The following is a 44,411-nucleotide window of genomic DNA, read 5'->3' on the forward strand; positions in this document are numbered from 1 at the left end:
GAGCTCGGCGACGTACCCGCGCAGTGCGTCCGGATCGACGAAGCTGAGGCCGGAGTTGGCCGTCGCGCAGCCGCAGCCGTCCAAGTACGGGGTCGTCATCGCGGCGGTGAAGTTCTCCGCGATCCCGTCCTGCATGATCTTGACCGAGCCCGCCCGGAACCGTCCGGAGGTCAACTCGGCCCGCCTCGCGACGAGTTCGGGGATCTGCTCGCCGCCCCGCTCCCGGTCCCACCACAGCGCCCCGGTCACCCGGGCGGTCAGCGAGCCGTCCTTCGCCGCCGTGAGGTACGCGTCGGAGGGGTCGGGCATCCCGTTGAACGAGCCGAGCAGCGCGTCCTGCCAGCCCGTGACGCCCAGCGAGTGCAGCAGCCGCTGCGCCCGCAGCAGTCCCGCGAGCCGGTCCTCCGCCGTGCTCGGCGGCACGAGGCGGGAGACCAGTCCCGTCGCACCCTCCTGGAGCATGCCGCTCGGGGTGCCGTCCGCCTCGCGCTCGATGCGCCCGTCGGCCGGGTCCGGGGTGCCGGCGGTGATCCCGGCGAGCTGAAGGGCCCGGGTGTTGGCCCAGGCGCCGTGGTGGTCCCGGTTGGCGAGCAGCACCGGCCGGTCCGGCACGACCGAGTCGAGCAGCTGACGGGTCGGCAGTCCGCCGGCGAAGGTCTCCAGCGACCAGCCGCCGCCGGTGATCCACTCCCGCTCCGGGTGCGCTTCGGCGTAGGCGCGGATCCGCTCCAGACACGACGCGGCGTCGACGACCCCGGTCAGATCGCACTGCGCGAGCTCGCTCCCGCCGCCCACGGCGTGGATGTGCGCGTCCTGGAAGCCGGGCAGCAGCAGCTTCCCGGTCAGGTCCACCACCTCGGTGCGCGGCCCGACGAGTTCGCGCACCTCGTCGTGGCCGACGGCCGTGATCCGTTCCCCGGTGACGGCGAGCGAACTCGCCCGCGTCCGGGCCGGATCCATGGTGAGGACGGGCCCCCGGGTGAAGACCAGATCGGCGTGGGGCATACGGCGGCTCCCTTGCATACGGCGGCTCCCTCGCGTGCGACGCAGCGGACGTGGGTGCCGGACGACTGACGGGCGTCATGGAAGCCCGCCGCCCGTTTACACGTCAATGGTGTTGACGTAAGGTCCCGGCCATGTCCGATCGTGTGGTCCCCGAAGGCAGCCGGCGCCGCCGCCGGCCGACCAAGCAGGGCGCCGTCCTGTCCGAACGCCTCATCGTCGACACCGCGTTGCGGCTGGTCGCGGCACACGGCGCGGAGGCCCTGTCGGTACGGCGACTGGGTGCCGCGCTGGGCGCCGACCCCAGCGCCCTGTACCGCTATTTCCGCAACACCGACGCCCTGCTCCTGGCCCTGGCCGACGAGATGATCGGCCGCGCGCAGGAGGGTTGGCGGGCGACCGGGAACTGGCGGGAGGACCTGCGCGCGATGGGCCTGCGCATCCACGCCGCGTACCTCGCCCAGCCCCAGGCGGCCCTCCTCGCCGCGCACCGCACCACGGGCCGCGCGCACGAGACCCTTGCCGTCGAGAGGATCCTCGGCATCCTCCGCGACGGCGGTTTCCCGGACCCCCTGGCGGTACGGATCTACCACGCCTTCGTCGACCAGGCCCTGGCCTTCGCCGCCCAGGACGCCGCGGCGGCGGCCCTGCCGGAGGCCGCGGCGGAGGCGGACGCGGAGGTCTGGCACGCCGCGTACGGCCGCCTCCCCGCGGAGACCCACCCGCACATCGCGGCCACGTACCCGCTGCTCACCGCCGAGATGCGGCACAGCGGCTACCCCTTCGCCCTGGAACTGACCCTCACCGCGGCATCGGCGCTCCACCCGGACGCGCAGCCCTAGGCCCTTACGTCAACACCATTGACCTTGCCGATCGCGGCCGGGTCTCATGAGCGGCACCTCGGAGGAAGCCCCGCGCCCGGGCTTCCCCACCACCCGAAGGAAGCCGCATGAACCCCCTGCTCTCGCTCCGGGACACCGCTCCGACGCCGTTCTGGCTGGACGACCCGCGGCGCCCCGAGGCCACGCCCGCCCTCGTCGGCGGCACCACCTGCGATCTGCTGGTCGTCGGCGGCGGCTACACCGGGCTGTGGACCGCGCTCGTCGCCAAGGAGCGCGACCCGTCCGCCGACGTCGTCCTCGTCGAGGCCGACGAGGCGGGCGGCGCCGCGTCCGGCCGCAACGGCGGCTTCTGCGAGTCCAGCCTCACCCACGGACTGGCCAACGGCCTGGCCCGCTGGCCCGGGCAGATCGGCGCCCTCGAACGCCTGGGCCGCGAGAACCTGCGGGCCATGGAGGACACCCTCGTACGCCACGGCATCGACTGCGACTGGGAGCGCACCGGCTCCCTCGTCGTCGCGACCGAACCCCACCAGGTCGACTGGCTCGCCGAGGAGGCCGCGACGGCCGCCCGGTACGGCGCCGACACCGCCCTGCTCGACGCCGACGCGGTACGCGCCGAGATCGACTCCCCGACGTTCCTCGGCGCCGTCTGGAACAAGAGCGACACCGCCATGGTCAACCCGGCGCGGCTCGCCTGGGGCCTCAAGCGCGCCTGTCTCGACCTCGGCGTCCGCGTCCACGAGCACACCCCGGCGCTCTCCCTGGACGAGCACGGAGCTGTCGTCACCGTCCGCACCCCTTACGGCCGGATCACCGCCCGCAATGTCGCCCTCGCCACCAACGCGTACCCCTCCCTGGTCCGCCGGCACCGCCCGTACACCGTCCCCGTGTACGACTACGCGCTGATGACCGAACCGCTGAGCGCGCGGCAACTCGCCTCCGTCGGCTGGCGCAACCGGCAGGGCTGGGCCGACCCCGCCAACCACTTCCACTACGTCCGCATCTCCGCCGACGACCGGATCCTGTGGGGCGGTTACGACGTCGTCTACCGCGGCGGCCGCGTCCGCCCCGAGCACGCCCGCCGGCCCGAGACGTACGCCACGCTCGCCCGCCAGTTCTTCGACACGTTCCCGCAGTTGGAGGGCGCGCGCTTCAGCCACGCGTGGGGCGGCGCCATCGACACCAGCACCCGGTTCTGCGTCTTCTTCGACACCAGCCACGGCGGCAAGGTCGCCTACGCGGCCGGCTTCACCGGGCTCGGCGTGGGCGCCACCCGCTTCGGCGCCGAGGTGATGCTCGACCTGCTGGCCGGCGCCCGCACCGAACGCACCGCACTCGAGCTCGTACGACGCAAGCCGCTCCCCTTCCCGCCCGAGCCCGTCCGCTCCCTCGGCATCGGCCTCACCCAGCGCGCCCTCGCCCACGCCGACCGCAACGAGGGCCGCCGCAACCTGTGGCTCCGCACCCTCGACCACCTGGGCCTCGGCTTCGGCAGCTGACGCTGCCGGGTCACTGCCGCGCTGCGGCGGCTGCGGCCGTGGGCCGGTCGGTGTCGCCGTGCCAGGTGGGCCAGCCGAGGAGGCGGGGGCGTTCGGTGACCCAGGCGTGGGTGTCCGTGCCGATCTCGGCGCTGATGAGCGCCTCGAGCAGGGTGTTGTAGCGGGCGACGAGGTCGCGGTGGGCCGGGTCGGCGGCAAGGTTGCGCGTCTCGTTCGGGTCCTCGGCGCGGTCGTAGAGGACGACGTCGTTCTGCGCGTACAGCGCCTCGGGGCTGGTGGGGCGGTTGGGGTTGAGCGGGGAGAAGTAGCGGCCGAAGGTGTAGCGGCTGTCGGTGTAGCCCCGCAGGAACCCCCGCTTGGTCCAGTCCGGGCGCAGGTCGCCGGACTGGATCCGCCGGGGGGCCTCGGGGTCGGAGAACTCGAACCAGAAGGAGGCGTCGAGGGCCAGGACCGACTCGACGGCGGTCAGGACGCCTTCGCGGACGGTGCCGCCGTTCAGGGCGGGGCTCAGGGAGCGGCCCTTGAGCGCGGGATGGCGGGTGGCGGTCCGGGCCGCGTCGACGCCGGCGAACTCGAGCAGGGTCGGGACGAGGTCGACCGAGGAGGCGAGGGCCTCGGTGCTCGCACCGCGGGGGAAGTCGGGGTGGGAGAGGATGAACGGGACGTGGAAGTTCTCGTCGTAGACGAGGGCGCCCTTCTGGCGCAGGCCGTGGGAGCCGGCCATCTCCCCGTGGTCGGAGGTGAAGACCACGACGGTGTGGTCGGCCTGGCCTGAGGCCTCCAGGGCGTCGAGGACGAGGTCGATGCTGCGGTCCACGTCGCGGATCGCGTTGAGGTAGAAGTTCAGGCCGTCGTACCAGTGCCCGTCGTCGGCGACCGTGCCGAAGACGGTGTCGAGCATCCGGGCGAACTCGGCCACCGCCGGCGCCGCGCCGCTCAGGTCGTCGTGGAGGCTTGCGGGCAGGTCGAGGTCCCAGCGGCGCTGGTAGACCGGGATGTCGGCGGCCGTCTTCATGACGAACGCGTGGGCAAGGGCCGGGGGGAGCTGGATCTGCGTGCGCCCGCCGTAGTCGAAGCTCATGATGTCGTGCGGGTTGACGAAGTTGACCGCCATGAACCACGGCCGGTCCGCCTCCACGACCGGGGCCCGGTTCCGCAGCCATTTCACGGCCTGGCCGGCGATGACGGGGTCGAGCTTGAGCCCGGCCCAGGCGCCGCCGTCGATGTCGCCCCAGTCGTTGAACTCGCTGAACCCGTACGGCTCCAGCGCGTTCGTGGTCGGGCCGGGGTTCTCGGCGGTGACGTAGGCGTTGGAGAGGTGCCACTTGCCCTGGTAGGTGCAGTAGTAGCCGGCCTCGCGGAGCATCGTGCCGAGCGTGCCGAGCCGGGGGTCGAGCGGGCGGATGTACGGCATGTTGTCGTTGTCGTAGATCTCGGTCAGCGGCATGTGCTGCCCGGTGTAGATGACGGACCGGGCGGAGCTGCACATCGCCGAGGCGGTGTAGTACCGCTCGAAGGTGGTGCCCTTCTCGGCCATCCGCTCCCGGGCGGGCAGCGAGAAGCCCTGCGGCCGGGGAATCACCGCCCGTTCCTCGTCGGTGACGATCATCAGGATGTTCGGACGACGTGTCATGCCCATCAGCCCTTCGGGGTGATCCAGGCGCTCGTCCGCGTGTCACTGGGGAGGGCACGGGCGCGCGGAATGGTGCGTTTGCGCCGAATCTAGGGCTGCGGCCTTACGAAGCACGCGAGGACGCGGCAGACCGGGGGCCGTCCGGGTGAGCCGGGTGGATCGCGGGTTCAGCCCGTCGCGGCGGGCGGGAGCCCGGCGTCGTTCCCGTCGGGCAGGCCCTCGCGCAGGTGCGGTCGCGCGGCGGCGGCCTTCCTGTGCCAGGCGCCGTATCGGTTCGCGAGGAAGACGGCGGAGGCGCCGTGCAGGAGGATGCTCAGCGCGACGGTGACCGCGACGACCCGGCCGAGCAGCTGCACCCCGGGGACGTGCTCCTCCACCACGAGCAGTCCGAAGACGACGGAGGCGAGGCCGCGCGGCCCGAACCATCCGATGTAGCCGACGGTGGGAAGGCCCAGGCCCGTTCCGGCGAGGGAGAGGGCGACGGGCAGCATCCGGACCACGGTGAGGCTCAGCACGGCGTAGGCGATGATCCGCCAGTCGAAGTGCTCCAGCGCCGGACCGAGCAGGACGGCGCCGAAGACCAGGAAGCTCAGCGACGCGAGCAGCTCGGCGAGACGCGCGGCGAGATCGGCGGTGTCATCGCCCGCGGCCGGGGTGTCCGCTGGGCCCACTGTCGGGCCCGCCGGAGTGCTCTGACGCAGCGAGACGCCGAAGGCGAAGCCGGCCACCCAGGCCGAGATGAACCCGCTCCCTTCGACCACGGCCCCCAGCGCGTACGCGCCTGCCGCCACGGCCAGCACGAACACCTGCCGCCACGCGTCACCGACCCAGCTCCTCTCACGCGACCGGCGCAGCACCCATCCGCCGCCCCACCCCACGGCCAGCCCCAGGACGGTGCTGAGCACGAGCGCCCGCCAGAAAACCCCGGCGACGCCCTCCTCCGAAGCCGTCGTTCCGGGCAGCGCGGCAAGGAAGAGCACGAAGAACGGCAGCGCCATACCGTCGTTGAGGCCGCTCTCGACGTTGAGGCCGCTGCGCACGAGGGGAGGGACACGCGGGCTGGAGACCGCGGTCTTGCCCAGCGCCGCGTCGGTCGGGGCCAGGATCACCCCGACCAGCGCCAGCTCCCACGCGGTCAGCCCCGGCAACAGGGGCCAGGCCAGGAGCCACCCGGCCCCGATGGTCAACGGCAGCCCGATCCCGAGCAGACGGCCGGGGAGGAAGCCGCCGACGCGGAGGTCCCGTCGGCGTACGGACATGGCGTCGGTCAGGAGGACCAGCACCAGGGCCGCTTCGACCAAGGTGAGCACCGGCCCGGAGTCGTGCTCCAGACTGATGAGGTCGAGGCCGATCGGGCCGATGGCCACCCCTAAGCTGGTGAACACCATCGGCCCGGAGACGACGGTTGTGGACAGCCGCCGGGAGAAGAGCGCGTACCCGGCCGTGACGGCGGCCACGGCCGCCCCCGTCCACGCGCTGCCGCTCACCGGACCGCCCCCTTCCGATATTGAGCACCGATCAGGACGAAGACATCAATCCGCCCATGATCGGACTCCGCGACGTCCGCACCCGACATCGACACGGTGGGGTCGCGATCGGCCGATGGTGGTGCACGCCCGCTCCGGATGGCTCAACTCAGGATGCCGCAGCCGCGGCGATCGGGAGGAATGGATACCTACGGCAGTCACGACAGGCCGCGGCACAAGCTGGAGGACGGATGACCGGCCCGACGGAACCAGCGCATGACCCCGCCCAGGACGATGCGTCATCGGGAGGCAGGTCGCACATGGCCGGCCCGGGCAGGATCGCGCGGAAGGTGGTCTCGGCGGTCCTGATCGTCCTCGCCTGCATCCTGGTCCCCGTCTCGGTACTGACCGTCTGGGTGCACAACATCGCCCTCGACACGGACCGCTACGTCGAGACGGTGGGGCCGCTCGCCTCCGACCCCGCGATCGAGGCGGCCGCGACCAACCGGATCGTCCAGGCCGTCGACGTCCGCTTCGACGGCAAGCAGATCACGGCCGACGTCGCGGCCTGGCTGCAGTCGCAGGGTCTGCCGCCGCGCGCCGCCCAGGCGGTGAAGGGACTGGCCCCCCAGCTGGACTCGGCCGTGAGCAGCGCCACGCGGAAGGTGGCGACGCGCTTCGTCGAGAGCGACAGGTTCGAGAACGTGTGGACCACCGCCAACCGGGCCGCCCATGCGGCCGTGGTGCACGCCCTGACCGGAGAGGGACGCGGGGCGATCGGCGTCAAGGAAGGCACCGTCACCCTCGATGTCGGCGCCGCCGTCGACCGGGTCAAGGAGGACCTCGTCGACGCCGGTGTGGCACCGGCCGAGAAGATCCCGGAAATCAACAAGCAGATGGTGCTCTTCCAGTCCGACAAGCTGGAACGCATGCAGAGCGCCGCGCACGCCCTCGACGTGGTCGGCAACTGGCTGCCGGTGCTGACCGTGGTGATCGCGGCAGCGGGCGTCCTCCTCGCATATCGCCGCAGACGCGCTCTGGCGAAGACCGCCCTGGGCGCCGCGTTCGCCTGCCTGATCGTCGCCATCGGCCTGGTCGTCGCACGCCGCTACTACCTGGACCACCTGCCCCCGCAGGTGCAGTCGGAGGCGGCCGCCGCAGCGATCTTCGACCAACTCCTGCGCTTCCTGCGGGTCTCGCTGCGCACGGTGATCGTGCTCGGTGTGGTCGTCGCTCTCGGCGCGTACCTCGTCGGGCCGGGCAGATGGCCGCGCGCCGTACGGTCCACGTCCGACCGCACCGCGGACTCCGTGGCCCGATGGGCGGACACCCACGGCGTCCACACCGGCCGTGTGGGTACGTGGACGGCGGACTACCGGCGCTGGCTCACGATCGGCGTCCTCCTGGTACTGGCCCTGCTGTTCGCCCTGTGGAACTACCCCACGGTCCTGACGATCCTGCTGCTGGTCCTCATCTTCCTCGCGGTCCTGGCCGTGATCGCCCTGCTGGCGGCGACGGGCCGCAGAACCCAGGCAACGGCGCCTCAAGAACCTGCGGCCCCAGGATCCGACCAGTGATGCCGGGCTCTCGGAATTCACGTGCTGCGCCGACTGCCACCTCGGTAGCGTCGTGCCGGTGGTGAGCGAAGACGTTGTGCAGGATCACCCCCATCGACGGATCGTGCGGATCGGCGACACCGTCCGAAGGCCGGTCCAGCCGTGGACGGCAACGGTCCATGCGCTCCTTCGGCATCTGGAATCGGTGGGCTTCCCTTACGCGCCCCGGGTGTTGGGCATCGACGAGGACGGCCGCGAGGTCCTGAGCTTCATCGAAGGCGAGTCCGGACCGGCGGGCTGGGCCAAGGTGGTGGACGACCGGGGTCTGACCGCCTTCGCCCGGCTGCTGCGGGACTACCACGACGCGACCGCCGGCTTCTCGACGCCGGACGGGGCGGCCTGGGCCGCCGCCGGAGGTGGCGCACCCGTCGACGGCGAGGTGATCTGCCACGGAGACTTCGGCCCTTGGAACGTGGTGTGGCAGGGTCACCGGCCCGTGGGGATCATCGACTGGGACTTCGCCCGCCCGGCCGCGCGGCTGCACGATGTGTCCTATGCACTCGAGTACGTCGCGCCGTTCCGCGACGATCCCGAGTGCCTCCGCTGGCTGCGCTTCCCGGCACCGCCCGACCGTCGCCGGCGGCTGGAGCTGTTCTGCGCCGCGTACGGGCTCTCGTCGGCGTCCGGCATGGTCGATGCCGTCATCACCCGGCAGCAGGAGAACATCGAACTCGTCCGCCACCTGGCCGGCGAAGGCCACGAACCCCAGGCCACCTGGGTCGCCGAGGGCCTGCTCCAGGAACTCGACGCCAGGGTCACCTGGAGCCGTGCGAACCGCTCGCTGTTCACCTGACATCAGCCGGTCGCCGAGCCGCCCGGAAATGACCGAGGGGCCGTTTCAGATTGCTCTGAAACGGCCCCTCGACCTGCGACTCTTTCGAGTCGGGACGACAGGATTTGAACCTGCGACCCCTTGACCCCCAGTCAAGTGCGCTACCAAGCTGCGCCACGTCCCGATACCCGTCTGACCTGGGGTTTCCCCCGGCCGTACGCGCAGAAGAACAATACCGCACTTCCCCGGGTGCTCACGAACCGCTTTCCGCGGGTTGACCTCGAGCTTGCTTGAGGTTGCACGGTGGGCTGCATGACGACGCACACGACGCATACGACGACGACGGACGACCTCGAACGGCTGATGGCGCTCATGACCGGCGACGAGAAGCACTCGACCGCCGCCACCTCCACGCTCGACGCGCTCTGGGTGCTCTACGACCGGGTGCTGCGGGTGGGGCCCGAGACGGTGGACGAGCCGGGGCGGGACCGGTTCCTGCTGTCCAAGGGGCACGGGCCCATGGCGTACTACGCCGTGCTCGCCGCGCGCGGCTTCGTGCCCGAGGCGTGGCTGCCGGGCTTCGGCTCGTACGACTCCCCGCTCGGCCACCACCCCGACCGCACGCTGATCCCCGGGGTCGAGATCGGCAGCGGCTCGCTCGGGCACGGGCTTCCGCTGGCCGTGGGGACCGTGCTGGGGCTGCGGGCGCAGGGGCTCACGGATCCGCGGGTGTGGGTGCTGATCGGAGACGCCGAGCTCGACGAGGGCAGCAACCACGAGGCCCTCGCCTACGCCGGGCCCGCCGGTCTGGAGCAGCTGCACACGCTGGTGATCGACAACAGCTCGGCGACCCACGGCTGGCCCGGCGGGATCGCCTCGCGGTTCGAGGCGGCCGGCTGGTCCGCCGAGACCGTCGACGGCCGCGATCACGAGGCCCTGTACGCCGCCTTCACCGCCCCGCACCCGGGGCGTCCGCGGGCGGTCGTCGCCCGTGTCGAGCCGAAGAACTGACCCCCGCCCCCCACAGGCCCAAGGACCAAGGACTGCCATGGACACGATGCGCGACCGTTTCATCTCCACCACCTCCCGGCTCCTCGACCAGGACCCGCGCCTGGCCGTGGTGCTCGCCGAGATCAGCGCGGCCGGCTTCCAGCCTGCGGCCCGCCGGCACCCCGACCGGGTGCTCAACGTCGGCATCCGCGAGCAGCTGCTGATCGGCGCGGGGGCCGGGATGGCGCTCACCGGGCTGAGGCCCGTGATGCACACCTTCGCCAGTTTCCTCGTCGAGCGGCCGTTCGAGCAGATCAAGCTGGACTTCGACCACCAGGGCGTGCACGGCGTGCTGGTCAGCGCCGCCGCCTCGTACGACTGGCCGGCCGGCGGCTACACCCACATGGCGCCCGGCGACGTCGCCCTGCTCGACACGCTCGACGGCTGGACCGTGCACGTTCCGGGGCACCCGGACGAGGCCGAGGCCCTGCTGCGGCGGGCCGTGGCGGCAGACGACTCCGTGTACGTACGGCTCTCCGAGCAGTCCAACGCGGAACCGCGGCCGGTCACCGGCGAGGGGTTCCTGCGGCTGCGCGAGGGGCGCGGCGGCGTCGTGGTCGCCGTGGGCCCGCTGCTCGACAACGTGCTGGCCGCGACCGAGGGCCTCGACGTGACCGTGCTGTACGCGACGACCGTCCGCCCCTTCGACGGCGCGGCTCTGCGCCGGGCCGTCGCGGACGGGGCGCGGGCGGACGTGGTGCTGGTGGAGCCGTACCTGGCGGGGACCTCGACGGGCGCCGCGAACGACGCCCTCGCCGAGGTGCCGCACCGGGTGCTGGGGCTCGGCGTGTCCCGCGGCGAGCTGCGCAGGTACGGGCAGATCCCGGAGCACGTGGCCGCGCACGGACTCGACCCGGCGGGCCTGCGGGGCCGGATCGCCGAGTTCCTGGCGTGACGCGGACCGCCGTCACTCCCCCGGCGGCGTGCCCAGGTCCGGGTGTTCGCCGGCCAGGCGGCGAGGGGCCGCCTGCCGCCAGGAGTCGGCGAGGATGGCGTGGAGTTCCTCGTCGTCGTCCAGGGCGGCGAGGCGGACCCGCATCCAGGCGTAGCCGTCGTCGTGGCCTTCGCGGAGGAAGAACTTCTCCGGTTCGGAGGCGATGAGTTCGGCGCGGTCCTCCTGGGGGCACTTGACGCCCATCACCCGGTCGTCGTCGTCCAGCGAGGCGAAGATCTTGCCGGCGGCGCCGACCCGGAAGGTGGGCATCCCCCAGGCGAGCTTCTCCACCGCCTCGGGCAGCGAGAGCGCGATTCTGCGGACATCGTCGGCTGTGGCCATGGTCCGACCGTACTCCCGGACACCCCCGGCGCCCCTCGACTGGCCGGAACCGAACCCTCCGGTCCGGTCGTCGAGGGGCGCCGGTCGAGGCATGCATTCCACTTGTTCCCGCTGTTTGCGGGGGCATCGCCCACACCGGGCGCAAAACCCCGCCCGCGAAGGCCAACACGCCTAGAACGCCCGGAACATGGACACATGCAAACGCGGTCGCCCCGGGTTTCGGACAACTTGCTCGCGGCTGTTGATCGGGCTCACAAAGATCAACACCATGGAGTGTCGGCCGCGCTACCGCCCGGACGGATTCCGCAGGAGGGGCTCGATCTCGAGATGGACGGCTACTTCACCAGTCATGCACATGACCGGCTCCGGGAGACAGTCCGCTCCTTCGCCGAACGGGAAGTACGGCCGCGCATCCCGGAGATGGAGGCCGGCCGCACCGTCCACCGGCAGCTCTCCCGGCTGATCGCCGAACAGGGCTGGCTGGGCGCGACCGTGAGCCGCGAGTACGGCGGCATGGGCGCCGGACACCTCGCCAAGACCGTGATCATCGAGGAGCTGTCCCGGGTCAGCGGGGCGATGGGCGCCATGGTGCAGGCCTCGCAGCTCGGCACGGCGAAGATCGTCCACTTCGGCAGCGACGAGCAGCGCAAGGCCTGGCTCCCGGCCGTCGCGGCCGGCGACTGCCTGCCGACCATCGCCGTCACCGAGCCCGAGTCCGGCGGCCATGTCCTCGGCATGACGGCCAGCGCGGTCCGCGACGGCGACGACTACGTCCTCAACGGCCGCAAGGTGTACGTCGGCAACAGCCACGTCGGCGATCTGCACGGCGTCGTGGTCCGCACCGGCCCCGGCTCCAAGGGGCTCACCGCGTTACTCGTGGAGTCCGACCGCCCCGGCTTCCGCACCGGCCCCCAGCAGCCCGCGATGGGCCTGCACGGCTTCAGCTTCGGGGAGCTGATCTTCGAGGACTGCCGGGTCCCCGCCGCCAACCGGCTCGGCGAGGAGGGCGACGGCCTGGCCGTCGCGTACTCCTCCAGCGTGCTGTACGGGCGGGCCAACCTCACCGCCGTCTCGCTCGGCATCCACCAGGCGATCCTGGAGGAGACCACCCGCTTCGCCTCCGAGCGCGTCCGCTACGGCAGGCCGCTGCACGAACTGCCGTCCGTGAAGCTCAAGCTGGGCCAGATCCAGTCACGGCTGATGACCGCGCGCCTGGCCGCGTACCACGCCGTCCACCTGCTCGACCAGGGACTCGACTGCGACGCCGAACTGATGAACGCGAAGCTGGTCAACGTCGAGTCGGCCCTCGACTCCGGGCGCAACGCCATGGAGATCCACGCCGCCGCGGGCCTGTTCACCGACCGGCCGATCGAGCGCTATCTCCGGGACGCGCACCACATGTTCGCCCCGGCCGGCACCTCCGACGTCCAGCTGCTGCGGCTCGCCGAGGTCGCCCTCGGCACCGCCAAGGGCAGCTGGTCGGAGCAACTCGCGGACCTCGTCCGCCGGGAGCCCGTACCGGCGGTGTGAGCCGGCCGGGTCCCCGGACGCCGGGTCTCCCCGGTCGCGGGGGCAGCCCTTCCTCAGATCAGGCCGTCCTCGCGGCGGTGGATCTGGTCCACCAGCTCCGCCGCCATCGCCTTGATGGTCTCGAGTCCGGCCCGTCCCCACGGCCGCGGCTCGGTGTCGACCACGCAGATCGTGCCCAGGGCCACGCCGGTGCGGTCGATCAGCGGCGCCCCCAGGTAGGAGCGGATGCCGATCTCGTCCACCACCGGGTTGCCGGCGAACCGCGGATAGTCGCAGACGTCCTCCAGGACCAGCGCCTTGCGCCGCACCACCACGTGCGGGCAGTAGCCGTGGTCGCGGTCCATGTACCGGCTGACCGCCCCCGCCCCGGCCGCGGCGGCGCCCAGGTCGGCGCCCGGACGCACGCCGTCCGGGGTGTGCAGTCCGGCGAAGAACTGCCGGTGCTCGTCGATGAAGTTGACCATCGTGTACGGCGCGCCGGTCACCTCCGCGAGCCGGTCGGCGAACTCGTCGAACACGGGGTCCGGCCGCTCCCCGACGCCCAGTTGGCGCAGCCGCCGCACCCGGAGCGGGGCCTCCCTGTCGACGGGGGTCAGCAGGAGGTGGCCGGTCGGGTCGTAGCTCATGAGGGCGCTCCGTAGCTCGGCGTCGGGGCCGGGGTGGTGGTGAGCAGGTGCTGGACGAGGGTGAGCAGGGTCTTGATGCCGGAGCTGGAGATCCGGGCGTCGCAGAGCACGACGGGCACCTCGGGCTTCAGGTCGAGCGCGCCGCGGATCTCGTCGGGCTCGTAGCGGTACGCGCCGTCGAACTCGTTGACCGCCACGACGAAGGAGATCCCCCGCCGTTCGAAGAAGTCCACGGCGGAGAAGCACTCCTCCAGGCGGCGGGTGTCGGCGAGGACCACCGCGCCGAGCGCGCCTTCGGAGAGCTCGTCCCACATGAACCAGAAGCGTTCCTGGCCGGGCGTGCCGAACAGGTACAGCACGTGCCGGGCGTCCAGGGTGATGCGGCCGAAGTCCATGGCGACGGTGGTGGTGGTCTTGGACTCGATACCGACCAGGCTGTCGGTGGCCGCGCTGACCTGGGTCAGCAGTTCCTCGGTGCTGAGCGGCTCGATCTCGCTGACCGCGCCCACGAAGGTCGTCTTGCCCACCCCGAAGCCGCCCGCCACCAGGATCTTCAGGGCGGTGGGGAACTCGTCGCGGGCGGGCGGGGCGCCGTGGCGCTCAGAGCCGTCGTCGTAGGCCATCGAGCACTGCCTCCAGCAGGGAACGGTCGGTCGGTTGGGCGTGGAAGCGGGGCGCGCGGGCGGTGATCGCCCCGCAGTCCACGAGATCGGACAGCAGGATCTTGGTGACGACGGCGGGCAGCCGTAAGTGCGCCGCGATCTCCGCCACCGAGGTGGGCCCCTCGCACAGCCCCAGGGCGAGGGAGTGCTCGGGGCCCATGTGCGGCTGCGGGGCCGAACCGGTGGCCATCACCATCGACAGCAGGTCGAGTGCGGTGCTGGGCTCGGTCCGGCCGCCGCTGACGGTGTACGGCCGGATGAGCCGGCCGGCCGCGTCGTCGAGCCAGGGCCCGTCCTGAGCGGCGGACGGCACGCTCACTGCGCGAGGCCGCCGGGCGCGGCCGCGGTCTGCCGGGCGGGTGTGACCAGGTACGGCCGCACGCTCTTGACCAGCATCGCCATCTCGTAGCCGAGGACGGCGGCGTCCGCCTCGCGCCCGGCGAGGACGGCGAGGCAGGTGCCGGAGCCGGCGGTGGACACGAACAGCAGGGTGGAGTCGAGCTCGACGACGACCTGGCGGACCTCGCCGCCGTCGCCGAACCGGGCCCCGGCGCTGCGGCCGAGCGAGTACAGGCCGGAGGCGAGGGCGGCCATGTGGTCGGCGGCGTCGGCGTCCAGGCCGTGCACCGATTTCACCAGGCCGTCGGAGGAGAGCAGGACGGCGTTGCGGGTGTAGGGGACCCGCTGGACCAGTCCGCTGAGGAGCCAGTCGAGGTCCGAGGAATGGCCGTTCGGCGCATTGCTCGCCATGGTGCATCTACTCCTTGTCCAGGTGCGGGGGTGCCGGCTGGGCCTCGGCGAGGCCGATGCCCCGCTGGAAGGCCGCCATCAGACCGGGGTCGTGCAGGGGCTGCTCCTCGTCGCGGCGGATCGCGGGTTCGTCGCGCAGCTGCGGGACGAGGTGTTCCTGGGCGCGGCGCCTGGGGAGCCGGGGACGGTCCGGCTCCCGCGTGGGGGCGGCGGCGCGGTACAGCTGGAGCGGTACGCCGGAGGGCGCGGGGACGTACGCGGGCGGCTGCTCGGCGGGCGCGGCCGGGTACGCGGCCGGGGCGGCGGGCCCCGGCCCGGGGGCGGGGGCAGCCGGGGCGGCGTGGGGCCGGGCGGCCGGGGCGGGTACGGCCTGTGCCGGTACGGGCGCCGGCATCGGCGCCGCGACCTGGGCGGGCGGGGCCGCGGGAGCCTCGTACGGGGCCGCGGCCTGGGCCGCCGCCGGGACCGCGCGCTGCGGCGCGTGCCCCGCCGCACCGCCCTGCTCCTGGCCGAGCAGGCCCTGCGGCAGGACCAGCACGGCCTGGACGCCGCCGTAGATGTTGGACTGAAGGCGTACGGCGATGCCGTGCCGGCGGGCCAGCGCGGAGACCACGAAGAGCCCGATGCGGCCGTCCTGCAGCAGGTGCGCCACGTTGACCTGGTCGGGGTCGGCGAGCAGCGCGTTCATCTTGTTCTGCTCGGCGACGGGCATGCCCAGGCCCCGGTCCTCGACCTCGATGGCGAGCCCGGCGGTGACCCGCTGGGCGCGCAGCAGCACGGTGGTGTGCGGCGCGGAGAACACCGTGGCGTTCTCGACGAGTTCGGCGAGCAGGTGGATGACGTCGGCGACGGCGTGGCCGCGCAGCGTGCCCTCGATCGGCGGCACCAGCTTCACCCGCGGGTACTGCTCGACCTCGGCGATCGAGGAGCGCAGGACCTCGGTCATGGTGACCGGGTTGGACCACTGGCGCCGGGAGATCGCGCCGCCGAGCACGGCGAGGTTCTCGGCATGGCGGCGGATGCGGGTGGCGAGGTGGTCGACGTGGAACAGGCCCTTGAGCAGTTCGGGGTCCTCGACCTCGTTCTCCAGCTCGTCGAGCAGCTGGATCTCGCGGTGCACGAGGGACTGCAGCCGGCGGGCGAGGTTCACGAAGACCTCGACCTTCTGCTCGTCGCCCACGCTGCTGGAGAGTTTGGCGGCCTCGACGACGGCGGAGAGGGCCGCCTCGTGGGAACGGTTCAGCTCCTCGCCGAGCTGGTCGAAGGCGTCGCCGCCGACGGGGCCGCGCAGGACGGCGGGGCGGTCCGGGGGGCCTTCGCCGCGGCGGAGCGCGTCGACGACGGTGAGCAGTTCGCTCCGGCCCTGGGCGGCGGTGCGGCGCAGGGTCTCGGTGCGGGCGAGCACGGTCCGGGCGACGCGCCCGGCGCCGAGGACGGCGGCCGTGACGGCGGCCACGGCGAGCGCCGCCGATCCGGCGAGCGCGGCCCAGAGGGCGGGCGAGGGGGCGGTGCCGGTGGAGCGCAGGGTGAACAGCACGGCGGCGGCGCCGCCGAGTGCGACCGCGACGGCCGGCAGCACGGAGGTCCGCAGGAGCAGGGGGCGTAACCGGGCGTCGGCTAAGGGTTGCGCGGGCCCGGGGCGGCCGGTGACGGCGGGGCGGGCGCCCGGTCGGCCGTGCCGTCCGCCCTCGCGGCGGTCAGACCGCGCGGCAGGTGGGCGAAGGTGAGACATGGGTGTCCTCAGGGGGCAGCGGTTGGCTGCGGGATGCGGGTGCGACGGGGGGTGCGAGAGGGCGTGCGATGAGACTTTCGAGGAGGCTTTCGATGATCATCGGGGACACACTGTAATCGTCAAACGTTCATGTGCGGTGCGCAGTTGGCAAACTCGTCACACCGAGCATTCCACTCTGCTAGCAGCTCATGCACGGATCCCCGGACCTGGTCGGCCGAAAATCGCCGTCGGCCCGTCGAGTGGCGGGTGCGGAACCGGACTTCCGGTGCTCTGGCTGCGGGAACGGCAGGAACCGGAGGGTTCCGGATTGGTCGCGGACAGGCGGGTTGTACCCCTGCGCGAGGCGCTCCGGCCGTGCTTCGGACGCCGTCACCCATACGGCCCAACACTGTCCGAATCCGCGTTCGTACCGGTTGCTAACGGGAACGGCGCCCGGCCCGGCCCGCTCGGGGCCGGTCCGGACGCCGTGTCCGTACGTTCGTGATCAGACCAGGTCGAAGCGGTCCGCCTGCATGACCTTGTCCCACGCGGCGACGAAGTCCCGGACGAACTTCTCCTTCGCGTCGTCGCTCGCGTAGACCTCGGCGAGCGCCCGCAGCTCGGAGTTCGAGCCGAAGACCAGGTCGGCGCGGGTGCCGGTCCACTTGACCTCGCCGGTGGCCGCGTCGCGGCCCTCGAACGTGGTCTGGTCCTCCGACGTGCCCTTCCACACCGTGCCCAGGTCGAGCAGGTTGACGAAGAAGTCGTTGGTGAGGGTGCCGGGGGCGTCGGTGAGCACGCCGTGCGCGGACTGCTGGTGGTTGGCGCCGAGGACGCGCAGACCGCCGACGAGGACGGTCAGCTCGGGGGCGCTCAGGCCGAGCAGGTTCGCCTTGTCGAGGAGCAGGTACTCGGCCGGCAGGCGGTTGCCCTTGCCCAGGTAGTTGCGGAAGCCGTCGGCCTTGGGCTCCAAGGCGGCGAAGGACTCGACGTCCGTCTGCTCCTGGGCGGCGTCGACGCGGCCCGCGGTGAACGGGACCTCCACGTCGTGGCCGGCGTCCTTGGCGGCCTTCTCGACGCCCGCCGCACCGGCGAGGACGATCAGGTCGGCCAGCGAGAGCTGCTTGCCCGACTGCGCCGCGTTGAAGGACTCCTGGATCCGCTCCAGGGTGCGCAGCACGTCCGCCAGCTCGTCGGGCTGGTTGACCTCCCAGCCGCTCTGCGGCTGCAGGCGGATGCGGGCGCCGTTGGCTCCGCCGCGCTTGTCGCTGCCGCGGAAGGAGGAGGCCGAGGCCCAGGCGGTGGAGACCAGCTGGGAGACCGAGAGGCCGGAGGCGAGGACCTGCTCCTTGAGGGAGGCGATGTCCGCCGCGTCGACGAGCTCGCCGGTGCGGGCCGGCAGCGGGTCCTGCCAGAGCAGCGTCTCGGAGGGGACCTCGGCGCCGAGGTAGCGCACGACCGGGCCGAGGTCACGGTGGGTCAGCTTGAACCAGGCGCGGGCGAAGGCGTCCGCGAACTGGTCGGGGTTCTCCAGGAAGCGGCGGGAGATCTGCTCGTAGACCGGGTCGAAGCGGAGCGACAGGTCGGTGGTGAGCATGGTCGGCAGGTGCTTCTTCGAGCCGTCGTAGGCGTCCGGGATGGTCGCCTCGGCGCCCTTCGCCACCCACTGCTGGGCGCCGGCCGGGCTGGTGGTCAGCTCGTACTCGTAGTGGAAGAGGTTCTCGAAGAAGTTGTTGCTCCACTGCGTCGGCGTGGTGGTCCAGGTGACCTCCAGGCCGGACGTGATGGTGTCCGCGCCCTTGCCGCTGTTGAAGCCGCTCTTCCAGCCGAGGCCCTGGTCCTCCATGGTGGCGCCCTCGGGGTCGGCGCCGACGTGGTCCGCGGAGCCGGCGCCGTGCGCCTTGCCGAAGGTGTGGCCGCCGGCGATGAGGGCGACGGTCTCCTCGTCGTTCATCGCCATCCGGCGGAAGGTCTCGCGGATGTCGCGGGCCGCGGCGATCGGGTCCGGGTTGCCGTTGGGGCCCTCGGGGTTGACGTAGATGAGGCCCATCTGGACGGCGCCGAGGGGCTCCTCCAGCTCGCGGTCGCCGGTGTAGCGGCCGTCGCCGAGCCAGGTGGTCTCGGGGCCCCAGTACACGTCCTCGTCCGGCTCCCAGACGTCGGCGCGGCCGCCGGCGAAGCCGAAGGTCTCGAAGCCCATGGTCTCCAGGGCCACGTTGCCGGCGAGGATCATGAGGTCGGCCCAGGAGAGGTTCTGGCCGTACTTCTTCTTCACCGGCCACAGCAGGCGGCGGGCCTTGTCCAGGTTGGCGTTGTCCGGCCAGCTGTTCAGCGGCGCGAAGCGCTGCTGGCCGGCGCCGGCGCCGCCGCGGCCGTCGCTGATCCGGTAGGTGCCGGCGCTGTGCCACGCCATACGGATCATGAACGGGCCGTAGTGGCCGAAGTCGGCCGGCCAGAAGTCCTGTGAGGTGGTGAGCACCTCGGCGATGTCCTGCTTCACGGCGGCCAGGTCCAGGGCCTGGAAGGCCGCGGCGTAGTCGAAGTCCTCACCCAGCGGGTTCGCGACGGCCGGGTTCTTGGCGAGGATCTTGAGGTTGAGCCGGTCCGGCCACCACTGGCGGTTCCCACCGCCCTGAGTGGGGTGCGGGGCGCGGCCGTGGGCGACCGGGCAGCCTCCCTCGGGCTTCGCGTCGACGGCGGGTGCGTCCTGATTCTCAGGCATGGGAATCCTTCCGGATGAGACGGATCACGGTGGCGGTCGCCCTGTCCCTTGGCTGTTGCCGGAATAGATCCTACGATGGACTTTGTCCAAGTCAATGCGAAGACCAGACCCGTACGAATTCATTTGTCGGACGCTGCACAGAGAGTGTCGGACGCTGCACAGTGAGGCTGATGCTCATGAGCGACCTGCTCGAACGGCTGCGCGCCCGTGGCTGGCGGCTGACGGCGCAGCGCCGGGTCGTCGCCGAGGTCCTCGACGGCGACCACGTCCACCTCACGGCGGACGAGGTGCACGCCCGGGCCACCGCGCGGCTGCCGGAGGTCTCGCGCGCCACGGTGTACAACACGCTCGGCGAGCTGGTCACCCTCGGCGAGATCGTCGAGGTCTCCACCGACGGCCGCGCCAAGCGGTACGACCCGAACGCCCACCGCCCCCACCAGCACCTGGTCTGCTCGGGCTGCGGCGCCATCCGCGACGTGCACCCGACGGGCGACCCGCTCGCCGACCTCCCCCCGGCGGAACGATTCGGCTTCGCCGTCGCCACCGCCGAGGTGACGTACCGCGGCCTGTGCCCGCGGTGCGCGGCGACGGGCTGACGCCGGCGCGCCATCAGCGGAACAGCGGGGCGTACATGTGCTGGGCGAGCCGGGTGTCCATCTGCCGGACCGCGGGCAGCGCGGTGCCCGCGGCGACGCTCGCGACGACCAGCAGGGCCGTGACGCCGAAGGGTGCGCCGGCCCCCTGCCCGCCGAGCAGCCACACGACCCCCACCGGGATCAGCGCCACCACGCCCATCAGCAGGGCGGCCGCGAAGCCGATCCGCTTCTGCAGGTACATGAGGTACTCGGCCGTCTGCGCGCCGGGCCGGATGCCGGGGACGAAGCGGCCGCTGCGCTTCAGCGCGTCGGCCGCCTCCACGGCGTCGAGGTCGGTCCCGGCCCGCAGCAGCGCGTGGCCCACGACGAGCAGCACGTACCCGGCGCAGGCCGCCGCGTACCACCCGGAGCCGGGCGCGGCCGGCGCGAGCAGCAGCGAGGCGGGGACCATCATCCCGTAGCCGCCCTGCCCGCCCCGGATCGGAAGGTGGTCCGACTGCCCGGCGCCGAGCGGCGCCCGGCCCACCAGCCTGGGGGCCGCCTGCACCGGGACGCGGCGCACGGCCTGCCGCACGACGAGCACCGCCACGGTCATCGCCACCAGCGCGGCCACCACGACCAGCGGGACGACGGCGTACGCCGAGCCGCCGCCCGCCTCCCGGGCCGCGTCCCGCACCTGCCCCGGGAAGACCGCGGCGAGTTGGGCGAGGAGCAGCACCGACAGGCCCTCGCCGAAGCCGCGGTCCCTGATCCACCCGGCGAGCAGCAGGACCAGCGCGGTCCCGGCGGCCAGGGCGGCGACGACGGCCACCCGGTGGAGCAGCCCGGCGCCGGGCAGCATCCGGTACGTGAGGGCGGCTCCCGCGCCCGCGCTCAGCAGGACGGCCAGGCAGCGGCCGCCGTGCGCGAGCCGGGCGTGCCCCTCCGGGCCGGCCTGCGCCAGCGCCATCAGGCGCGGGACGAGCAGACCGGCCACGGTCATGAGCAGGGTCGCGGCGAGCGCCGGCAGGACGCCGAAGGCGAACACCGAGAGCCTCGGCACCCCTCCCCCGGTGAGCAGTTCGGCGAGCCCCCGCCAGGGGCCCGGCTCCCCGGCGAGGTCCGCCGCCCGGTCGAGGGCCGCGGCGTCGATCCCGGGGAGGGGAAGGTTCTGCCCCAGCCGGAAGAGGACGAGCGCCGCGAGCGTGACGAGCAGTCTTCCGCGCAGATCCGGTACCCGCCACAGGTGTCCGAGCATGACGTGCTCCCCCTCGTCCGGCTCAACCAGTCACCCTTTCAAGGATAGTGACGCTCTCTTAGTCGTCCACGGTTTCCATCACATCGCCCAGATCGACGAACTTGAAGTTCGTCGCGGGGCGTTCGCCGTCGCCGGGGCTGTCGTGACCGTCCTGGACGACGAGCAGGCCGTTCGGGTACCTCGCGCCGAGCGGCGCGTTCAGCGCGGCGGCTCCGTCGCACTCCTCGGAGCCGTCCAGGGCCGGGCCCGCCGCGGCGACCCGGAAGCCGCCCTCGTACTCGTTGTCGTCGGAGAGTTCACGGTCGTACGCAACGAAGGTGTCGTCGCCCTGGCTGGAGGCGAGCAGATAGCCGTCGCCGCCGGGCTCGGTGACGAGGGTGAGGCCCTCGACGTCCGCGCTCAGCTTCGTGCCGCCGAAGCCGGGGTCGGCGCCGAGGGTGCACTCCTCGGTCTCCTCGTCGTACACGCCCGGCACGCCGTACTCGCGGACCCTGTCCATCAGCTTCGGCGTGCCGGTCAGGTCGGCGCGCAGCCGCCAGATGCCGACGTCCTCCTGGCCGGCGTACAGGGTGCCGTTCGCCGGGTCGACGACCATGCCCTCGACCTGCGGCAGTTCGCCGGGCTCGGCGCAGGGCGACCAGGAGCCGCCGTCGGGCATCCGGAAGACGGACGGCAGGTCCAGGGTGCGGAGCTTGCGGTAGGTGACCTTGCCGCCCCGGGCCGGGAGGAGTTCGAGGAGTGCGATATTCGTGCGCTCGCGGCGGGAGACCACCGCGTACGAGCGGCCGGTGGCGCGGTCGGTCCAGGTGGCGAGGCCGTACGCGGTCCGCTGGTCGTTGATCTCGGCCTGGTCCCGGGAGAAGACGGCGGGCGCGGCCGGGTCGGTGACGTCGGTGAGCGGACCGCCGGGGCGGTCGCGGTCGATCCGGTAGAAGCGGAGCCGGTCGTGGCCGCGGTCGCTGGTGACTGCGAGGTCGGCGCGGCCGGTGGTCAGGCGCAGCCCGTGGACGAGGTCCACGTTGTTGAACCGGCCGGGGGCGTCGTCCTCGGCGGCCGGCGGGGGCGCGGCGATCGACTGCACCGGGCGCGCGTCCAGGTCGTACACCCGCAGCCCGCCCTCCTTGGCGGTGGCGACGACCAGACTGCGGCCGGGGTCGGCGGCGTTGCGCCAGATCGCGGGATCGTCCGCGTCGGCGTTGCCGCCCGCGTCGTCGTCGAACAGCACGGGCGTCTCGGCGCGCGGGTGCACGGCGGGCAGGGTGTCGGGGGCGTCCCGGCGGTCGGCCAGGGCCGGTGCGCCGAGGGCGGTGGCCGCGAGGGCCGCGGTCACGACGGGAACGATGAGGCGGGCAACTCTGCGAGTCGTCACGCTGGTTCTCCTCCGTAGGGGGGTGGACGGACCGAGCGTGGGCGTGCGTGGTGTACGGGGGGTGAACTGCCGTATACGGCTGTCGAGTTGATGGGCGATCAACAGAGGGCCGGTCCGACGCTCGTCGCGTCGCACCGGCCCTCGCCGTGCGGGTGTCGGACGGTCAGTCCGTGCCGGACTCCATCGCGGCGCGGTCGAGCGCCTCGTCCTCGGCGGAGACCTCGCCGCGGGAGGCGATGGCCTCGGCGCCGCCCTCCGGCATGGTGCCGATCAGGCCGGTCGCGGCGGCCTGGGCCGCGCCGATGGCGGGGCCGCCGGCGCCGATCAGGCCGAGACCGGCGTACTGCTCCAGCTTGGCGCGCGAGTCGGCGATGTCGAGGTTGCGCATGGTGAGCTGGCCGATCCGGTCCGTCGGACCGAACGCGGAGTCCTCGGTGCGCTCCATGGACAGCTTGTCCGGGTGGTAGCTGAACGCCGGGCCCTGGGTGTCGAGGATCGTGTAGTCGTCGCCGCGCCGCAGCCGCAGGGTGACCTCGCCGGTCACCGCGGCGCCGACCCAGCGCTGCAGCGACTCACGGATCATGAGGGACTGCGGGTCGAGCCAGCGGCCCTCGTACATGAGGCGGCCGAGCCGGCGGCCCTCGTTGTGGTACTGGGCGAGGGTGTCCTCGTTGTGGATCGCGTTGACGAGCCGCTCGTACGCGGCGTGGAGCAGCGCCATGCCGGGGGCCTCGTAGATGCCGCGGCTCTTGGCCTCGATGATCCGGTTCTCGATCTGGTCGGACATGCCCATGCCGTGGCGGCCGCCGATGGCGTTGGCCTCCATCACCAGGTCGACGGCGGAGCCGAACTCCTTGCCGTTGATGGTGACCGGCCGGCCCTGCTCGAAGCCGATGGTGACGTCCTCGGCGGCGATCTCGACCGAGGGGTCCCAGAACTTGACGCCCATGATCGGCTCGACGGTCTCCAGGGAGACGTCGAGGTGCTCCAGGGTCTTCGCCTCGTGGGTGGCGCCCCAGATGTTGGCGTCGGTGGAGTACGCCTTCTCGGCGCTGTCGCGGTACGGCAGGCCGTGCGCGACCAGCCACTCGGACATCTCCTTGCGGCCGCCGAGCTCGGTCACGAAGTGCGCGTCCAGCCAGGGCTTGTAGATCCGCAGGTGCGGGTTGGCCAGCAGGCCGTAGCGGTAGAACCGCTCGATGTCGTTGCCCTTGTAGGTCGAGCCGTCGCCCCAGATCTGGACGTCGTCCTCGAGCATGGCGCGGACCAGCAGGGTGCCGGTGACGGCGCGGCCGAGCGGGGTGGTGTTGAAGTAGGCGCGCCCGCCGGAGCGGATGTGGAATGCCCCGCAGGTGAGCGCGGCCAGGCCCTCCTCGACCAGGGCGGCACGGCAGTCGACCAGGCGGGCGATCTCCGCGCCGTACGTCTTGGCGCGGCCCGGCACCGAGGCGATGTCGGGCTCGTCGTACTGGCCGATGTCGGCGGTGTAGGTGCACGGGACGGCGCCCTTGTCGCGCATCCACGCGACGGCGACCGACGTGTCGAGGCCGCCCGAGAAGGCGATGCCGACGCGCTCGCCGACCGGAAGAGAGGTGAGGACCTTGGACATAGGAAGAGTATGCATGAAGATGCATGACCATGCAATATCGGGCTGTGGCGACCTGCCCGAGGGCCTACGCGGCAGCCTCTCCGGCGATCTGCCCGGCGGTCTGTCCCCGGCGCGCCGCGGACCTGGGGCGGCGATCGTGGCGGCGGGTTCCGTGGAGGGTGAAGGCGGTGTTCACCAGCGCCACGTGGCTGAGGGCCTGCGGGGTGTTGCCGAGCTGGCGGCCGGCGACCGGGTCCCACTCCTCGGAGAGCAGGCCGACGTCGTTGCGGACGGCCAGGACCCGCTCGAAGGCCGCCCGCGCCTCGGCCTCGCGGCCCGCCATGGCCAGCGCGTCGGCGTACCAGAGGGTGCAGGCCAGGAAGGCGCCCTCGCCGCCGGCCAGGCCGTCGACCTCGTGCGCGCCGCAGCCCGGCGCGTCGGCGTACCGCAGCAGGAACCCGTGATGGTCGAGCCGGCTCAGCGCCTCGACGGTGCCGAGCACGCGGGGGTCGTCGGCGGGCAGGAAGCCGAGCCGGGGCATCAGCAGCGCGGTCGCGTCGAGCCGGCTGCTGCCGTAGTACTGGACGAAGGACTGCTGCTCGGCGCTCCACCCGTGGCGCAGGACGTCCTCGCGGACCTCGCGGCGCAGGGTCCGCCACCGGTCGGCGGAGCGGCGCAGCCCGGCGACCCGGGCCAGACGCAGCGCGCGGTCGGCGGCCACCCAGGCCATCACCTTGGAGTGGACGAAGTGACGGCGGGGGCCGCGTACTTCCCAGATCCCCTCGTCGGGTTCGCGCCAGTGCTTCTCCAGGTAGTCCAACAGGGCGGCGACCAGGCTCCATTCGTGCTCTCGGACGGCGATGCCGGACCGCACGGCGGAGTACAGCGTGTTCAGCACCTCGCCGTACACGTCGAGTTGGAACTGGTCGACGGCGGCGTTGCCGAACCGGACCGGGACCGAGCCCTCGTAGCCGGGCAGCCAGTCCGCCTCCGTCTCCGGCAGGCGCCGCTGGCCGGCCAGCCCGTACAGCGTCTGGAGGTCCTCGGGCTCGCCGGCGACCGCACGCTCCAGCCATTCCTTCCAGGCGACCGCCTCGTTCAGGAATCCGCTGCGCAACAGACAGGAGAGGGTGAAGGTCGAGTCCCGCAACCAGCAGAACCGGTAGTCCCAATTGCGTCCGCCCCCGATGAATTCGGGGAGGGACGCCGTCACGGCCGCCACCATTCCGCCGGTCGGTTCGTAGGTGAGCGCCTTGAGGGTGATGAGCGAGCGCATCACCGCATCACGCCAGGGCCCCCGGTACCGGCATTGCGCGGTCCATTCGTGCCAGAATTCCAGGGTGCGGGAAAGAGCGTGTGCGGCGTCGCACCGGGCGGGCGGAACCGCGTGCGAGGGAGTCCAGTCCAGGACGAAGGAGACCGATTCCCCGGCGGCCACGGTGAATTCGGTCGCGGTGCGTTCCTTGGTGATCGAGAGGTCGACGCCGCCGTCCGCGAAGAGGTACGCGGCGTCGGGTCCGGCGACGGCCACGACGGCGCCGCCGTCGGTCCGCCGGGTCCAGGGCACGACACTGCCGTGGTTGAAACGGACCCTCAACTCGCCGCGCATGAGCACCCGTCCGGAGATCCCCCGGACGATGCGGACGATGCGGGGCACGCCCTCGCGGGGCGGCATGAAGTCCGTGACGGCGACCGTGCCGGAGAGCGACTCCCAGACCGATTCGAGGACGAGCGAGTCGCCGCGGTAGGAGCGGCGGTTGCACCGGCCGCCTGCGGCGGGCGCGACGCGCCAGCTGCCGTTGGCCTCGGTGCCGAGCAGAGCGGCGAAACAGGCCGGTGAATCGAACCGGGGTGCGCACCACCAGTCGACGCCGCCGTCCTTTCCCACGAGCGCCGCGGTTTCCAGGTCGCCGATGAGGGCGTAGTCCTCAATTCGCCCTGCCATGAACGGATTGTAATCCCGCGCCGGGGGTACCGCGCAATGGGGAGCCGCTCCGCCTTTCACATAGGTATCCGGAATTCCACAGAGCATTGCATGGAATGCTCATGACCGGCCTTGACGACGCCCCTTCCCCGGACGGATGCTGAATTGCCCTCATGGCCGCGTTCACGACGGCGTGCACGACCGGGGCGAATCACGACTGGGGATGACCCCGATGACCATCGCGACTCCCGGGACCCGACACCCACTGCGCAGATCGACGGACCCCGACCGGCTGCCCACGGTGACCCTGGTCGTACCGCTGCGCCCGGACGACGGCGACGCGGACTGGCTGCTGGGCACCCTGCCGTCCCGCGTGACCGAGGTGATCCTCGGCGGACGCACGGAGCAGGGCGACGCGGAGATCCCGCACGCCGGGCTGCTGGCCGCCACCGGCGACTACATCGTGGTGATGGGCGCGGACGGCAGCATGTCCCCGCGGGAGATCCCGCACTACCTGCACTACCTGGAGAGCGGCTACGACTTCGTCAAGGGCTCGCGCTTCATCGCCGGCGGCGACTTCGCCGACTATCCGCTGCCGCGCCGGCTGGGACACCGCGCGCTGCTGCGGGTGGCGTGCCGGCTGTACGGGCAGCACCTCACCGATCTCTGGTACGGCTTCTGCGCCTTCCGCCGCGGCTTCGTCGAACTGCTCGACCTGCGCCCGGACGGCCACGAACTGGGCGCCGAACTGGTCACCCACGCGCTGCACTACGGACTGCGGATCGCGGAGGTGCCCAGCCGGGAGCTGCCGCGCCGCCGGGGCCCGGCGCACCCGCACACGGTCCGTGACGGGGCGCGGATCCTGGGCACGCTGCTCGACGAGCGCCCGCACAACGTGCTGTCCCGGATCGACGTGCTGTCCCGGCTCGATGTGCGGTCCCGGCTCGATGTGCGGTCCCGGATCGCCCCCGCGGCACGGGCCACCGATTGACTTATCCGATAACTGGTGCTAACCGTGGAATTTAGAGCATTTCGGGCCTTCGGCAGGCCCGGTCGACGGAAGAGGCGACTCGTGTCCCGCTCACACGCCCACCGCGTGACGGTGGCACCCGCACCGCATCCCCTGCGGCGGGTGACCGACTGGCCTGCCGCCGCACCCCGCCGCCGTGACGCGGCCACCGGCTCCGGAGACCGCCGGCGCCGGGCCCGTCGCCGCCCGGGCAGGCGCGCGTCCGACCGGCTGCGCGTCGCCGCCCCGCTCTGCCGCACCGAGGTGCGCGTACCGCGCACCGCCGCGCGCCGCCGTCGCACCCGCTCCGCCGTGCGCCATGCGCACGCGCGACGAGCGGACGACTCCGACGGCCATCCAGCCGATCACTCCCCCGGCGCGACCCGCCGCTCCCTGAGCGCGTCGCGCCGTTGCCGTGCCCGCGCCGCCGGGCTCTCCTCCCGCCCCGTCTCCCACCACTGCGCCCTCGAAGGAGGCGACGCGTGATGGTGTCCGTGCTGCCCTCCCACGCCCCCGGACTCGCACCTGGACCCGCCCCCCTGCGCTCCCGCGAGCGCCTCGCCGCGCCCGCGCCGGAGCCCCTGACCGCCCGGCTCGTCCGGCCCCCGGTCGATCTCGAGGTGATCATCCCGGCGTTCAACGAGCGCCGCCGGCTGCCCTCGACGCTCGGGGCCACCACCGCGTACCTCGCCGCACAGAGCTGGTCGTCGGCGGTGGTCGTGGTCGACAACAACAGCGTGGACGGCACGCTGGAGGCCCTGGAACGCTTCGCGGACTCGCCCGTGGCGGTACATGTCATCGGTTGCTGCGACCAGGGCAAGGGCGCCGCCGTCCGGCGGGGCATCCTGACGTCCGCCGCGCGGTACATCGGCTTCGCCGACGCCGACAACGCCACCCCGATCACCACCCTCGGGCCCGTGATGGAGCTGCTCGAGGAGGGGCACGGCGCCGTGATCGCCTCGCGGGAGACCGAAGGGGCACGCCGGGCGGTCGAGCAGACGGCGCTGCGGCGGGCCGGCGGGTGGATGTTCCGCGCACTCGCGCACCTGACGCTGCCGGACATCGCCGACAGCCAGTGCGGCTTCAAGTTCTTCTCCGGTCCGCTGGCCCGCGAGATCGCCGGGCACTGCCACGTCGACGGCTTCGCCTTCGACGTGGAGCTGCTCGCCCGGGTGCTGCGGGCCGGAGACGACGTCGTCGAGGTGCCGGTCGTCTGGACGGACGTACCGGGCTCGACCTTCTCGGCCGGACGCGACGGTCTGCGTTCCATGGCCGATCTCCTGCGGATCTCGATGGCCAGGTGAGCACCATGACCGCGCCCGACCCGACCCAGCCGCGCAGCCCGACCCAGCAGCGCAGCCCGGCCCAGCACGCCGGACCGGCCCCGGAGCACGCCCCGGCGCCCGCGCCGCGGCCCGCCACGGCGCTCGCCCAGCTGGCGCGGACCGACATCGCCTTCCTGAACTGGCGCGACCCCACGCACCCGCAGGCCGGCGGCGCCGAGGCGTACTGCTACGAGATGGCCCGGCGGTTCACCGAGGCCGGCGCCCGGGTCACGCTGTTCTCCGCCCGCCACCCCGGATCCGCGGCCGCCGAGATCCACGACGGCATCCGCTTCCTGCGCGGCGGCGGGACCTTCGGGGTGTACGCGGCCGCCGCCCACCACCTGCTGCGCAACCGGCACGCCTACGACGCGGTTGTCGACTTCCAGAACGGCATCCCGTTCTTCTCCCCGCTGTTCACCCCCCACTGGACCGCGGACATCTGCGTCATCCACCACGTCCACCAGCGCCAGTTCGACCTGCGTTTCCACTGGCCCCTGAACGCGGTGGGGCGGCTGCTGGAGAAGCAGATCAGCCGCCTGGTCTACCGGGGCCGCCCGGTGGTCGTGGTCTCCCCCTCGACCCGCGAGGGCGCCCGGCGCGAACTCGGCTTCCCCAACCCGATCCACATCGTGCCCAACGGCGCTCCGCGCCCCGCCGCCGACCCGCGCGACCTGCCGCCGCGCAGCCGTACCCCCGCCGTGACGGTCGTCAGCCGTCTCGTGCCGCACAAGCGCGTCGACCTGCTCGTAGAGGCCGTGCCCATGCTGCTGCGCAGTCACCCCGACCTGCGGGTGGACATCTGCGGCGACGGCGACGAACTGCCCCGGCTGCGCGAGCTGGCCGCCGCACTCGGCGTCGGGGACGCGGTCGTGCTGCACGGCCGGGTCACCGAGCGGCGCAAGCGCGAACTGCTGGGCCGCGCCTGGCTGACCGTCGTCCCGTCGGTCGCCGAGGGCTGGGGGCTCACCGTGATCGAGGCCAACGCCGCCGGGACGCCCGCGCTCGCGTACGACGTCCCGGGACTGCGCGACGCCGTCCAACCCGGCCGCAACGGCTGGCTGCTGACCCAGGGCGCCGACCTCGCCGCGGGCATCGCCGAGGCGCTGGCCGGGCTCGCCGAGCCCGCCGCGCGCGAGCGCGCCGCCGACCGGTGCCGGGCCTGGGCCGCCTCGTTCTCCTGGGACGACAGCGCCGAACGGCTCGCCCGCGTCGTCCTGGAGGAGGTGCACCGGGTCCACCGGCACCGCCGCTCCCGGCGCAACCCGAGCGATCTGACCGTGCTCAGCCGCTTCACCGTGCGGGACGCCGACTCCACCGAGCGAGCGGTGCGCCGCTCGCTGCGGCAGACCGACGCGTGGAGCCGCCAGGGCAACACCTTCCGGCTGCTGCTGCACGGCTGCGACGAACTGCGGGCGCTGAACGCCCTGCGCCGGCTCGACGTGCACGACGCCACCGTCACCCTGGCGAGCGGCCGGGACGTCCTCGTGGGCACGGGGAGGGACGCCGCATGACCTACGCCGAACAGGCCACCGGGCGCGAGGCAGCGCTCCAGGACGAGCTCACCGCAGTACGCGGAGCCCGCTGGATCGCGACCTCCGCGGTGGTCGTCGGCGCCCTCAACTACCTCTACGCGCTGCTCCTCACGCGGCTCCTGGACGTCTCCGCGTACGCGACGTTCGCGGCCGGCCAGAGTCTGATCCTGTGCACCGCCGCGATCGCCGTGGTGACCGTGCCGTGGATGCTCGCCCAGTCGCTGGCCCGGGCGGCGAGCGAGGAGGAACGCGGCGACGCGGTCCGCTTCGCCGTCGTCACCGGCGCGGCCGGCGGGCTGCTCGCCGCGGCCGCGGTTGCCGCGGTGGCCATGCAGTTCGCGGGCCCCGCGACCACGCTGGTCCTGGCGACGACCACTCTGCTGATCTACGTCACCCGGGTCACCGTCGGCTGGCTGCAGGGCACCGAACGCCTGCGCACGCTGGCCGCCGTGAGCACGAGCGAGGCCGTGCTCAAGCTGGTCGTCGGGCTGCTGCTGGTGGCCGCGCTCGGCCTGAGCGACACCGGCGCCCTCGCGGCGTTCGGCATCGCGGTCCTGCCGTGGGTGGTGTACTTCCCTCGCCGGATCCGCGGCAGCGAGCGGCCCCTGTTCAAGGTGAGCGCGCAGCGCGACCTGTGGCGGCGCGCCGTCGGCGTGGCGTCCCTGCAGGGGGTCGTCGCCGTGATGGTGGCCGTCGACATGGTGCTGGTGGCGGTGCTGCCCACCGACCGGGCCGCCGCGGCGAGCTACCAGGCGAGCGTCATGATCGGCCGCATCCCGCTGTTCCTCGCCGGCGCGGTCGCGCTGGCCTTCCTGCCCGCGCTGGTCCGGCGCCGGGCGGGCTCCTCGCTCGCCGCCAGCGCCCTCGGCATGTACGTGATCGTCGCGCTGCCGCTGGCCGCTGTCTGCGCCACGGCACCCGGCGCCGTGCTGACCACCGTCTTCCCCTCCGACTACGGTTCGATGAGCGCCCTGATGGTGTACACCGCGCTGTCCGGCCTGGCGCTCGGCGGGCTCAGTCTCGTCGTGACCTTCTCGCAGGCCGCGAGCGACTACGGGTGCCTGCGCCGGCTGCTGGCGGGCCTCGTCGGCTACGTCGCCGCGCTGCTGATCGGCTGGCACACCGGCGGTGTGACCGGCATGGCGATCGGCGCGGTCTGCGGCAGCGTCGTGGCTCTCGCGCTGCTGGTCCACCGTCAGGTGCACCGCGTCGGGCTCGCGCTGCCGTCAAAGGCGCTGCTGCTCGAACCGCTGGCTCTGGCCGGCGTCCTGGTCGTGGTGCGGCCGTACGTCGTCGGGTGGCTCATCGCCGCCTCGCTGACGGCCGCCCTGGCGGTGTGGCGCTTCTTCGGCCGCGGCGACCGGCTGGGGCGGACCCGCCCGCCGGTCCCGGAGACCGCTCCGAGGAGGCCGCGATGAACACCGAGGGAGTCCTGCTCGTCACGGTGTCCGGCCCGGCCCGCTCCGGCACGTCGTCCCTGGTGCGCCGGCTCGCGGCGCTCCTGAGGTCCCGCGGATTCGGCGTCGGCACGGCGCGGGGCCATGTCTGCTTCCTGTGTCACCGCTTCAACGGACCACCGCGAGTGAGGGAAAGGGAAGAGGAGTGGGCGCACCGCCGGTACGGTCCCGTGCGTTCGCGCTCGCGCCGTCGGCGCGCCCACGCTCTCGTCCACGCCGCGGAGCTCTCCGCCCGTACCGGGGCCGCCCGGCTGCTGGTACGGGTCCGGGCGCACGGGCGGCCCGCCGTCGTCGTGACCGACGGCGGCCCGCTCGACGCCCTCGCCTCCTTCGACCCGAACCCGGGGTCGACCGTCGCGGCGCTGTACTCCTCGCTCTCCCGAAACCGCGATCTGACACTCCTCCTGGAGGTCTCCGCGGCGACTCTGGCGGCCCGGGGCTGGGCCAGGAACTGGCCTTCGCCGCACGCCCTCAGGGAACGCTACAAGGCGTGGGCGCACCGGCTGCCCGACGTGGCACCGCTGGACGGCGAGGCTCCGCCGGCGGTGCTCGCGCGGGACGCCCTCGACTTCGTCCTCGACACCGAACGGAGCCGGGAGGTCTCCGCCCGGCGGCGCGCCGAGGCCGGTGCCCGCCCGCGACGGATCGTCGTGTCGACGTTCGACGATGCCGGCAACCCGGACTACCGCGGCGGCGGGGCCCTGGTGGTCGACAAGATGGCCCGCCGGCTGGCCGAGGACTTCCGGCTGACCGTCGTCACGGCGGGCCGCCGCGGCGGGACCCGCATCCGCGACGGCATCCGGTACGTCTATCTGCCGGTGTGCTGGGCGGGGCCCCGGTTCGGACAGGTGCTGTTCCAGGCGCTGCTGCCGCTCGCGGCCCGCCGGATCCCGCACGACGTGTGGATCGAGAGCTTCTCGCCGCCGTTCTCCACGAGCTTCCTGCCGCTGTTCTCGCGCGCGCAGGTCGTGGGCGTGGACCAGGGCCGCAGCGGCGAGGTCCTGTGGCACAAGTACCACATCCCGTTCTTCCTGATCGAGCGGATCGGCCTGCGCTGCTACCGGAACATCGTCGTGATGAACGAGGCGGACGCCTCGACCGTGCGGCGCATCAACCCCCGGGCGGACGTCCAGGTGATCGCCAACGGCGTGGAGCAGCAGGAGGTGGACGACTCCCGGCTCGGCGAGGGCGAGTACATCCTGTACCTCGGCCGGATCGACATCTACGAGAAGGGCCTCGACCTGCTGCTCGCCGCGTACCGCAGGGGCCGTCCCGCGCTGCCTCTGCTGATCGCCGGCAGTGGCACCGAGGCCGAGGAGCGCAAGCTCAAGGCACTGCTGGACCGGATGGGCGGCGACGTCCGCTGGCTGGGCCACGCCGACGAGGAACGCAAGCACGTCCTGCTGCGCGACAGCGCCTTCCTGGTGATGCCGTCGCGGCACGAGACCTTCGGACTCGTCGCGCTGGAGGGCATGTCGTACGGCAAGCCGGTGCTGCACTTCGCGCTGCCGTCGCTGCACTGGATGCGGGACGGCGGCGAGGTCGGCGTGCCGCCGTTCGACGTGGACGCGCTGGCCGACGGGCTGCGCATGCTGGCGGCGGACGCGCAGTGGCGGCGCAGGCTCGGCCGCAAGGCCCGGCAGGCCGCGCAGCGCTACACCTGGGAGGAGATGACGGGCCGGTACGTGTCTCTCACCCACAACCTCCTCGGCTCCGGGAACGGCCCGGACACCGAAGGCCGGGAACCGGGCGACCCGGACACGGACGGGCCGGACACGGGCGGTCCGGACAGGGGCGAGCCGGACAGCCACGGTCCGGGGCCCACGAACTCCGAGCGGCCCGGCCACGGCCGGCCGGCCGGCGAAGGGAGGCCGTCATGGCCGCCGACCGACTGACCGAAGAGCTCGCGGCCGGCACCCCGCTGGTCGTGCTCTCCCCCCACCTCGACGACGCTGTGCTCTCCTGCGGAGCGCTGCTGACCCGGCTGCCCCCCGGAACCCCGGTGACGGTGGCGACCCTGTTCACGCACTGCGGCCCGCCGCCGCACACGCTGTCCGCACGGCGCTATCTGCGCCAGACGGGGGCGACCGACGCCGAGGAGCTGTACGCGTCCCGGCGGGCCGAGGACCGGACGGTGCTCGCCGCGATGGGCGTCGCCTGGCAGCACGCCGGCCTGCAGGACGGGCTGTTCCGCCGCAGGCCCGAGCAGGGGCCCGGACGCCGGGCCTTGGCCCGGGGCGTGCCCGAATTCGGCCACGTCTACCCCACGTACCGGCTGCACCTGAGCGCCGGTCGGGTCTCCCCGCACGACGCGGAGACGGTCCGCGAGGTCGCCGGCGTGCTGTCCGAGCTGACCTCGCGCGGCCCGGCCGTGGTGCTCGCGCCGATGGCCGTCGGCGGCCACGCCGACCATGTGCTGGTCCGCGAGGTCGCCGAGCGCAGCGGGCAGCACGTCGTCTACTACAGCGACTTCCCGTACAACCAGGAGCAGGACGTGGACCCGGCGTTCGCCGGCCGCCACTCCCTGGTGCGCCGCACCTGGGAGTCCGGCCTGGACGACAAGGCCGAGCTGATCCGCGGATACCGCTCGCAGGCGGACGCCCTGTTCCCTCAAGGCATCCCTCGAGTGCCCGAGGTGTACCTCCTGCCCGGCCGGGCCCAGGCAGAGACGCCCTGACCCTGCTCAACTCCCCACCGTCGGGCGGGCCGTTCGCCGAGGAGCAGGCGGCGCGCCGGTACGACTGGTACGTGGACGGGCCGGGCACATCACCCGACAGCGGCTGCAGTTCCGAAGACAATCGGGTGAATATCCATGCATCGAAGAATTCCGCGATCCGCGACTGGTCGTCGGCTCAGGGGCTGACGTCCGGCGCGTTCGGTCCGTCCGGTGGGTCCGGCGTGCGGGCGGCCCGCAGCAGGACGACACCGCTGTCGCCGTACTCGGGCAGCGTGCGGTCCTTGCCGAGCCGGGTGATCCGCAGGCCCTCGGTGTGCGGGGCGAACACGGCGCGGACGATGTCCTCGTCCACCGGGATCGCCGGCCACCTCGGTCCCGTGCCGATGCGGTAGCTCGGCATGTTCTCCATGAACGCGGCGACCAGCCGGCCGCCGGGGCGGACGGACCGGATGAACAGGACGCACAGGTCCCGGAATTCGGCGGCGTCCTCGGTCACGCTCTCGGCGACGAAGTTCATGGAGGCGGCGTCGTACGTCCCGGGCGCCACGGACCGGGCGTCCCCGTGGACCACGTGCACCCGGGCCAGGGCCTCGGTGAGCCGCTCCGGGAGGCCCGGGTCGAGACCGCGGCACACCGCGTAGAACGGCTCCCAGCTGGCGTCGGGGTCGGTCAACTGGGCCCGCAGATAGGCGACGTTCGCGTCGCTGGGCTCCAGGGCGTCGATGCGGCGGCCGGCTCCGGCGGCGAGCATCAGCGGATACAGGTTCGGCCCGGCGCCGAACTCCAGGGTCCGGGCGAGGGTGCCGGGCGGGAACTGCCGGTAGAACGCGGAGTGGTGGGCGATGACACCCCGGTCGACGGGGTGCAGCTGCCGGTAGTTCTCGGCGAGGTAGTCGTCCACGGGCCAGGCGTGCCAGTCGGCCTCGCGGTTGCGCCGGGAGCCGGAGGAGCCGGAGCCGGAGTCGCCGGGAGGTCCACCGGCGGGCGGCCCGGTCACCGGCGCCGTCCTTCGGCCTCCGCCGCCGCCTCGGCCCGCCGGGCCGGCTCGTCGGCGGTGCGGCGCAGCGACTCGTTCTCGGCCAGCTCGGTGAGCGCGGCGTTGAGCTGGTCGACCTCCTCGTCGGTGTTGGCGGCGGTGACCTGGACCCGGAAGCCGACCTGGTCGCGCGGGACGAGCGGATAGGCGGCCAGCGTGACGTAGATGCCGCGGGCCCACAGCAGGGCGGCGACCTCCTCCAGGCTCTCGCCCTCGCGCAGCGGCAGTTCGATGATCGGCAGGCCGTCGGTGTTGGGGGTGACGACGCCGAGGCCGCGGATGTGGTCGAGCACCCGGGCCGTCTTGCGGTGCAGGTCGCCGCGGATCAGGTCGCCGCGCCGGTCGTTGACGTCGAGCCCGGCGAGCGCGGTGGCGAGGGAGGCGGTCGGCGAGGGGCCGGAGTACAGGTAGGGGGCGGCGGCGACCTTCAGGTGGTTCTTCAGGCCCTCGGGGACCGCGAGGAACGCGAGCAGCGACGAGTACGCCTTGGAGAACCCGCCGACGACGACGATGCCGTCGTACGACTCGCCGAAGTGCCGGACGATGCAGTTGCCGCGGGCGCCCCAGGGGGAGGTCTCGTCGGGCCGGCGCTCGCCGATCAGGCCGAAGCCGTGGGCGTCGTCGACGTACAGCAGCGCGCCCTGCTCGCGGCAGATCCCGGCCAGTTCCGGCAGGTCGGGGAAGTTGCCGCTCATGCTGTTGACGCCGTCCATGCAGACCAGGCGGGGGCCGGTGGAGGGCGCCTCGCGCAGCAGCGCGGCCAGCTCGTCCGGGCGGTCGGAGTGGAAGCGCCGGACGGTCGCGCCCTGGCCGCGGGCGGCCACGCAGCCGTCGTAGACGGTGCGGTGCGCGGTCGCGTCGACGAACACCTGCCCGGAGTCGGCGAGCACCGGGATCACGGACTGGTGGATCAGGGTGATGGTCGGCAGGAGCAGGGTGTCGGGCGCGCCGAGCAGTTCGGAGAGCCGTTCCTCGATCATCGGGTAGAGGCGGGGGTTGCCGATCAGCCGCGACCAGCTGGGGTGGGTGCCCCAGCGTCTGACCTGCGGGGTGATGGCGTCCATGATCTCGGGTTCGAGGTCGAAGCCGAGGTAGTTGCAGGAGGCGAAGTCGGTGAGCCACTCGTCGCCGACCCGGAGGCGGCGTCCGCTGACCTCGTCGATGACCGCGTCGCACATCCGGGTGTGCTCCCGGAGCCGTTCCAGGTCGCGCCACTTCGGCTCCCGGCTGACGGGCGGCGCGGCGGCCGGTACGGCGGGGAGGCGGCGCGCGGGCCGGGACGGCTGCTCCGCAGGCGGGGAGGGGGCCTCGTACAGGAAGCGCTCGGCCTCGCGGGCGGCCATCGGCCTCGCGTAGTAGAAGCCCTGCCCGTACTGGCAGCCCATCCCGGCGAGCAGGGCGCGCTGGTCCTCGTTCTCGATGCCCTCGGCGACCACTCGCAGGCCCAGGACGTCGGCGATGCGGACGATGCCCTCGACGAGGGCGACCTGCTGGTGGTCGGTGGGGATGTCGTCGATGAACGACTTGTCGACCTTGAGGATGTCGATGGGGAAGTCCCGGAGGTAGCTCAGCGAGGAGAACCCGGTGCCGAAGTCGTCGATGGCGATGGTCACCCCGAGCTCCTTCAGCTCCCGCATGGTGATGCGGATCTGGTCGTCCTGGCGCATCAGCACGGTCTCGGTCAGCTCCAGGACGAGGGAGCCGGAGGCCAGCCCGGAGGTGTCCAGGACGCGGCGCACCTCGTCGAGGAAACCCGGGTCGCGGAACTGGCGCGCGGAGACGTTGACGTTGGCGTACAGCGGCTGGGACGGCAGCAGGCGCTGCCAGCGGGCGATCTCCGCGGCGGCGTGCTCCAGGACCCAGGCGCCGAGCGGGGTGATGTGGCCGCTCTCCTCCGCGAGGGTGATGAACTGCTCCGGGGGCACCATGCCGCGGCGCTCGTGCGGCCAGCGGACGAGGGCCTCGAACCCGGCGAGCGCGCCGCTCGCCACGTCCATGATCGGCTGGTAGCGCAGGGCGAAGGCGTGCTCGGCGATGGCGGTGTCCAGGCCGGCCTGGAGTTCGTGCCGGGCGATCAGGCCGGTGTGCTGGTCGGGTTCGAAGACCCGCCAGCGCTTCTTGCCGGCCGCCTTCGCCGCGTACAGGGCGAGGTCGGCGTGGCCGAGGAGTTCCTCGACGTCGCCGCTGTCGCGGGTGGTCGCCACGCCGACGCTGGTGGAGGCGGACACCGCGCCGTCGGTGAGGTGGAAGGGCCGGCTGAGCGTGCTCACGATCTGCGAGGCCAGGGACTCGGCGTCGCGGACCTCCCGGGCGCCCTCGATGAGGACGGCGAACTCGTCGCCGCCGAGCCGGGCCGCGGTGTCGCTGAGCCGGAGCGCGGAGGTGAGCCGGCGGGCGACGGCGACCAGGAGTTCGTCGCCGACCGAGTGGCCCATGGTGTCGTTGACGATCTTGAAGTCGTCGAGGTCGACGAAGAGCACGCAGGTCAGCGTGGACTCGCGGCGGCCGCGCAGCAGGGCCCGCTCAATGCGCTCCAGGAGCAGCACCCGGTTGGGCAGGCCGGTGAGGGAATCGTGGAACGCCCGGTGGGTGAGCTCGCGCTCCAGGACCCGCTGCTCGGTGACGTCCCTGAGGGTGAGGACCAGGCCGTGGACGGTCCGCTCGTGGCGCAGGTTGCTGCAGCGGACCTCGACCTCCAGATGGCTGCTGTCTCCGCGCACCACACGCCAGTCGTCGCGGAAGTCCGGGTCCTCCCGGGCCCGCACCTCGTGCAGGGCGCGCAGCGCTCCGCCGGAGTCCCGGGGGGAGAGCAGGTCGACGAGCGGGGTGCCGGGGACCAGGCCGCGGCCGAACATGCTGTCGGCGGAGGGGCTGGCGTACCGGACGGTGTTGTCGTCGTCGACGATCAGGATGACGTCCGAGGTGTTGTGCACGAGGGTCCGGAAGTACGCCTCGCTGGTGCGCCGGCTGACCTCCTCGCTGAGGCCGAACCGTTCGACGGCGAGCGCGGCCTGGGAGGCGAGCGACTGGGCGGCGCGGGCTATCTGGCCGATTTTCTTCTCGGGGCCGGTGAACAGCAGCACGCCCGGCAGGGCCTCGCCGGCGGCGGGCGCCTGCAGGGCCAGCGGGCACAGCAGCGCCTCCGGCATGGTGACGAAGGCGTCGGCCCCGAGGGCCTCGACCACGGCCGGCTGGAGGGAGGCGGTGGGGCAGACGCTCCGGCCGTGCTCCAGCAGCTCGGAGAGCTGGGCGCGCGGGGCGGTGGAGAGCGCGGAGACGGCGCAGTCCCACTGGTGGTCCGGGGTGGGCACGGCGTGCAGGAGTCCGCGTGGGCCGCGGACGAACAGGATCGCCCGGTGCTGCACGCCGGGCCCGAAGAGGGTGGCGGCGGCGCCTTCCACGGCGCTCGCGACCTCGCGCGGGCTCAGGGCGGCGACCAGCGAGGCCGCGGCCACGCGCAGGCTGCGCTCGCGCGCCTCGGCCCGGCGGAAGCCGGCCATCATGTGCCAGAGGCGGACCAGGACCAGCAGGAACATCAGGGCGCAGAAGATCGCGATGACCGCGATGTCACGCGGCTGCTCCCGCCGCAAGGCCTCGTACAGCAGCAGGACGGGAGCGACCAGGGAGGCGGCGCCGAGCAGCAGGAACCGGCGCTCCGCCCCGGCGCCGGTCGCCACGGGCGCGGGTTCGGTGAGGCCGGTCATCGTGGGGTGCAGGGCGGCCAGGCCCCACGCGGTGAAGAAGATCACCCAGCCGAGGTCGAGGACGGTGCCGACCTGCCAGGTGCCGCGGAGCTGGAGGATGCCGTAGACGACGTCGGAGGCGAGGATGCCGCAGGTGCCGAGCGTGAGGAGCTGCACGGAGCGGGAGCGCAGGCCGCCGCCGACGAGGAGCCGGGCGGCCATGGCCAGCATGAGCACGTCACCCAGCGGATAGGCGATGGAGATCGCCTTCTCCACCCACGTCATGTCCGGCATGTTGGCGAGCGGGGTGATCAGGTTCACCCAGGACAGCAGGGCGAGCCCCGAGGTCAGGATGAGCGCGTCCAGGGCGACCGCGAGGTCGCGGCCGACGGCCCGGTACCGGATGAAGCCGTACAGGCCGACGGCGAAGAGCGGGTACGTGGCGAGATAGAGCGCGTCCGCCGGGGACGGGAAGGGCCGGGTCAGGCCGAAGAACCCCTCCAGCGTGTTGTAGACGGTGTCACCGGCGACGAACGTGAAGTTGGCGGCGGCCAGCAGCAGCCAGGGCCAGCTCTTGGCCGGCCGGTGGATACGGACGCCGGTCAGGATCGCGGCGACGCCGGAGAGCCCGATCAGGGCCCACAGCACGGTGTGCCGGGACGGCACGGTGAGGTACGCGGCGACCAGCCCCGCGACGACCACGACGTAGACGGCCGACCAGCGCTGCAGCGGCGTCGCCGTGGCGACCGCGTGCGCGAGATGCCGCCGGTGCATCGTCCACCGCGCCCGTGCCAGATGGAGGACTCCATGGGCACGGGCGGGCTCTCGGTCCGATTCGTGTACCCGCACATTCACCCGCCGACGAGCAGGACTGCCGTCATACGTGGCACTTATATGCACTCATACACCACTTTGCCCTGCCCTCGAACCAACGGCGAATCGTCACCCCGACCACGGACGCCCAGGCAGGGGCCGGGCCACCCGCACGCCCTTACCGGACGACGACGTTGTGCGCCGGAATGATGGTGGGCTGCAGGTCGGCATAGCGGCGAACCGCGTGAGCCTTGACCGCCGGTCACCCGCTCGATGACCGTGTCGTACAACTCCTGCCCCGCGCCAGGGAGTTCGAAGGTGACGATGATGGCCATGGGCATGCCCCCGTCTGGTTCCGCCGCACTACCGCGGCAACGCCCGCGGACCTAGCGGTAAGTAGCCGGACGATTTCGCAGAGCTACCGACGCCCCCTCGGCCGGCTCCGCCTGGGCTAGGCCGCCCGGAACCGTCCCGGCTCGACCTCCACGACCCGTCCTCCGCTCAGCAGCCGGTCCAGGTGTTGCACCGCGGTCCGGCGCTCCACCGGCCGTACATGCGGCCCCTCGACATGGGCCCGGTAGACCAGCCGGTGCTCGACGATCTCGTCGACGGTCCGCGGCTCGCCGAGAAGGGCCAGTAGGGCGGCCTCCCGCTGCTCGACCACGGCTGCGTAGGCGTCGAGCCGGCGCCGGAACTCGTCGGCGCCCTCGATCACGCCCTTCTGGTGCGACGTGCCGTACCAGCGCGCGTCGATCTCGCGGCAGCGGCGCATCGACGCCTCGAAGTCGGCCAGTTCGCTGCCGGCGTCGCCGTAGTACGGGCCGAACGACGTCAGGTCGATGTCCGCGATGAACAGGAAGCCGTCCGGCTCGACGAGGAAGCCGCAGTGGCCCACGGTGTGGCCGGGGAGGTGCACGACGGTCACCGTACGCCCGCCGAGGTCGAACACGGCGCCGTCCTCGAATCCCGTGGCGTCCGGACGCCCGTGCACGTGGAACTCGTCCCGCAGCATCGCGTCGACGGCCTCGAACGCCTCCGGCGGGACTCCGAGCCCGGCGATCAGGGCCGCACGGGAGCGCAGCGCGTCGAGTTCGCCCTCATGGACGTGCACCGGCACGTCGTAGCTCCCGAGGCCCGCGATGTGGTCCTCGTGCACGTGGCTCACGAGGACCACGTCCGCGGGTGGGGCCGCCGCCACGAGCGACAGGGACGGATCGACGACCAGCGTCTCCGTCGTGCCCCGTACGAGCAGGGAGTTGCCGTACGGGTAGGCGCCCCGGTCGGGGCCGACGAGCACGCCGACTCCCCCGTAGGCGACTTCCGTGTATCCGGTGATGTTCCTGTCCGTGGTCATCGCACCTGTCGATCTGATATCCGGTCGGGACTCGACCATGCTGCCCCCGGATCGGCGCCGCCAGTCGCGTCCCCGGTCACCTGGCCGGAGCCGCGGCCGCCGCCCCGGCGCGGTTCCAGCGCATGCGGGACCACGGCCGCCTCCTCAACGGACTTCCTGGTCTCCTACGGCCCGGCGCCGCCGGGCCTGGCCCTGATCGCTCCGGCGAACGGCACGCGGGTCCACACCCCGCCGGAGGTGTGGACCCGCGCCTGCTCGCCGAAGGCGGCTGCTACCAGGAGGACTTGGTGACCCCGGGCAGGAATCCGGCATGCGCCTGCTCACGCATCCGGACGCGCGAGAGCCCGAACTTCCGCAGATGCCCGCGGGGACGGCCGTCCACACTGTCGCGGTTACGGACCCGGGTGGCGCTCGCGTTCCGCGGCTGCTTGCGCAGCTCCGCCAGCGCCGCGCCCCGCTCGGCCTCCGTCGAGGCCGGCCGTCGCAGGACGTCCTTCAGCTCGGCGCGCCTCGCGGCGTACCGCGCGACGATCGCCCTGCGCTTCTCGTTCTGCGCGATCTTGCTCTTCTTGGCCATCAGACCTTCACCCCCCGCGCGCGGATCCGCGCGACCGCGGCCTCGACGCCGATCACGTCGACGGTCTTGATCGCCTTCGCGCTCAGCGTGAGGCGGACGTGACGCCCCTCGCTCGGCAGCCAGTAACGCTTGCGCTGGACGTTGGGGTCGAAGCGGCGGGAGGTACGCCGGTGCGAGTGGGAGATGTTGTTGCCGAAGCCCGGTCGGGCGCCGGTCAGCTGACAGTGGGCGGACAAGGTGCTACCTGCCCCTCTCTGGAAGGAGGTCGTTGCCGGAATCATTATTGAAAACGATTTCCATTCCCGTATAGTAGCGGCATGGCACGCAACGAAGTACGCCCGATCATCAAGCTCCGCTCCACAGCCGGCACCGGCTACACCTACGTCACCCGCAAGAACCGGCGGAACGATCCCGACCGCATGGTGCTGCGCAAGTTCGACCCGGTGGTGCGCCGGCACGTCGACTTCCGCGAAGAGCGCTGACCCCCGCCCGCACCACCGCCCCGCCCCCCGCCTGAAGGACCGCGTCATGAAGCCCGGAATCCACCCCGCCTACGGCCCCGTCGTCTTCCGCGACAAGGCCGCCGACTTCGCCTTCCTCACCTGCTCGACCGCTACCAGCGACAAGACCGTCGAGTGGGAGGACGGCAACACCTACCCCGTCGTCGACGTCGAGATCTCCTCGCAGAGCCACCCCTTCTACACCGGCACCGCCCGCGTCCTGGACACCGCCGGCCGCGTCGAGCGCTTCCAGCGCCGGTACGGGAGCACGGCGTGACCCTGCCCGTCGTCATCGTCGGCGGGCTCCACTCGGACGCCCGCAAGGAAGTCGTGGACCGGCTGCTGCGCACCGTCCCCGGCAGCGTCGCCCTCCACCACGACCTGGCCACGGCAGCGCAGGGCACCGTGCGGCGCGTGGTGCGCGACGCCTCGGGCGAGCTGTCCCGGGGCGAGACGCCCCTCGTCAACGACTGCGCCTGCTGCGCGCTGCGCGAGGACCTGGTCCCCGAGCTGGAACGGCTGGCCGGCAGCAGCCCGGCCGGCCGGACCCGGCTGGCCGTCGTCGAACTGTGGGACTCCGTCGAGCCCAAGGCGATGGCCGAGGTCATCGCCGCGCACGGCGCCGGCGTACTCGACCTCACGGGCGTCATCACCGCGGTCGACCCGGCCCTCGTCCTGCCGTACCTCGTCAACGGCGACGACCTGGCCGACGTCGGCCTCGCGGCGGCCGCCACCGACCGGCGCACCGTCGGAGACACCTGGGCGCGGCAGCTCGAGTACGCGCCCGTACTCGCCCTCGTCGACAGCGGAGAAGCCCACGACGAGGACCGCGCCCTGCTCGCCCAACTCCACCCGACCGCCCGACGGGTGGACGCCGAGTCCGGCGAGCTGGCCGCGCTGGCCTTCGCCGGCTTCGACGTGGAGACGGCGGCCGCCGCCCAGCACCCGGCCTGCGCCCTGCTCCCCCAGGAGGCCGACGAGGCCGGCGTCACCACTTTCGTCTGGCACCGCCGTCGCCCCTTCCACCCCGAGCGCCTGTACGAGGCGCTGGAGGACCTGTGCTGCGCGGCCGCCCGCAGCCGTGGCCGGTTCTGGCTCGCCGACCGCCCCGACACCCTGCTGGCCTGGGACGCGGCGGGCGGCGCCCTGTGCGTGGAGAACGCCGGCCCGTGGCTGGCGTCCCTGCCGGACGCCGCCTGGGAGCTGGTACCGCCGATGCGCCGGGCGGCCGCCTCGCTCGACTGGCACCCCGAACACGGCGACTGCTGCCAGCACCTGGTCTTCACCTCCCCCGGCCTCGACCGCCACGGCCTGGAACGGCTCCTCGATTCCTGCCTCCTCACCGACGCCGAATACGCGGCGGGACCCGAGGCATGGCGATCCCTCCCGGCCGCGTTCGACTCCCTCCTCGACCACGTCTAGCGCGAGCCGTACGCCCCAACGACCCGACGACCCGAACCCCACAAGGAACAACAGACATGGCACGCCGCCAGAACCCCCACAAGCCGCTCAAGGCCCGCCCCAACCCGCTGGACGCAGCAGGGATCACGTACATCGACTACAAGAACACCGATCTGCTGCGGAAGTTCGTCTCCGACCGCGGCAAGATCCGCAGCCGCCGCGTCACCCGCGTCACCGCCCAGCAGCAGCGACACCTCGCCGCAGCGATCAAGAACGCCCGCGAAATGGCGTTGCTCCCGTACGGCACGCGCTAAAGCCCGACAGCGGCCCGTCGCCAAAGCCACCACCCGACTCACCCAGGAGTACCCATGGCCGTTCCCAAGCGGAAGACGTCCCGCAGCAACACTCGCCACCGCCGGGCCCAGTGGAAGGCCACCACGCCTCAGCTGGCCCCGGTCACGGTCGACGGCTCGGTGTACCAGGTGCCGCAGCGCCTGGTGAAGGCGTACAAGCGCGGCCTGCTCCGCCCCGAGGACTGAGCAGCCGCCGACGACGCCCCACATCGCACCTACGAACGCACATCGAACACACCGTTGTGCAGCGCCAGTCCTGTGAGGGAGCGTCCGGTGTCGAGATCAAGCCCTTCCGGGGGGGGTGTATGGACCGGCGGGCAGCCGGGCACCGATGCCCGCGTGCCCATCACAGACGAGACATATCGCTTCAGTGCCGTGTCGGCGCGGCTGACCGGCTTCGACGGTGCGGACTTGGAGGCCACCGGACTGACGGAGGTCTACCGGGCGTTCACGGCGCAGCGGCTCGGCGCGGATCGGTACGCCCGACTCCTCGGCGAGCTGCGGGAGCCCTACGAGGTGCTGGGTGAGCGCACCGACGGCGAACTGCGGGAGGCCGCCCGGGCAGTCACATACCTCTGGTACACGGGCAGTTGGCCGGGCCGGCCGCCGGTCCGAGTGTCCCCGCGCGCGTACGCCGAGGCTCTGGTCTGGAAGGCGGCCGGCCTGAAGGCTCCTGTTACTACGCCCGGTGGGTACGGGAGTTGGGCATTCGCCGCCGGACCGGGGGGGGGGGCCCCCCCCCCCGCGGGGGGGGGGGGGGGGGGGGGGGGGGGGCGGCCCCCGGTGGGCGGTGGGGCCCCCCCCCCCCCGGGGGGGGCGGGCC

At 72.7% G+C, this 44,411-nt stretch carries 39 protein-coding genes and 1 tRNA gene (1 of these 40 only partly in view); 20 read left to right on the forward strand and 20 right to left on the reverse strand.

Going from position 1 to position 44,411, the window contains the following annotated elements:
* Window positions 1-1,005 carry the 5' portion of an amidohydrolase gene (locus tag ACGFMM_RS32880; protein ID WP_393650146.1) on the reverse strand. The gene continues 630 nt to the left of window position 1, outside the view, so the window shows 1,005 of its 1,635 coding nt (coding positions 1-1,005); the start codon lies at window positions 1,003-1,005; its stop codon lies off the left edge, out of view.
* Between the two features lie 131 nt (window positions 1,006-1,136).
* Between ACGFMM_RS32880 and ACGFMM_RS32885 the strand changes: the two genes are divergently transcribed.
* Together ACGFMM_RS32885 and ACGFMM_RS32890 are read left to right on the forward strand one after the other, a co-directional pair.
* A complete protein-coding gene (locus ACGFMM_RS32885; RefSeq protein ID WP_393650147.1) occupies window positions 1,137-1,844 on the forward strand; it encodes a TetR/AcrR family transcriptional regulator in 708 nt (235 codons plus the stop codon).
* 107 nt (window positions 1,845-1,951) lie between these two features.
* A complete protein-coding gene (locus ACGFMM_RS32890) occupies window positions 1,952-3,343 on the forward strand; it encodes an NAD(P)/FAD-dependent oxidoreductase (RefSeq protein WP_393650148.1) in 1,392 nt (463 codons plus the stop codon).
* Between the two features lie 10 nt (window positions 3,344-3,353).
* On the opposite strand, the gene ACGFMM_RS32895 is transcribed toward ACGFMM_RS32890, so the two are convergent.
* Both ACGFMM_RS32895 and ACGFMM_RS32900 read right to left on the reverse strand, forming a co-directional pair.
* Entirely contained in the window at window positions 3,354-4,976 is a 1,623-nt protein-coding gene (locus tag ACGFMM_RS32895; protein WP_393650149.1) for a sulfatase-like hydrolase/transferase, read from the reverse strand.
* 167 nt (window positions 4,977-5,143) lie between these two features.
* On the reverse strand, window positions 5,144-6,463 hold the full coding sequence (locus ACGFMM_RS32900) for a cation:proton antiporter (protein ID WP_393650150.1): 1,320 nt from the start codon (window positions 6,461-6,463) through the stop codon (window positions 5,144-5,146).
* A gap of 299 nt (window positions 6,464-6,762) precedes the next feature.
* Between ACGFMM_RS32900 and ACGFMM_RS32905 the strand changes: the two genes are divergently transcribed.
* A complete protein-coding gene (locus ACGFMM_RS32905; RefSeq protein ID WP_393650151.1) occupies window positions 6,763-8,019 on the forward strand; it encodes a hypothetical protein in 1,257 nt (418 codons plus the stop codon).
* A gap of 208 nt (window positions 8,020-8,227) precedes the next feature.
* Entirely contained in the window at window positions 8,228-8,851 is a 624-nt protein-coding gene (locus tag ACGFMM_RS32910) for a phosphotransferase (RefSeq protein ID WP_393650152.1), read from the forward strand.
* Window positions 8,852-8,940: 89 nt separating this feature from the next.
* On the opposite strand, the gene ACGFMM_RS32915 is transcribed toward ACGFMM_RS32910, so the two are convergent.
* Window positions 8,941-9,014: transfer RNA gene (locus tag ACGFMM_RS32915), tRNA-Pro, on the reverse strand.
* A 128-nt stretch (window positions 9,015-9,142) separates the two neighbouring features.
* On the opposite strand from ACGFMM_RS32915, the gene ACGFMM_RS32920 reads away from it, so the two are divergent.
* Both ACGFMM_RS32920 and ACGFMM_RS32925 read left to right on the forward strand, forming a co-directional pair.
* Complete coding sequence (locus ACGFMM_RS32920; protein WP_393650153.1) at window positions 9,143-9,841, forward strand: transketolase; 699 nt, start codon at window positions 9,143-9,145, stop codon at window positions 9,839-9,841.
* 37 nt (window positions 9,842-9,878) lie between these two features.
* Window positions 9,879-10,775: a transketolase family protein gene (locus tag ACGFMM_RS32925; RefSeq protein WP_393650154.1), complete on the forward strand. Its 897-nt coding sequence runs from the start codon at window positions 9,879-9,881 to the stop codon at window positions 10,773-10,775.
* Window positions 10,776-10,787: 12 nt separating this feature from the next.
* Here ACGFMM_RS32925 and ACGFMM_RS32930 read toward each other — a convergent pair whose 3' ends face one another.
* The gene (locus ACGFMM_RS32930; protein ID WP_393650155.1) at window positions 10,788-11,156 is read right to left on the reverse strand and encodes an MmcQ/YjbR family DNA-binding protein; all 369 of its coding nucleotides are present in this window, start codon (window positions 11,154-11,156) and stop codon (window positions 10,788-10,790) included.
* 327 nt (window positions 11,157-11,483) lie between these two features.
* Here ACGFMM_RS32930 and ACGFMM_RS32935 point away from each other — a divergent pair, with 327 nt between their 5' ends.
* Complete coding sequence (locus ACGFMM_RS32935) at window positions 11,484-12,686, forward strand: acyl-CoA dehydrogenase family protein (protein ID WP_393650156.1); 1,203 nt, start codon at window positions 11,484-11,486, stop codon at window positions 12,684-12,686.
* Between the two features lie 53 nt (window positions 12,687-12,739).
* Here ACGFMM_RS32935 and ACGFMM_RS32940 read toward each other — a convergent pair whose 3' ends face one another.
* The 6 genes from ACGFMM_RS32940 to katG form a co-directional block, all read right to left on the reverse strand.
* Window positions 12,740-13,312 carry a GAF domain-containing protein gene (locus ACGFMM_RS32940; RefSeq protein WP_393650157.1) on the reverse strand — a complete coding sequence of 191 codons (573 nt, stop codon included), beginning with the start codon at window positions 13,310-13,312 and terminating at the stop codon, window positions 12,740-12,742.
* Complete coding sequence (locus ACGFMM_RS32945) at window positions 13,309-13,935, reverse strand: ATP/GTP-binding protein (RefSeq protein WP_393650158.1); 627 nt, start codon at window positions 13,933-13,935, stop codon at window positions 13,309-13,311. The genes ACGFMM_RS32940 and ACGFMM_RS32945 overlap by 4 nt, the downstream gene beginning before the upstream one ends.
* Window positions 13,913-14,287, reverse strand: coding sequence for a DUF742 domain-containing protein (locus tag ACGFMM_RS32950; protein WP_393650184.1), 375 nt, complete (start codon window positions 14,285-14,287; stop codon window positions 13,913-13,915). The genes ACGFMM_RS32945 and ACGFMM_RS32950 overlap by 23 nt, the downstream gene beginning before the upstream one ends.
* A 2-nt stretch (window positions 14,288-14,289) precedes the next feature.
* Entirely contained in the window at window positions 14,290-14,724 is a 435-nt protein-coding gene (locus ACGFMM_RS32955) for a roadblock/LC7 domain-containing protein (protein WP_393650159.1), read from the reverse strand.
* Between the two features lie 7 nt (window positions 14,725-14,731).
* A complete protein-coding gene (locus ACGFMM_RS32960) occupies window positions 14,732-16,456 on the reverse strand; it encodes a sensor histidine kinase (RefSeq protein WP_393650160.1) in 1,725 nt (574 codons plus the stop codon).
* Window positions 16,457-16,940: 484 nt separating this feature from the next.
* Complete coding sequence (gene katG, locus ACGFMM_RS32965) at window positions 16,941-19,157, reverse strand: catalase/peroxidase HPI (RefSeq protein ID WP_393650161.1); 2,217 nt, start codon at window positions 19,155-19,157, stop codon at window positions 16,941-16,943.
* 176 nt (window positions 19,158-19,333) lie between these two features.
* On the opposite strand from katG, the gene ACGFMM_RS32970 reads away from it, so the two are divergent.
* Window positions 19,334-19,753, forward strand: coding sequence for a Fur family transcriptional regulator (locus tag ACGFMM_RS32970; protein WP_393650162.1), 420 nt, complete (start codon window positions 19,334-19,336; stop codon window positions 19,751-19,753).
* 13 nt (window positions 19,754-19,766) lie between these two features.
* Here the strand turns inward: ACGFMM_RS32970 and ACGFMM_RS32975 are convergent, their stop codons facing one another.
* The 4 genes from ACGFMM_RS32975 to ACGFMM_RS32990 all read right to left on the reverse strand — a co-directional run bounded on the left by ACGFMM_RS32975 (window position 19,767) and on the right by ACGFMM_RS32990 (window position 25,892).
* Window positions 19,767-20,990 (reverse strand): hypothetical protein, encoded by a 1,224-nt coding sequence (locus tag ACGFMM_RS32975; protein WP_393650163.1) that lies wholly within the window; start codon window positions 20,988-20,990, stop codon window positions 19,767-19,769.
* Between the two features lie 58 nt (window positions 20,991-21,048).
* Entirely contained in the window at window positions 21,049-22,359 is a 1,311-nt protein-coding gene (locus tag ACGFMM_RS32980) for a phytase (RefSeq protein ID WP_393650164.1), read from the reverse strand.
* 163 nt (window positions 22,360-22,522) lie between these two features.
* Complete coding sequence (argG, locus tag ACGFMM_RS32985) at window positions 22,523-23,968, reverse strand: argininosuccinate synthase (protein ID WP_393650165.1); 1,446 nt, start codon at window positions 23,966-23,968, stop codon at window positions 22,523-22,525.
* Window positions 23,969-24,032: 64 nt separating this feature from the next.
* Window positions 24,033-25,892: a glycoside hydrolase family 15 protein gene (locus ACGFMM_RS32990; protein WP_393650166.1), complete on the reverse strand. Its 1,860-nt coding sequence runs from the start codon at window positions 25,890-25,892 to the stop codon at window positions 24,033-24,035.
* 211 nt (window positions 25,893-26,103) lie between these two features.
* Here ACGFMM_RS32990 and ACGFMM_RS32995 point away from each other — a divergent pair, with 211 nt between their 5' ends.
* From ACGFMM_RS32995 to ACGFMM_RS33025, 7 genes are all read left to right on the forward strand, one after another.
* Complete coding sequence (locus tag ACGFMM_RS32995) at window positions 26,104-26,862, forward strand: glycosyltransferase (protein WP_393650167.1); 759 nt, start codon at window positions 26,104-26,106, stop codon at window positions 26,860-26,862.
* Window positions 26,863-27,003: 141 nt separating this feature from the next.
* Window positions 27,004-27,366 carry a hypothetical protein gene (locus ACGFMM_RS33000; protein WP_393650168.1) on the forward strand — a complete coding sequence of 121 codons (363 nt, stop codon included), beginning with the start codon at window positions 27,004-27,006 and terminating at the stop codon, window positions 27,364-27,366.
* Window positions 27,366-28,184: a glycosyltransferase gene (locus ACGFMM_RS33005; protein ID WP_393650185.1), complete on the forward strand. Its 819-nt coding sequence runs from the start codon at window positions 27,366-27,368 to the stop codon at window positions 28,182-28,184. The genes ACGFMM_RS33000 and ACGFMM_RS33005 overlap by 1 nt, the downstream gene beginning before the upstream one ends.
* 5 nt (window positions 28,185-28,189) lie before the next feature.
* Window positions 28,190-29,716, forward strand: a complete 1,527-nt coding sequence (locus ACGFMM_RS33010) for a glycosyltransferase family 4 protein (protein WP_393650169.1) — start codon at window positions 28,190-28,192, stop codon at window positions 29,714-29,716.
* On the forward strand, window positions 29,713-31,155 hold the full coding sequence (locus ACGFMM_RS33015; protein WP_393650170.1) for a lipopolysaccharide biosynthesis protein: 1,443 nt from the start codon (window positions 29,713-29,715) through the stop codon (window positions 31,153-31,155). Before ACGFMM_RS33010 ends, ACGFMM_RS33015 begins: the two co-directional genes overlap by 4 nt.
* Window positions 31,152-33,089, forward strand: a complete 1,938-nt coding sequence (locus ACGFMM_RS33020) for a glycosyltransferase family 4 protein (RefSeq protein WP_393650171.1) — start codon at window positions 31,152-31,154, stop codon at window positions 33,087-33,089. The genes ACGFMM_RS33015 and ACGFMM_RS33020 overlap by 4 nt, the downstream gene beginning before the upstream one ends.
* The gene (locus ACGFMM_RS33025; RefSeq protein ID WP_393650172.1) at window positions 33,071-33,871 is read left to right on the forward strand and encodes a PIG-L deacetylase family protein; all 801 of its coding nucleotides are present in this window, start codon (window positions 33,071-33,073) and stop codon (window positions 33,869-33,871) included. The genes ACGFMM_RS33020 and ACGFMM_RS33025 overlap by 19 nt, the downstream gene beginning before the upstream one ends.
* A 175-nt stretch (window positions 33,872-34,046) precedes the next feature.
* Here ACGFMM_RS33025 and ACGFMM_RS33030 read toward each other — a convergent pair whose 3' ends face one another.
* The 5 genes from ACGFMM_RS33030 to rpmB form a co-directional block, all read right to left on the reverse strand.
* A complete protein-coding gene (locus tag ACGFMM_RS33030; RefSeq protein ID WP_393650173.1) occupies window positions 34,047-34,868 on the reverse strand; it encodes a class I SAM-dependent methyltransferase in 822 nt (273 codons plus the stop codon).
* The gene (locus ACGFMM_RS33035; protein WP_393650174.1) at window positions 34,865-39,364 is read right to left on the reverse strand and encodes an aminotransferase class I/II-fold pyridoxal phosphate-dependent enzyme; all 4,500 of its coding nucleotides are present in this window, start codon (window positions 39,362-39,364) and stop codon (window positions 34,865-34,867) included. The genes ACGFMM_RS33030 and ACGFMM_RS33035 overlap by 4 nt, the downstream gene beginning before the upstream one ends.
* A 490-nt stretch (window positions 39,365-39,854) precedes the next feature.
* Window positions 39,855-40,757 (reverse strand): MBL fold metallo-hydrolase, encoded by a 903-nt coding sequence (locus ACGFMM_RS33040; RefSeq protein ID WP_393650175.1) that lies wholly within the window; start codon window positions 40,755-40,757, stop codon window positions 39,855-39,857.
* A gap of 271 nt (window positions 40,758-41,028) precedes the next feature.
* Complete coding sequence (gene rpsN / locus ACGFMM_RS33045) at window positions 41,029-41,334, reverse strand: 30S ribosomal protein S14 (RefSeq protein WP_393650176.1); 306 nt, start codon at window positions 41,332-41,334, stop codon at window positions 41,029-41,031.
* Window positions 41,334-41,570, reverse strand: coding sequence for a 50S ribosomal protein L28 (rpmB, locus tag ACGFMM_RS33050; protein ID WP_393650177.1), 237 nt, complete (start codon window positions 41,568-41,570; stop codon window positions 41,334-41,336). Before rpmB ends, rpsN begins: the two co-directional genes overlap by 1 nt.
* 81 nt (window positions 41,571-41,651) lie before the next feature.
* Between rpmB and rpmG the strand changes: the two genes are divergently transcribed.
* Genes rpmG through rpmF form a run of 5 tightly spaced genes read left to right on the forward strand, consistent with a single transcriptional unit; the run spans window position 41,652 to window position 43,774 of the window.
* Entirely contained in the window at window positions 41,652-41,816 is a 165-nt protein-coding gene (gene rpmG / locus ACGFMM_RS33055; protein ID WP_007267663.1) for a 50S ribosomal protein L33, read from the forward strand.
* Window positions 41,817-41,862: 46 nt separating this feature from the next.
* Window positions 41,863-42,111 carry a type B 50S ribosomal protein L31 gene (locus ACGFMM_RS33060; protein WP_393650178.1) on the forward strand — a complete coding sequence of 83 codons (249 nt, stop codon included), beginning with the start codon at window positions 41,863-41,865 and terminating at the stop codon, window positions 42,109-42,111.
* Entirely contained in the window at window positions 42,108-43,256 is a 1,149-nt protein-coding gene (locus tag ACGFMM_RS33065) for a CobW family GTP-binding protein (protein ID WP_393650179.1), read from the forward strand. The genes ACGFMM_RS33060 and ACGFMM_RS33065 overlap by 4 nt, the downstream gene beginning before the upstream one ends.
* Window positions 43,257-43,312: 56 nt before the next feature.
* On the forward strand, window positions 43,313-43,549 hold the full coding sequence (rpsR, locus tag ACGFMM_RS33070; RefSeq protein ID WP_393650180.1) for a 30S ribosomal protein S18: 237 nt from the start codon (window positions 43,313-43,315) through the stop codon (window positions 43,547-43,549).
* 54 nt (window positions 43,550-43,603) lie between these two features.
* The gene (gene rpmF / locus ACGFMM_RS33075) at window positions 43,604-43,774 is read left to right on the forward strand and encodes a 50S ribosomal protein L32 (protein WP_393650181.1); all 171 of its coding nucleotides are present in this window, start codon (window positions 43,604-43,606) and stop codon (window positions 43,772-43,774) included.
* Window positions 43,775-44,411 lie beyond the last annotated feature (637 nt).

It is taken from the genome of Streptomyces sp. NPDC048604 (assembly GCF_043199435.1).
Lineage (GTDB): Bacteria > Actinomycetota > Actinomycetes > Streptomycetales > Streptomycetaceae > Streptomyces.

Coding starts and splice junctions, on each gene's coding strand:
- ACGFMM_RS32885 (WP_393650147.1), top strand. CDS start 1,137: ATGTCCGATCGTGTGGTCCCCGAAGGCAGCCGGCGCCGCCGCCGGCCG.
- ACGFMM_RS32890 (WP_393650148.1), top strand. CDS start 1,952: ATGAACCCCCTGCTCTCGCTCCGGGACACCGCTCCGACGCCGTTCTGG.
- ACGFMM_RS32895 (WP_393650149.1), bottom strand. CDS start 4,976: ATGACACGTCGTCCGAACATCCTGATGATCGTCACCGACGAGGAACGG.
- ACGFMM_RS32905 (WP_393650151.1), top strand. CDS start 6,763: ATGGCCGGCCCGGGCAGGATCGCGCGGAAGGTGGTCTCGGCGGTCCTG.
- ACGFMM_RS32920 (WP_393650153.1), top strand. CDS start 9,143: ATGACGACGCACACGACGCATACGACGACGACGGACGACCTCGAACGG.
- ACGFMM_RS32925 (WP_393650154.1), top strand. CDS start 9,879: ATGGACACGATGCGCGACCGTTTCATCTCCACCACCTCCCGGCTCCTC.
- ACGFMM_RS32930 (WP_393650155.1), bottom strand. CDS start 11,156: ATGGCCACAGCCGACGATGTCCGCAGAATCGCGCTCTCGCTGCCCGAG.
- ACGFMM_RS32935 (WP_393650156.1), top strand. CDS start 11,484: ATGGACGGCTACTTCACCAGTCATGCACATGACCGGCTCCGGGAGACA.
- ACGFMM_RS32940 (WP_393650157.1), bottom strand. CDS start 13,312: ATGAGCTACGACCCGACCGGCCACCTCCTGCTGACCCCCGTCGACAGG.
- ACGFMM_RS32945 (WP_393650158.1), bottom strand. CDS start 13,935: ATGGCCTACGACGACGGCTCTGAGCGCCACGGCGCCCCGCCCGCCCGC.
- ACGFMM_RS32955 (WP_393650159.1), bottom strand. CDS start 14,724: ATGGCGAGCAATGCGCCGAACGGCCATTCCTCGGACCTCGACTGGCTC.
- ACGFMM_RS32960 (WP_393650160.1), bottom strand. CDS start 16,456: ATGTCTCACCTTCGCCCACCTGCCGCGCGGTCTGACCGCCGCGAGGGC.
- katG (WP_393650161.1), bottom strand. CDS start 19,157: ATGCCTGAGAATCAGGACGCACCCGCCGTCGACGCGAAGCCCGAGGGA.
- ACGFMM_RS32970 (WP_393650162.1), top strand. CDS start 19,334: ATGAGCGACCTGCTCGAACGGCTGCGCGCCCGTGGCTGGCGGCTGACG.
- ACGFMM_RS32975 (WP_393650163.1), bottom strand. CDS start 20,990: ATGCTCGGACACCTGTGGCGGGTACCGGATCTGCGCGGAAGACTGCTC.
- argG (WP_393650165.1), bottom strand. CDS start 23,968: ATGTCCAAGGTCCTCACCTCTCTTCCGGTCGGCGAGCGCGTCGGCATC.
- ACGFMM_RS32990 (WP_393650166.1), bottom strand. CDS start 25,892: ATGGCAGGGCGAATTGAGGACTACGCCCTCATCGGCGACCTGGAAACC.
- ACGFMM_RS32995 (WP_393650167.1), top strand. CDS start 26,104: ATGACCATCGCGACTCCCGGGACCCGACACCCACTGCGCAGATCGACG.
- ACGFMM_RS33005 (WP_393650185.1), top strand. CDS start 27,366: ATGGTGTCCGTGCTGCCCTCCCACGCCCCCGGACTCGCACCTGGACCC.
- ACGFMM_RS33010 (WP_393650169.1), top strand. CDS start 28,190: ATGACCGCGCCCGACCCGACCCAGCCGCGCAGCCCGACCCAGCAGCGC.
- ACGFMM_RS33015 (WP_393650170.1), top strand. CDS start 29,713: ATGACCTACGCCGAACAGGCCACCGGGCGCGAGGCAGCGCTCCAGGAC.
- ACGFMM_RS33020 (WP_393650171.1), top strand. CDS start 31,152: ATGAACACCGAGGGAGTCCTGCTCGTCACGGTGTCCGGCCCGGCCCGC.
- ACGFMM_RS33025 (WP_393650172.1), top strand. CDS start 33,071: ATGGCCGCCGACCGACTGACCGAAGAGCTCGCGGCCGGCACCCCGCTG.
- ACGFMM_RS33035 (WP_393650174.1), bottom strand. CDS start 39,364: ATGCACCGGCGGCATCTCGCGCACGCGGTCGCCACGGCGACGCCGCTG.
- ACGFMM_RS33040 (WP_393650175.1), bottom strand. CDS start 40,757: ATGACCACGGACAGGAACATCACCGGATACACGGAAGTCGCCTACGGG.
- rpsN (WP_393650176.1), bottom strand. CDS start 41,334: ATGGCCAAGAAGAGCAAGATCGCGCAGAACGAGAAGCGCAGGGCGATC.
- rpmG (WP_007267663.1), top strand. CDS start 41,652: ATGGCACGCAACGAAGTACGCCCGATCATCAAGCTCCGCTCCACAGCC.
- ACGFMM_RS33060 (WP_393650178.1), top strand. CDS start 41,863: ATGAAGCCCGGAATCCACCCCGCCTACGGCCCCGTCGTCTTCCGCGAC.
- rpsR (WP_393650180.1), top strand. CDS start 43,313: ATGGCACGCCGCCAGAACCCCCACAAGCCGCTCAAGGCCCGCCCCAAC.
- rpmF (WP_393650181.1), top strand. CDS start 43,604: ATGGCCGTTCCCAAGCGGAAGACGTCCCGCAGCAACACTCGCCACCGC.